Origin of the sequence: Methylobacterium sp. 77 (assembly GCF_000372825.1) — a bacterium.
GTDB lineage: Bacteria > Pseudomonadota > Alphaproteobacteria > Rhizobiales > Beijerinckiaceae > Methylobacterium.
The window spans coordinates 4617912-4664957 of sequence record NZ_KB910516.1 but is presented as its reverse complement, the minus strand read 5'-3'; the positions used below and the strand labels follow the sequence as shown (position 1 = coordinate 4664957).

The 47046-nt window shown below is 65.4% G+C and carries 42 protein-coding genes, 1 tRNA gene and 5 pseudogenes (1 of these 48 cut by a window edge); 22 read left to right on the top strand and 26 right to left on the bottom strand.

The genetic code is table 11. The features are described 5' to 3' along the window. From A3OK_RS24235 to A3OK_RS0122135, 4 genes and pseudogenes are all read left to right on the top strand, one after another. Nucleotides 1–101 (top strand): annotated as a pseudogene (locus A3OK_RS24235) (IS630 family transposase); the annotation flags it as partial. Nucleotides 102–176: 75 nt separating this feature from the next. Next, a protein-coding gene (locus A3OK_RS23810; protein WP_155912091.1) for an IS5 family transposase occupies nucleotides 177–931 on the top strand; the annotation gives its coding sequence in 2 pieces (ribosomal slippage) (nucleotides 177–506 and nucleotides 509–931; 753 coding nt in all). 237 nt (nucleotides 932–1168) lie between these two features. Beyond that, entirely contained in the window at nucleotides 1169–2260 is a 1092-nt protein-coding gene (locus A3OK_RS0122140) for an alkene reductase (protein WP_019907084.1), read from the top strand. Nucleotides 2261–2565: 305 nt separating this feature from the next. Beyond that, nucleotides 2566–3207 carry an HAD hydrolase-like protein gene (locus A3OK_RS0122135; protein ID WP_026597545.1) on the top strand — a complete coding sequence of 214 codons (642 nt, stop codon included), beginning with the start codon at nucleotides 2566–2568 and terminating at the stop codon, nucleotides 3205–3207. A 1232-nt stretch (nucleotides 3208–4439) separates the two neighbouring features. On the opposite strand, the gene A3OK_RS0122120 is transcribed toward A3OK_RS0122135, so the two are convergent. Beyond that, a tRNA-Gln gene (locus tag A3OK_RS0122120) sits at nucleotides 4440–4514 on the bottom strand. Nucleotides 4515–4603: 89 nt separating this feature from the next. Here A3OK_RS0122120 and A3OK_RS0122115 point away from each other — a divergent pair. Both A3OK_RS0122115 and A3OK_RS0122110 read left to right on the top strand, forming a co-directional pair. After that, nucleotides 4604–5356: an SDR family oxidoreductase gene (locus A3OK_RS0122115; protein ID WP_019907080.1), complete on the top strand. Its 753-nt coding sequence runs from the start codon at nucleotides 4604–4606 to the stop codon at nucleotides 5354–5356. A 104-nt stretch (nucleotides 5357–5460) separates the two neighbouring features. Next, nucleotides 5461–7098 carry a peptide chain release factor 3 gene (locus tag A3OK_RS0122110; protein ID WP_019907079.1) on the top strand — a complete coding sequence of 546 codons (1638 nt, stop codon included), beginning with the start codon at nucleotides 5461–5463 and terminating at the stop codon, nucleotides 7096–7098. Nucleotides 7099–7204: 106 nt separating this feature from the next. Here the strand turns inward: A3OK_RS0122110 and A3OK_RS23215 are convergent. From A3OK_RS23215 to A3OK_RS23790, 6 genes and pseudogenes are all read right to left on the bottom strand, one after another. Continuing rightward, nucleotides 7205–8150, bottom strand: a pseudogene (locus A3OK_RS23215) (IS5/IS1182 family transposase); the annotation flags it as partial. A gap of 26 nt (nucleotides 8151–8176) precedes the next feature. Next, nucleotides 8177–9120 (bottom strand): IS630 family transposase gene (locus tag A3OK_RS23805; protein WP_155912050.1). Its coding sequence is split into 2 segments (ribosomal slippage): nucleotides 8177–8784 and nucleotides 8784–9120, totalling 945 coding nucleotides; the frame shifts between segments, so codons are not numbered across the junction. Between the two features lie 103 nt (nucleotides 9121–9223). Next, nucleotides 9224–9978 (bottom strand): IS5 family transposase gene (locus A3OK_RS23800; RefSeq protein ID WP_155912091.1). Its coding sequence is split into 2 segments (ribosomal slippage): nucleotides 9224–9646 and nucleotides 9649–9978, totalling 753 coding nucleotides; the frame shifts between segments, so codons are not numbered across the junction. 75 nt (nucleotides 9979–10053) lie between these two features. Continuing rightward, a pseudogene (locus tag A3OK_RS24230) lies at nucleotides 10054–10282 on the bottom strand (hypothetical protein); the annotation flags it as partial. A gap of 11 nt (nucleotides 10283–10293) precedes the next feature. Then, the gene (locus tag A3OK_RS23795) at nucleotides 10294–11736 is read right to left on the bottom strand and encodes a glycosyltransferase family 61 protein (protein ID WP_081631226.1); all 1443 of its coding nucleotides are present in this window, start codon (nucleotides 11734–11736) and stop codon (nucleotides 10294–10296) included. A gap of 1182 nt (nucleotides 11737–12918) precedes the next feature. Then, nucleotides 12919–14133: a GSCFA domain-containing protein gene (locus tag A3OK_RS23790; RefSeq protein ID WP_081631267.1), complete on the bottom strand. Its 1215-nt coding sequence runs from the start codon at nucleotides 14131–14133 to the stop codon at nucleotides 12919–12921. A 304-nt stretch (nucleotides 14134–14437) separates the two neighbouring features. Here A3OK_RS23790 and A3OK_RS23210 point away from each other — a divergent pair. Together A3OK_RS23210 and A3OK_RS24660 are read left to right on the top strand one after the other, a co-directional pair. Beyond that, nucleotides 14438–14877 (top strand): annotated as a pseudogene (locus A3OK_RS23210) (DDE-type integrase/transposase/recombinase); the annotation flags it as partial. Between the two features lie 73 nt (nucleotides 14878–14950). After that, nucleotides 14951–15104: pseudogene (locus tag A3OK_RS24660) on the top strand (IS701 family transposase); the annotation flags it as partial. Nucleotides 15105–15385: 281 nt separating this feature from the next. On the opposite strand, the gene A3OK_RS0122070 reads toward A3OK_RS24660, so the two are convergent. The 3 genes from A3OK_RS0122070 to upp all read right to left on the bottom strand — a co-directional run bounded on the left by A3OK_RS0122070 (nucleotide 15386) and on the right by upp (nucleotide 17633). Then, nucleotides 15386–15688: a hypothetical protein gene (locus A3OK_RS0122070; protein WP_019907073.1), complete on the bottom strand. Its 303-nt coding sequence runs from the start codon at nucleotides 15686–15688 to the stop codon at nucleotides 15386–15388. A gap of 172 nt (nucleotides 15689–15860) precedes the next feature. Beyond that, nucleotides 15861–16877, bottom strand: a complete 1017-nt coding sequence (locus A3OK_RS0122065; protein WP_019907072.1) for an NAD(P)H-quinone oxidoreductase — start codon at nucleotides 16875–16877, stop codon at nucleotides 15861–15863. Between the two features lie 75 nt (nucleotides 16878–16952). Beyond that, nucleotides 16953–17633, bottom strand: a complete 681-nt coding sequence (gene upp, locus A3OK_RS0122060) for a uracil phosphoribosyltransferase (protein WP_019907071.1) — start codon at nucleotides 17631–17633, stop codon at nucleotides 16953–16955. Nucleotides 17634–17935: 302 nt separating this feature from the next. Between upp and A3OK_RS0122055 the strand changes: the two genes are divergently transcribed. Beyond that, on the top strand, nucleotides 17936–18202 hold the full coding sequence (locus tag A3OK_RS0122055; RefSeq protein ID WP_019907070.1) for a hypothetical protein: 267 nt from the start codon (nucleotides 17936–17938) through the stop codon (nucleotides 18200–18202). Nucleotides 18203–18259: 57 nt separating this feature from the next. Here A3OK_RS0122055 and A3OK_RS0122050 read toward each other — a convergent pair whose 3' ends face one another. The 5 genes from A3OK_RS0122050 to A3OK_RS0122030 all read right to left on the bottom strand — a co-directional run bounded on the left by A3OK_RS0122050 (nucleotide 18260) and on the right by A3OK_RS0122030 (nucleotide 21865). Beyond that, nucleotides 18260–18715 (bottom strand): DUF2852 domain-containing protein, encoded by a 456-nt coding sequence (locus tag A3OK_RS0122050; protein ID WP_019907069.1) that lies wholly within the window; start codon nucleotides 18713–18715, stop codon nucleotides 18260–18262. 83 nt (nucleotides 18716–18798) lie between these two features. Further along, nucleotides 18799–19443 (bottom strand): TetR/AcrR family transcriptional regulator, encoded by a 645-nt coding sequence (locus A3OK_RS0122045; protein ID WP_019907068.1) that lies wholly within the window; start codon nucleotides 19441–19443, stop codon nucleotides 18799–18801. A gap of 341 nt (nucleotides 19444–19784) precedes the next feature. Further along, nucleotides 19785–19976 carry a DUF1192 domain-containing protein gene (locus tag A3OK_RS0122040; RefSeq protein ID WP_019907067.1) on the bottom strand — a complete coding sequence of 64 codons (192 nt, stop codon included), beginning with the start codon at nucleotides 19974–19976 and terminating at the stop codon, nucleotides 19785–19787. Nucleotides 19977–20001: 25 nt separating this feature from the next. Next, nucleotides 20002–20916: an alpha/beta hydrolase gene (locus A3OK_RS0122035; protein WP_019907066.1), complete on the bottom strand. Its 915-nt coding sequence runs from the start codon at nucleotides 20914–20916 to the stop codon at nucleotides 20002–20004. Nucleotides 20917–20998: 82 nt separating this feature from the next. Continuing rightward, on the bottom strand, nucleotides 20999–21865 hold the full coding sequence (locus A3OK_RS0122030; RefSeq protein WP_026597543.1) for a lytic transglycosylase domain-containing protein: 867 nt from the start codon (nucleotides 21863–21865) through the stop codon (nucleotides 20999–21001). Nucleotides 21866–21978: 113 nt separating this feature from the next. Between A3OK_RS0122030 and A3OK_RS0122025 the strand changes: the two genes are divergently transcribed. Both A3OK_RS0122025 and A3OK_RS0122020 read left to right on the top strand, forming a co-directional pair. Next, nucleotides 21979–23607 carry an ABC transporter ATP-binding protein gene (locus A3OK_RS0122025; protein WP_019907064.1) on the top strand — a complete coding sequence of 543 codons (1629 nt, stop codon included), beginning with the start codon at nucleotides 21979–21981 and terminating at the stop codon, nucleotides 23605–23607. Nucleotides 23608–23629: 22 nt separating this feature from the next. Continuing rightward, nucleotides 23630–24850: a phosphopentomutase gene (locus A3OK_RS0122020; RefSeq protein WP_019907063.1), complete on the top strand. Its 1221-nt coding sequence runs from the start codon at nucleotides 23630–23632 to the stop codon at nucleotides 24848–24850. Between the two features lie 47 nt (nucleotides 24851–24897). Here the strand turns inward: A3OK_RS0122020 and A3OK_RS0122015 are convergent, their stop codons facing one another. The 6 genes from A3OK_RS0122015 to A3OK_RS0121990 form a co-directional block, all read right to left on the bottom strand. Further along, nucleotides 24898–25323 (bottom strand): acyl-CoA thioesterase, encoded by a 426-nt coding sequence (locus A3OK_RS0122015; protein ID WP_019907062.1) that lies wholly within the window; start codon nucleotides 25321–25323, stop codon nucleotides 24898–24900. A gap of 100 nt (nucleotides 25324–25423) precedes the next feature. Next, entirely contained in the window at nucleotides 25424–27190 is a 1767-nt protein-coding gene (locus tag A3OK_RS0122010) for a PQQ-binding-like beta-propeller repeat protein (protein ID WP_019907061.1), read from the bottom strand. A gap of 49 nt (nucleotides 27191–27239) precedes the next feature. Further along, nucleotides 27240–27785, bottom strand: coding sequence for an ankyrin repeat domain-containing protein (locus A3OK_RS0122005; protein ID WP_155912090.1), 546 nt, complete (start codon nucleotides 27783–27785; stop codon nucleotides 27240–27242). 14 nt (nucleotides 27786–27799) lie between these two features. Then, nucleotides 27800–28858 (bottom strand): SDR family oxidoreductase, encoded by a 1059-nt coding sequence (locus A3OK_RS0122000; protein ID WP_026597542.1) that lies wholly within the window; start codon nucleotides 28856–28858, stop codon nucleotides 27800–27802. A gap of 119 nt (nucleotides 28859–28977) precedes the next feature. Continuing rightward, complete coding sequence (locus tag A3OK_RS0121995; protein WP_026597541.1) at nucleotides 28978–29808, bottom strand: transglutaminase family protein; 831 nt, start codon at nucleotides 29806–29808, stop codon at nucleotides 28978–28980. Nucleotides 29809–30048: 240 nt separating this feature from the next. Then, on the bottom strand, nucleotides 30049–30543 hold the full coding sequence (locus A3OK_RS0121990) for a VOC family protein (RefSeq protein WP_019907057.1): 495 nt from the start codon (nucleotides 30541–30543) through the stop codon (nucleotides 30049–30051). Nucleotides 30544–30637: 94 nt separating this feature from the next. Here A3OK_RS0121990 and uvrB point away from each other — a divergent pair, with 94 nt between their 5' ends. The 3 genes from uvrB to A3OK_RS0121975 all read left to right on the top strand — a co-directional run bounded on the left by uvrB (nucleotide 30638) and on the right by A3OK_RS0121975 (nucleotide 34593). Beyond that, nucleotides 30638–33325 (top strand): excinuclease ABC subunit UvrB, encoded by a 2688-nt coding sequence (gene uvrB / locus A3OK_RS0121985; protein WP_026597540.1) that lies wholly within the window; start codon nucleotides 30638–30640, stop codon nucleotides 33323–33325. 104 nt (nucleotides 33326–33429) lie between these two features. Then, nucleotides 33430–33735, top strand: coding sequence for a hypothetical protein (locus A3OK_RS0121980; RefSeq protein ID WP_019907055.1), 306 nt, complete (start codon nucleotides 33430–33432; stop codon nucleotides 33733–33735). A gap of 42 nt (nucleotides 33736–33777) precedes the next feature. Next, on the top strand, nucleotides 33778–34593 hold the full coding sequence (locus A3OK_RS0121975) for a YidB family protein (RefSeq protein ID WP_019907054.1): 816 nt from the start codon (nucleotides 33778–33780) through the stop codon (nucleotides 34591–34593). Between the two features lie 7 nt (nucleotides 34594–34600). Here A3OK_RS0121975 and mutM read toward each other — a convergent pair whose 3' ends face one another. Then, nucleotides 34601–35521, bottom strand: a complete 921-nt coding sequence (mutM, locus tag A3OK_RS0121970; RefSeq protein ID WP_019907053.1) for a bifunctional DNA-formamidopyrimidine glycosylase/DNA-(apurinic or apyrimidinic site) lyase — start codon at nucleotides 35519–35521, stop codon at nucleotides 34601–34603. 145 nt (nucleotides 35522–35666) lie between these two features. On the opposite strand from mutM, the gene ubiE reads away from it, so the two are divergent. The 4 genes from ubiE (at nucleotide 35667) to A3OK_RS0121950 (ending at nucleotide 39914) form a co-directional block, all read left to right on the top strand. Next, on the top strand, nucleotides 35667–36440 hold the full coding sequence (ubiE, locus tag A3OK_RS0121965; protein ID WP_019907052.1) for a bifunctional demethylmenaquinone methyltransferase/2-methoxy-6-polyprenyl-1,4-benzoquinol methylase UbiE: 774 nt from the start codon (nucleotides 35667–35669) through the stop codon (nucleotides 36438–36440). A gap of 112 nt (nucleotides 36441–36552) precedes the next feature. Next, nucleotides 36553–38109, top strand: coding sequence for a 2-polyprenylphenol 6-hydroxylase (gene ubiB / locus A3OK_RS0121960; RefSeq protein ID WP_019907051.1), 1557 nt, complete (start codon nucleotides 36553–36555; stop codon nucleotides 38107–38109). Nucleotides 38110–38186: 77 nt separating this feature from the next. After that, nucleotides 38187–39458: a phosphopantothenoylcysteine decarboxylase gene (locus tag A3OK_RS0121955; RefSeq protein ID WP_019907050.1), complete on the top strand. Its 1272-nt coding sequence runs from the start codon at nucleotides 38187–38189 to the stop codon at nucleotides 39456–39458. 246 nt (nucleotides 39459–39704) lie between these two features. Further along, nucleotides 39705–39914 carry a hypothetical protein gene (locus A3OK_RS0121950; protein WP_019907049.1) on the top strand — a complete coding sequence of 70 codons (210 nt, stop codon included), beginning with the start codon at nucleotides 39705–39707 and terminating at the stop codon, nucleotides 39912–39914. A gap of 33 nt (nucleotides 39915–39947) precedes the next feature. Here A3OK_RS0121950 and A3OK_RS0121945 read toward each other — a convergent pair whose 3' ends face one another. After that, on the bottom strand, nucleotides 39948–40355 hold the full coding sequence (locus A3OK_RS0121945) for a VOC family protein (protein WP_019907048.1): 408 nt from the start codon (nucleotides 40353–40355) through the stop codon (nucleotides 39948–39950). 68 nt (nucleotides 40356–40423) lie between these two features. After that, nucleotides 40424–41068 (bottom strand): glutathione S-transferase family protein, encoded by a 645-nt coding sequence (locus tag A3OK_RS0121940; protein ID WP_019907047.1) that lies wholly within the window; start codon nucleotides 41066–41068, stop codon nucleotides 40424–40426. Nucleotides 41069–41531: 463 nt separating this feature from the next. Here A3OK_RS0121940 and rpsT point away from each other — a divergent pair, with 463 nt between their 5' ends. The 4 genes from rpsT (at nucleotide 41532) to recF (ending at nucleotide 46391) form a co-directional block, all read left to right on the top strand. After that, nucleotides 41532–41798 (top strand): 30S ribosomal protein S20, encoded by a 267-nt coding sequence (rpsT, locus tag A3OK_RS0121935; protein ID WP_019907046.1) that lies wholly within the window; start codon nucleotides 41532–41534, stop codon nucleotides 41796–41798. 571 nt (nucleotides 41799–42369) lie between these two features. Then, nucleotides 42370–43881, top strand: coding sequence for a chromosomal replication initiator protein DnaA (gene dnaA, locus A3OK_RS0121930; RefSeq protein WP_026597539.1), 1512 nt, complete (start codon nucleotides 42370–42372; stop codon nucleotides 43879–43881). A gap of 174 nt (nucleotides 43882–44055) precedes the next feature. Beyond that, nucleotides 44056–45177, top strand: a complete 1122-nt coding sequence (gene dnaN / locus A3OK_RS0121925) for a DNA polymerase III subunit beta (RefSeq protein ID WP_019907044.1) — start codon at nucleotides 44056–44058, stop codon at nucleotides 45175–45177. A gap of 68 nt (nucleotides 45178–45245) precedes the next feature. Continuing rightward, the gene (gene recF, locus A3OK_RS0121920) at nucleotides 45246–46391 is read left to right on the top strand and encodes a DNA replication/repair protein RecF (RefSeq protein ID WP_019907043.1); all 1146 of its coding nucleotides are present in this window, start codon (nucleotides 45246–45248) and stop codon (nucleotides 46389–46391) included. A gap of 13 nt (nucleotides 46392–46404) precedes the next feature. On the opposite strand, the gene A3OK_RS0121915 is transcribed toward recF, so the two are convergent. Together A3OK_RS0121915 and A3OK_RS24435 are read right to left on the bottom strand one after the other, a co-directional pair. Continuing rightward, complete coding sequence (locus A3OK_RS0121915; RefSeq protein ID WP_019907042.1) at nucleotides 46405–47031, bottom strand: disulfide bond formation protein B; 627 nt, start codon at nucleotides 47029–47031, stop codon at nucleotides 46405–46407. Nucleotides 47032–47041: 10 nt separating this feature from the next. Next, nucleotides 47042–47046 carry the 3' end of a DUF5993 family protein gene (locus tag A3OK_RS24435; RefSeq protein ID WP_019907041.1) on the bottom strand. The gene runs 151 nt beyond the window's last position, so only the last 5 of its 156 coding nucleotides appear in the window; its start codon lies beyond the right edge, outside the window; the stop codon is at nucleotides 47042–47044.

Genomic DNA, 47046 nt, shown 5'->3' with positions numbered 1-47046 from the left:
CCGTCGAGGGTTTGTGGTCGGCCATCGGACGCCTCGTCGACACCGTCACACCTGACGAGTGCGCCAACTTCTTCGCCGCCGCAGGATACGAACCAGATTAAACCGAAAATGCTCTAGACCCATAAATTTGGCTTGGCGGGCGTGTCTGTGATTCCTTCCAGGTGAAGGAGGCGCCGATGGCCGAGTTTTGGTTGACCGACGAGCAGTTTGCGAAGATCGCTCCGCACCTGCCGACAGACACCCGGGGCAAGGAGCGTGTCGACGACCGACGCGTGATCAGCGGGATCATCCACGTGTTGAAGTCAGGTGGGCGTTGGACGGATGCCCCGCGGGAAATCTACGGCCCGAAGAAGACCCTCTACAATCGCTTCGTGCGTTGGGCGGCCAAGGGGGTCTGGGGTGATCTGTTCGAGACCCTGGCCCGTGCAGGTGGGCCACCTTCCCAGGTGCTGATCGACTCCTCGGCCGTGAAGGCGCATCGCTGCGCCTCCGGTGGAAAGGGGGGGAGCAAAGCCAAGCCATCGGCCGCTCGCGGGGTGGACGCACCACCAAGATCCACGCCCTCACCGACCGGTTCTGCCGCCCGCTCGCCTTCCTGCTGACGGGCGGACAGGTGGCGGACTGCAAGGCGGGAGCGCAACTCCTGGAGCGCGCGCCGGCGTGCCGGATCATGCTGGCCGACAAGGGCTACGACAGCGACGCCATCCGTCGTCAGATCGAGGCGACGGGAGCGGCACCCAACATCCCGCCCAAGTCCAACCGGCGATGGAAGCCGTGCTTCTCCCCCGTCCTGTACAAGGGCCGCAACGCCATCGAGCGCATGTTCGGACGCCTCAAGGACTTCCGCCGCATCGCCACGCGATACGACCGGTCGGCCACCAACTACCTGGCTGCCGTCTGCATCGCCGCTACCGTCAGCTACTGGTTATGAGTCCCGAGCCTAGTGGGAGAAGGGTCTGCGGAGAGTTCCGAGCAAGGACGAGTGCGAGCGGATCGGGGCGTAGGACGCAGCCAATATAAAACTCACGCGTGCGGCGCCGCACAGGCGGTGCCGCACCATCTCGCTGTGCCCCTGACGCTCATCCGTGCGGGACTTAACTACGGGCATCGACGACGTGGCCGGGATGGTCGCGCCGCCATGCCCGTATCACCGCCGAGAAAGAGCTTCATGCCTTCACTGAACGATCCGATCCGTATCGGCGCGATCGACGCCAAGAACCGCATCTTCATGGCTCCGCTCACGCGCGGCCGTGCCACCAGGGCTCATGTGCCGACCCCGATCATGGTCGAGTATTATGCCCAGCGCGCTGGTGCCGGCGTGATTCTCACCGAGGCCACCGGCATCAGCCAGGAAGGTCTCGGCTGGCCCTACGCACCGGGCATCTGGTCTGACGAGCAGGTCGAGGCCTGGAAACCCATCGTCGAGGCGGTGCACAAGGCGGGCGGCAAAATCGTCTGCCAGCTCTGGCATATGGGCCGCATCGTCCATCCGAGCCTCAACGGCGGCAAGGCCCCGATCTCCTCATCCGCGACCACCGCGCCGGATCAGGCCCATACCTATGAGGGCAAGCAGCCCTACACCGAGGCACGAGCCCTGCCGATCGAGGAGATCCCGCGTCTTTTGGCCGACTACGACCGTGCCGCTCGCAACGCCATCGCCGCCGGTTTCGACGGCGTGCAAATTCACGCGGCGAATGGCTACCTCATCGACCAGTTCCTGCGCGACAACACCAACCACCGCGACGACCGCTACGGTGGCTCCGTCGAGAACCGGATCCGTCTTCTGACGGAGATCACCCAGACCGTGTCCGATGCCATCGGTAAGGATCGCACCGGTGTCCGACTGTCGCCGAACGGCTTGATCCAGGGCGTAGACGATTCGAATCCAGATGCCTTGTTCGGTGCCGCCGCTGCCGCTCTCGGCAAGATCGGCATCGCCTTCCTCGAATTGCGCGAGCCCGGTCCGAACGGCACCTTCGGCAAGCCGAACCACCCCCCGGTCGCGCCCGTTATCAAACAGGCTTTCGGCGGCCCGCTGATCCTCAATTCCGATTACGACCCAGCCGCCGCCGAGGGCGCTCTCGCCGAGGGCAAGGCCGACGCCATCGCCTTCGGCCGGCCGTTCATCGCCAACCCGGATCTGCCGGAGCGCATCGCGGCGGACGCGCCGCTCAACAAGGACGTTCAGGCGACTTGGTACAGCCAGGGACCTGAGGGCTACGTCGATTATCCGACTCTCACCGAGTCGAAAGCGGCTTGATCGGCCAAGGTCGCCGGTGAGGAACCGGACACTGCTTCACGTTCGAAAGATCGGCCCGGGGGGTGATACCACCCCTCGGGCCGACGCCGTTTCGTCGATGTCGTGAAGACCATACGGAGGAGATGAATGCGTCGTCGCGATTGTCGACCTGCAGCGGGATTGCATCGTGCTTCGGACCGGGTAGGCACATCGTCACTCGCGCGGCGTGTCGGGATCGCCCAGGGTGCCTGTCCGATGATTCCTTGGGATATGCTCGCCGGCCTGCCGATGTCATCGAGTGCCTGGCGCTCAGTTCGTTCTCGGCCATGAGGTACGAGCCCTACCAGCTCGCCATCTTCGATTTCGATGGAACGCTGGCCGATACGTTTCCCTGGTTCTGCAGCGTCATCAACGACGTCGCTCGTCGCTATCGCTTCCGACAGATAGCGCCGGACGAGACCGATGTACTCCGTGGCCTCTCAGCCCGCGCCCTCATCCGAGAACTCGGTGTCTCGACATGGAAGCTGCCCTTCATCACCCGGCACATGCACGATCTCGCGGCTCGTGACATCGATGCGATCATGCTGTTTCCCGGCACAAGCGAGATGCTCCGGGCTCTCGATGAGGCCGGCATCACGCTCGCGATCGTCAGCTCGAACAGTGAGGCCAATGTCCGCCACGTGTTGGGGCCGTGCGCCGCCCGCTTCTGCCACTATGCCTGCGGCGCGTCGATGTTCGGCAAGGCCAAACGGTTGAAGGCGGTGATGCGAGAAGCCGGATCGACCGGACGTGTCATCTATATCGGCGACGAATTGCGGGATCACGACGCCGCGAAGGCGGCGATCTGCGATTTCGGGGCAGTATCCTGGGGGTATACGCGAAGGGATGCCCTCGCTGCCGCACAACCGGACCTGATCTTCGAGCATCCAAGCCAGATCGAAGAGGCGATTCGCCCGCAGCGCGCGTGAGGCTGTCGCTCCCGCGCATCACATCTGTATAAATGTACACTGTGAACAGGGAGATGGTCGCTCACGGATTGCCGAAGCCCACTACGACGCGCAAGCCTCCGCGAACGTCGGCGAGAGCGGGTGTACACGATGTCGGTTCAGGGTCCTTCCGATGTTTCGGACCAAGTCAGTCTCGGCCTTCTCAGCGAAGGAACGGGACGCCATCGTCCCGCGAGCAAACGGATCATCGAAAGCCTGACCGGTGGCTTGCGCACGGCTTTTCAGGTCGATGCCGAAACGAAGACATCCGAGGCATTCGCCGACCTCATCGCCCGCCTTCGCCAAGTGGAGGAAGGGCCGCGGTGACCTGATGGCGACTCGCGACCTGCACGAATAACCGCCGAACTTGCTTCGCGATGGCCGCACAGACCTGCTTCATATGCAGGAGCAGGGCGCGAGCGCCTGAAACTTCGAGACTGCCGGGCATCCGACGAATATCTCATCCGATGCTGAGGATACGTCAGACCATCAGTCCTGCATCAACTGTAGTACTTTCTGCCCACAGAGGCGGACGACGCCCAAAATGACGACCGGGACAAGCGCGATGGCGCCGATGGTCGGGCCGAGGAGAAACGAAAGGCCGACTCCGAGACCGGCTGTGAATGCTGCTGGCACCATGGCGAACTCGCAGATTGTTTTCGTTGGTTGGCGAAGCACCGGATGGATAGCCGCATTAAAGTGCCATAAAAAGAAAAAAGGGTCACTTTTTAATGCAGATTAACAAAAAACTCGGTCGAGATCATAGGAATGGGCGGTCAACACAGCGACAAAATGCCTATATTTCCCGAGTTGTTCGTCGCCCGATGGTGTCGAATTTCAGTCATCAAGATGCGGCCGCTCTCGGTTTCACGGATGCCACGGCAGCTAGGGATAAATGTCGCCAGCATATCTGCAATCTTGATTATGGCACCGGCATTTACGAGCGCTAATACTTCGTCGATGCTGCTCAAGATTTATCTATAATGCATTTTATTGGAATATAATCGACTAATAATATGTAGCTGAATATATAATTATGATTGTTAATTAAATTGTCTCATGGTTGAGATGTCTAGCAATATCCGTCGCCTTTATTGTGATTGCTTCACCATAACTGGCCGGAACCACGATCTTCGGCCATCAGATCACTTAAATCGGTTCGTTGCTCACGGTCTGGGCTTTCAGGCACATACCGACCGGAACATTTGCGTGGATGGCTGGGGCGGGAGGATTCGAACCTCCGGATGGCGGTACCAAAAACCGCTGCCTTACCACTTGGCGACGCCCCATCGACGCAAGGCCGCGCGTTGTCTAGACGCCGCGTCGGCCCGTTGCAACAGCCTGTTCGCGCGGATGGGTGTGGAAACAGGAGAGGCGGATGGCAGGACGCATCGCGATCGTCACGGGTGCAGGGTCCGGGATCGGGCGGGCGGTATCCCTCGGACTGGCGCAAGCCGGCTTCGCCCTCGCTCTCGCGGGCCGGCGGCGTGAGCCTCTCGATGAGGTCGCGGACGCGGTGCGGAAGCTTGGCGTCGAGGCATTGCCGGTGGAGACCGATGTCGGCGATGCCGCCGCCGTGATTCATCTATTCTCGGAAGTGAAGAGGCGGTTCGGTCGTCTCGACCTCCTGTTCAACAATGCCGGCCTGTTCGCGCCCTCCGTCCCGCTCGACGAACTCACCCTCGCCCAGTGGCAAGCGGTGGTGGATGCCAATCTTACGGGCGCTTTCCTCTGTACCCAGGGCGCCTTCCGGATGATGAAGGCCCAGAATCCGCGCGGCGGCCGCATCATCAACAACGGCTCGATCTCGGCTCAGGTGCCACGCCCGAACTCGGCTCCCTATACGGCTACGAAACACGCCATCACCGGATTGACCCGCTCGACCTCCCTCGATGGACGCGATCACGACATCGCCTGCGGGCAGATCGATATCGGCAATGCCGAGACCGACATGACGAAGCCGATGGCGGCCGGTATCCGGCAGCCTGACGGGTCGCTGAAGGTGGAGCCGGTGATGGATGCGCGTCACGTCGCGGATGCGGTGGTCTACATGGCCGGGCTGCCGCTCGACGCCAACGTGCAGTTCATGACCGTGATGGCGACGAAGATGCCCTATATCGGCAGGGGCTGAGGCCCCGCGCTTTCGTCCGGTGCCCGTTCGCATTACAGACGGGGCACGCGCCCGACCCGTACCGACAAGCCCGCCCCGGCGGACGAGAGAAGCAGCCGCCCGCGATGTTGATGCAGACCGAACCCAAGGACGTGACCGGAAAGGACACCGCCGACAAGGCGAAGGATCCCGTCGCCCGTCGCCGCACCTTCGCGATCATCTCGCACCCGGATGCCGGCAAGACGACCCTCACCGAAAAGCTGCTCCTGTTCGGCGGCGCGATCCAGCTCGCCGGCGAGGTCAAGGCCAAGCGCAACCGGGTCTCGACTCGCTCGGACTGGATGGGCATCGAGAAGGAGCGCGGCATCTCGGTGGTCACCTCAGTGATGACCTTCGAATACGGCGACTGCGTCTTCAACCTCCTCGACACGCCGGGCCACGAGGACTTCTCGGAGGATACCTACCGCACCCTGACAGCGGTGGATTCGGCCGTGATGGTGATCGACGCCGCGAAAGGCATCGAGGCGCGTACGCGAAAGCTGTTCGAGGTCTGCCGGCTGCGCGACATTCCGATCGTCACCTTCATCAACAAGCTCGACCGCGAGTCGCGCGATCCGTTCGAACTCCTCGACGAGATCGAGAAGACCCTCGCGCTGGACGTCGCGCCCGTCACCTGGCCGATCGGACGGGGCAGGAGCTTCGCCGGCACCTACGACCTCGGTAATGGCCGCGTGCGCCGGCTCGACGCGGCCGACGATGCCGGCACGGTGGCGGTGTCCGGTGTGGGCGATCCGCTCTTCGACCAGCTTCTCACGGAGGAGGGCGAGGTGGAAACATGGCGCGAGGAGGCGGAACTCGCCGAATCCGGCCTGAAGCGTTTCGACCTGGAGGCGTTTCGCGAAGGCCACCTCACGCCGGTCTTCTTCGGCTCGGCCCTGCGCAATTTCGGTGTTCGCGATCTCATCGACGGGCTCGCGCGTTTCGCGCCGCCGCCTCGCGGCCAGGATTGCGACAAGCGTCTCGTGGAGCCGACCGAGCCGAAGATGACGGGCTTCGTGTTCAAGATCCAGGCGAACATGGACCCCAACCACCGCGACCGCATCGCCTTCATGCGCGTCTGCTCGGGCAAGCTCAGCCGTGGCATGAAGGCGAAGCTCGTGCGCACGGGCAAGCCGATGTCGCTTTCGGCGCCGCAATTCTTCTTCGCGCAGGACCGCGCCATCGCCGACGAGGCCTTCGCGGGCGACGTCGTCGGCATCCCCAACCACGGGACCCTGCGCATCGGCGACACGCTCACCGAGGGAGAAGAGATCGTCTTCCGCGGCGTGCCGAGCTTCGCACCGGAGATCCTGCGCCGGATCAAGCTCACCGATGCGATGAAGGCGAAGAAGCTGCGGGAGGCGTTGCAGCAGATGGGCGAGGAGGGCGTGGTCCAGGTCTTCCGACCCCATGACGGATCGCAAGCCATCGTCGGCGTCGTCGGCGCGCTGCAGCTCGACGTGCTGAAGGAACGGCTTCAGGCCGAGTACGGCCTACCCATCGATTACGAGCCGACGCGCTTCTCGATCTGCCGATGGATCGAGGCGGATGCGGAAACCGACCTCGATTCTTTCATCGGCACGCATGGCTCGGCCATGGCGAGCGACCTCGACGGCGCGCCGGTCTTCATGGCGACCACGGCCTTCTCGCTGCGCTACGAGGAAGAGCGGGCGCCGAAGGTGCGGTTCACCGATATCAAGGATTACCAGAAGCGCGCAGTCTGAGCGGGGAGACGCTAGGATTCCGTCCTAGTAACGAAGCTACGCCGTCGGATAATCGTCGAAGTCCGGGCAGAGGTGGGCGTCGGCTTTGGGCTCAGTACTCAGTCTCCTTGAGACGCGCAGCCATCGGACGCATCAGGGGCATCTTCGTCAGCGTCCGACGACCGGCCGCATCCGCCTCTCCGTTACGCGTCCAACCCGGTGCCAAATGGGCAGTGATCCGCCATTCCTTCTCGCAGCCAGTTTCGCCTCTTCGGAAAAGCCTCCATCGCCCGAAACCTCGCACGGTTCGCGCCCGGGATGAGCGCGAACGTCGTCGGTGAGCAGCACGAGGGCGCAAGAATCGGTAGAGTTCGTCACGAGGCGATGCGCCATGATGAACCGAAGAGCGGCATCGACGGCGATCTACTCCTTGTAGCCGTGCACGAGGCCGTCGCTTGTGGGCAGATTCCAGCTGTCCGGGTCGGTGAAGTAGCTTTGTGCCCGATCCGGTGGACCGCTCTCCTCACCGCGCAGGGGCCGACTCTGCCAGCACATACCAGAGGACGCACACAGCCCGCTCTCGTCCTTGGGGTTGGGCGGATCGACCGCTTCCGACTCCAGCGCAGCCTTTGCCGCGCCGATCGTCTCCAGCCGCCGCACCTTGTCGGCCATCCGGTCCGGCGGCCCGTCCCCAAGGCCGGTCCTGCCTTGCGCCTCGTCCTCGGCCTCGTCCGCCTCGCGCGCTTGCTCCAGCCAAGCGCCGACCTCGGTGGCCACCGCCGGCTCAGCTGTCTTCATGCGTCCGTGGCTCATCGCCTTGTGGCGGGAGGTGTTAGCCTTCACCTTGGTGCCGCCCACCGCAACGTGGGCGAACCGGACCAAACCAGCCGCCCGGCACGGGCGCAGCACCTGCACGAACAGGTCCGACAAGGCCACGAGGTGGCGTTTGCGGAAGTTGGCGCTGGTTCGGAAGTCCGGTCGTTACAGCGCGAAACCGCCATGACGTTGAACCGCTTCTCGCAGGCTCAGGCGAACTGACGCGAGAAGTACAGGCCGCGGCTTTAGCCGCAGACCCTTCTCCCACTAGAGCATTTTCGGTTTAATCTGGTTCGTATCCTGCGGCGGCGAAGAAGTTGGCGCACTCGTCAGGTGTGACGGTGTCGACGAGGCGTCCGATGGCCGACCACAAACCCTCGACGGTTCGCTCGGCCGCTTTGCGCAGCAGCGCCTTCAACTTCGAGAACGCCATTTCGATGGGGTTGAAGTCGGGCGAGTAAGGCGGGAGGAACAAGAGCCGCGCGCCCGCCGCCTCGATGGCCGATCGCACGGCCGGACCTTTGTGGCTGCCGAGGTTGTCCATGACGACGATGTCGCCGGGGATGAGCTCAGGCACCAAGACCTGATCGACGTAAGCCTGGAAGGCGTCACGGTTGATCGGCCCATCGAGCACGAACGGTGCGGCGATCCCGGACAGGCGCAGGGCCGCCACCAGGGTCGTGGTCTTCCAATGACCGTGCGGGATGGGCGAACGCAGCCGCTCGCCGCGGGGAGACCGTCCGCGCAGGCGGGCCATGTTGGTGGAGGTCCAGGTCTCGTCGAGGAACACGAGGCGCGCGGGGTCGAGATCGAGCTGGCACTCGAACCATGCCTCGCGCGCGGCCTTCACGTCCGGGCGGTCTTGCTCGGTGGCGTGGGCTGTCTTTTTTTGTAGGTGAGATCGCGTGCGTCGAGGAAGCTCCACAGGGTGCCGAGCCCGACCGTGAGATCGTACTCGTCCCGCAGTCGGGCGCGCATCTCTTCCAGGGTGATGTCGCCCTTCTCCTCGATCAGGGCGCGCAGGAACGCCTCATGTGGATCGAGCTTCGAGCGGCGCGCCCGCCCTTGCGGACGAGGGGCCACCGTCCCGGTTGTCGCGAGCGCGGCCATCCAGCGAATCGAGGTCGCGATGCCGACTCCAAAACGCGCGGCCGCTTGCCGGCGGGAGGTCGTTGCAGCGGCTTCCACCACCCGCTCGCGCAGGTCCTGGCTGTAGGGTCGTCCCATCTGTCGCTCCTCCTCCAGAGCGATCAGTGAATCAGCCCGCCGCCTCTCCGTGAACCCCACACGATTGATTCAGCGCAAACCGAAAACGCTCTAGGCTCGGGACTCATAACCAGTAGCTGACGGTAGCGGCGATGCAGACGGCAGCCAGGTAGTTGGTGGCCGACCGGTCGTATCGCGTGGCGATGCGGCGGAAGTCCTTGAGGCGTCCGAACATGCGCTCGATGGCGTTGCGGCCCTTGTACAGGACGGGGGAGAAGCACGGCTTCCATCGCCGGTTGGACTTGGGCGGGATGTTGGGTGCCGCTCCCGTCGCCTCGATCTGACGACGGATGGCGTCGCTGTCGTAGCCCTTGTCGGCCAGCATGATCCGGCACGCCGGCGCGCGCTCCAGGAGTTGCGCTCCCGCCTTGCAGTCCGCCACCTGTCCGCCCGTCAGCAGGAAGGCGAGCGGGCGGCAGAACCGGTCGGTGAGGGCGTGGATCTTGGTGGTGCGTCCACCCCGCGAGCGGCCGATGGCTTGGCTTTGCTCCCCCCCTTTCCACCGGAGGCGCAGCGATGCGCCTTCACGGCCGAGGAGTCGATCAGCACCTGGGAAGGTGGCCCACCTGCACGGGCCAGGGTCTCGAACAGATCACCCCAGACCCCCTTGGCCGCCCAACGCACGAAGCGATTGTAGAGGGTCTTCTTCGGGCCGTAGATTTCCCGCGGGGCATCCGTCCAACGCCCACCTGACTTCAACACGTGGATGATCCCGCTGATCACGCGTCGGTCGTCGACACGCTCCTTGCCCCGGGTGTCTGTCGGCAGGTGCGGAGCGATCTTCGCAAACTGCTCGTCGGTCAACCAAAACTCGGCCATCGGCGCCTCCTTCACCTGGAAGGAATCACAGACACGCCCGCCAAGCCAAATTTATGGGTCTAGAGCCTAACACTCGCCCGGATGGTAGGGCAGATAGCCGTGCTCCTCGCTGTGAGTGTCGAAGATCGCGGAGATCTCGAGAGTTTCCCACCGTGTCGCGAACCAATTGCGCCATTTACCCAATCGGCACGAACTGGCGCAGCGATGGCGGCAGCAACCAGCCCTGATCCACATCCCACGAGAGAAACACCTTGGCCGTGAGCCGAGTGAAGCACCCTCCGACGCAGCCATCGAGAGGACTAATCCACCCATCTCTTACTGCGTATGGAGGAATTCCAGGAACGGATCTACATCGACGGACCAGCTATCTTCCTCGCCAATCTGAGGCTCTAACCAAGCACTGTACTGATGCCCTCGAAGCAGACTAAGCCGCGCATAATTAAATCTCAGCTTATGGGTGCCATCGCTAATAGGAAGTATCTCCGTTACTTTGGTTCCAGACGCACACATGATTAAATGAGAAAGTCCTGCGCCGTGTGGCGCAACAATTTCCTTTGCAGAAAACGCTATGAAAAACTGCTGCCACAACGGCATGCCGGTGAAAGAAATTATTTGATAACCTTCTGCCGCCAGCCGAACTTCAATTTCCTTCTCATTCGACATGGGACGTCGTTTTGCATCGCTGCGAGAAATGTAGATTTTTTCTGCCGGAGACAATGCTGCTTTCACTGCCATGTCTAGGGCATAATTTCTAATATTTTGAAAAATAGGAGAAACTTGATCCCAGTACATCATTCCTTCAAAACCGACACGTGGCACAATAAGTCTTTCGACATATTCTGGACCACCGACGGAGCAAACCAAATCACCGAGGCTTACTAGACTTAAAGTCGTTGCCTCAAAATGTGAGGCCTTATCGCTTAACAGGATCGGCATCTTACCGATATCCTCTTGAAGCATCCAAGCAAAAGATGCGAGCCTATCAACAAGCCAATGATAAATTCCTCGAGTTTCTTTAATTCCAAACACCGCAGCATGATGGTTCGAAACTTCGTTTCTTCCTATATTCACAATGGGCTTGCCAGTGGTTTTTATTATGGATCCATCCTCGCGCCATATTTGACCGTGCCTGTCCACAAAGACATTGCTGTATTCTCGTAAAACTGGTCTTTTGGCTTTCAATAAAGCATCACGCGTGCGCTGGATCGCCAGATCAAATGCAGCAAGATGCCTCGGCGACGTGCGCGAACTGAGCTTAGCGACAGCACTGCCAAGTGCGACGGCAGGCGAACTTTCGAATGCGAAATGCAAGCTTGACGGCGTAGGCTTGATCTCCGAGCCGCCTTTCATCGCTACTACAATTGCGCGTTTGATTTCATCACGTAGTACTTCATCGTGTGAATACGCGATCACTCGGCGTGCTTGCTTGACAAAAGCAGGGTCAGAGTAAATGTCCGGGTTCGCCTGAATGGTCCGCCAAGCAAGATCGCACCGCTCCGACGCAACGAACGCACGAGCAAATGAGTATCGATGATTTCGATCCCACCGCGGGGACAATGCTAGATCGGCGGCCCGTTGAAGCGCGTCGACTTGTGAAAGCTCGTAAGCCGCTGCAACGTACGCGTTGACGATATGATGGCTCTGGAGGAGAAAGGCATCATCCTTGCCCCAATCCAATATCTGCTGCCAACTTCCGCTCGATACCGCTCGCCGGGCGTCCGAGAGAGTCGCGAACAAAGGCTCACCAACTTTCGCCATTAAATCCGATTTCCTCTTCACCGCGATGGCTTGCAATGGCGCATGTGAGGAATGTTCGCAATCCAATGACCAAGCGCCGCCCTACATACCCAGCTGAGTTTCGCCGACAGATGGTCTATCTGGTCCGCGCCGGCCATTATACGACGGGTCTTGCGCCTGTGTTCAAAACGTCAGGCCAGACCATTCGGAGCTGGGGCACCGAGATCTATCGCAGCCAAGGGCGCCGGGGTTCAGCCGTAGGGCTCTTTGGGCCGATGAACGCACACTGATCCGACTTCCCTATCTCAGTGATTGCGCTCATTCGCGGCGTGTAGAAGGCGAGGTACTATTACCGGACTGTCCGGCATACTTTCGCGCGACATCTAGCAGACTCTGCCCTGCCGAAATGCAACCGCACCATTAATCTCGGATCGCGCGAGACCTAAGACGCCTCGCCCATCCAAACCGCCCTGCGGGAGCAAGGCGAGAGGCTCTCGCGCATGTGCACCGCCCCGCTAGCGCATGGCTGGCTTCATCTGAGCCAGCGATCGGCGCGGCGGCTTCGTCACGGCGCGGCAGAATTGCGAGACGCGCCCTGCCCCCAATCTCGTCGATTGCAACGTCACGGCCGAGGCGCCGAACCGACCTTAATTGGTCGACATCACCGACGTAAAGACCGCCGCTGCCGACTTCCTTTACTCGAGCGTCGCGCTCCACGCCTTCAGCCGCCGGATCGTTGGACGACCTACGGCCAACCGCCCGCACTCGAAACTCGCTCCAAACGCCCCCCTCCCGTCGCCTGTCACCCGGGACGGGTCCCACAACGTGATCCAGCACTCGGACCAGGGATCGCAAGACACGTCGCCGGCCTTAAAAGGCTGTAAGGATGTGCGCGTGCGTCCCTCGAACAGCTCTGGCAATGCCTACCACAACGCCATGGCCAAAGCCTTCTTCTCAACCATCGAATGCGAACTGCTCGCGCACCGCCGCTTACGATTACACGCCAGTGCCCGAATAGCCTGCTTCAGCTACCTCGATGGCTTCCGTACCCCGCTGTGCGGCACCCGGTGCTCAGATACCGAGCGACCGTCGTCTACGATAAGGAGACCCGCTCCGAACCGTTATTCGACTCCTGTTTAGCCAAGCACCCAATCGATCCGAATAAGCGGGGTAATTCCAAACAACCACGAGTTCGCTCCGAACTCAGCTATTACTTTCTATGGATGGACCGCGGGCGCTCCCCTCACCGAATTTCTCGTCAATCTTCGCACGTTGCAGTGCGATCCGTTTCGTTTTCCGCTTAGCAATACGTGCGGCTTTGATTTGTTCAGGGGATCTTGTTTCCGCCAGAGCCGCGCGCTCCTTACGGATCGCCATTTTCAGGGCTTTGCGTTCCTGGGGCGTATGCCCCGATAGTACGGACAATGCATTGTGCCCTTTCTTGCCGATCAAATTGTCGAGCTCCTGCGCCAGACGGAAAGATGTCTCCAGCCCATCACGATTAATCCCATCGACGCAGAAATAGTGCTCGAATACTTTCATGTTAAAATCTAGTATATGCCCGTAAACATGCTTTCGATCTGCAGTCCATTGATTATTGAAAATCGTTGTTACGATTTCATAACTTGGAAAATAAAATAGATTGCTGTCCTTCGCGCCGCGAAAGAGCTCGTCGAGGGCCACGCGCAGGACTGCTTTGGAAACAGCATTTGCCGTGATGCAGGCCACAGGACGGAATGTAGCGGTCAGGGGAATGGGAGACAGCGAGAAAAGGATTGTGGCGTCCGGACGAAACTCGCGGATGAGCTTGTGGATGACCCTAAGATTCTCGAGATTCTCCGTGACAGTAGATACTCGAAATTTGTGTCGCGATGGATCTATCTTGTCCGACGGTATCGCGCGCCAAAATACCTCGCCAGTCGGCTCATCATACCAAACTTCGGATAGGCCGAGCGTGATGATGAAAACTTTTGCTTCGTTAAAGAGCGCTACTGTATCTCTCCGCGCGTCTTCCGAATACCCGAAATCTTCCGCCTGATAGCCGTGCCAAAGATCCTGTGAGGGCGTCTTATTTTGCCAAGCCCACTCGAATTGCTGGCGAATGGCAAAGGTGTGGACGATGCCATCCCCCATTCGCGTCACGTAAGCTTTATTGTCTCTCTTTGTGAGAACGTTATATCCGCGCTCATCAAGGTACTTGGCAACGTTGCCAGCAAAACAGGAGCCGAACGCTACAACGGGTGTGCTTTTTTCGACAACGCCACCCTTTGGCATCCATCCGTGAACCATATACTCATCAATAGCAGTGGATTTTTCGAGAGATGTATCCCTGGGGTAATAGTTGACGGTTTCACCCCGAAAGAAGGTCTTGCTGCTTCGAACTCTTTGCTCGAGTTGATCAGAAACGTCCGCGCTCATGCTCAAGCCCTCGTGCCATTTCACGGAATCGCGATATCGCGGAGACGTGAACGGAATCCGAGATGGGTACCACTCCTCCCTGGCAGAAAGGAAGAGGTGCGACGACAACGATGTCACTCAATGATCTTCGCCGGATCGTATCCTGGTAGCGGCGTAGCTTCAGTACTCGACCACGATTGCTGGCCGCGACCAGGATGATTCGGCCGCCAGTGTGAGCGGTCTGAACCACCTCTGGCTTTTCGCAGGCTCCAACTCTTGAGAGGATGGAGCTAGGACGAATCAAACCCTACCGTATCCCCTTAAAGCCTTCGTGATCGACGTTTTTGCCCTACGCATTGTCGTCTAGCGGGTTTCGCGAACCGCTCATGCCAGCGTCAAACTTAATGCCTTGGAGAAGGCCCTGTACCAGCGTCGTCGCGCTCATGGCGACGGGATCGTGGACTCGAGCGACAGGGGCTCGCAATATCTTTCGATTCGCTACACCGAGCGGCTTGCCGAGGCCGGCGTCGAGCCTTCGGTCGGGAGCGTCGGCGACAGCTACGACAACGCCTTCGTCGAGACGATCAACGGGCTACTGAAAACCGAGATGATCCATCGGCGTGGACCATGGCGGTTGTTCGAAGCTGTCGAGTTCGCCACCATTGAACGGGCGACGGGTTAAAACGCCGCCGCCTGATCGAACCGATTGGGAATATCCCTCCAGCCGAGGCCGAAGCGCTCTACTATGTCCAGGCCGAAGTCTAAGCATTGGCGGCCTAACTTAGACCAATGCCCCCCGGAAAGCCCGGCGCGGACGACCTTCAACCAACACGTCGCAACGATCAGGGCGCATTGGATCTTCGAGAAAGCGCCTCAGCAGATAATGGAAGACCTCGGCTTCGACCACTTCGATGGGCGCTTGTAGACTGGACGGCACCGACGCATTGATGACAATAATGGCCTACGCCTTCGTTCAATCCCGGCGCCTCGCAACTGGGGGAGAAAGGCAGGCTCGCCAAGCTACTGTTCCATCCGTCGATACTAGAGATTCGGCAGGTCCTCCTGACACACTTTGAACCGGCGTTTACGGCAGCAATGCTCGCACTGAAAGGCCGCCTTTGACCGGCTACCATGCAAGAACCCGTATAAAGAGGCGCTTCGGCTTGCTCCATTAACGAAACGCCCCGGCATCGATGGCGCGGACGGATCCACTGCGATGCCGGGGCGTCGTGACATATGGATCGATCGGGCGGTTCGCCGCCTGCGATCGCGACTACTTCTGGTTGCCGTTCGCCGATGGTTGGGCTGGCGTCGGGTAGGCCGGGTTGCCGGCGGGGACGTTACCGCTGTTGGTGGACGACGATCCGTTTCCGGATCCCTTGACCGAACCCGTCACCTCGCTGCGAGAGGCATCCTGGCTCTTCGTCGCGTAATCCTTCGGCGAATTGGCGCCTTGCCATGTCATCAGGCCGGTGATCGCGATGGCGAGCAGCACGAGGCTCGCGATCAGCACGTAGAGTACGGGCTTGCCCTTCTTGCCCTGGCGGGCGTCCTGGCCTTCGAGTCTCTCTGCCATGGAAAACCTTTCGAAGCTCGGCCTTGAGTGGCCGTCATGTTCAACCTGAGACGACGATGTCTCTTCTGATGAGTTGAACGCGACGGCCGAGCTGCCTGTTCCGAACAGAGTGGCATCGGTGCTCACGTCTCGCGGGGAAGACGCGGTTCGGTCGCCGTGCCGATGCCGCGCTTCAGCGACCGGTCGTCAGCATGATCTTGCCGAGATGGGCACTGGATTCCATCAGCGCATGTGCCTCGGACGCCTTCTCCAGCGGGAAGGTGGCATGGATGATCGGCTTCATCCGGCCGTCGGTGAGCAGGGGCCAGATGTCGCGGCGCAGGCCGTCGGCGATGGAGGCCTTCTCGGCCTTGGGGCGCGCCCTCAGGGTCGCGCCGGTAAAGGTCAGGCGCTTCATCATGATCGGCGTCATGCTGAAACTCTCGACCTTGTAGCCCTGCATGAAGGCGATCTGGACGAGGCGTCCCTCGATCGCCAACGAGGCGAGGTTGCGAGCGAGGTAGGGGGCGCCCACCATGTCGAGGATCACGTCGACGCCCTTGCCCTCGGTCAGTCGCTTGATCTCCTCGGCGAAATCCGCCTCGCGGTAATTGATCGCCTCGTCGGCGCCGAGCTCCCTGCAGAACGCACATTTCTCGGCCGAGCCGGCTGTGGCGAAGACCCGCGCGCCTTGGTTTTTGGCCATCTGGATCGCCGTCGAGCCGATGCCGCTCGATCCGCCATGGACGAGGAAGCTTTCGCCCGCCTTCAGCCGCCCGCGCTCGATGACGTTGCTGTAGACGGTGAAATAGGTCTCGGGCAGTCCGGCCGCCTCGATCAGCGACAACGGCGCCGGGCGCGGCAGGCATTGGCCGGTCTCGGCGACGGCGAATTCGGCATAGCCGCCGCTGATCGTCAGTGCGCAGACCTCGTCGCCGACGGAGAACCCCTCCGAACCCTCACCGAGGGCGACGATGCGGCCGGCCACTTCGAGGCCCGGAATCTCGGTGGCTCCCTTCGGCGGCGGATACTTGCCCTCGCGCTGCTGGATGTCGGGCCGGTTCACGCCCGCCGCCACCACGTCGATCAGCACCTGGCCGGGGCCGGGCTGCGGCAGCGGCACCGTCTCGAGGGTCAGGACGTCCGGTCCACCTGCCCCCGCGAACCGGATCTGGCGCATGGTCTCGGGCAGGTTGGGGCTTGACGTCATCGCATCACATCTCCGGTTGGCGAGATCCGTCATGTGCGGCCGGATGGCGTCTTGGCAAGAGCGGAGCGTGGTTCCTCAGCGCGTGCCGTACATCCGGTCGCCGGCATCGCCGAGCCCGGGCACGATGTAGCCGTGGTCGTTGAGATGGCTGTCGATGGAAGCGGTCCAGACCGGCACGTCGGGATGGGTCGCCTGCAGCTTGGCGATACCCTCCGGCGCCGCCAGCAGGCAGACGAAGCGCAGGTCGCGGGCGCCGCGCTGCTTCAGGAGGTCGATCGCCGCGATGGCCGAATTGGCGGTGGCGAGCATCGGATCGAGCACAAGGACCGTCCGGTCGGCCAAGTCCGACGGCGCCTTGAAGTAATATTCCACCGCCTCCAGCGTCTCCGGGTCGCGATAGAGACCCACATGCGCGACTCGCGCCGACGGCACCAGCGACAGCATGCCGTCGAGGAAGCCGACGCCGGCGCGCAGGATCGGCGCCAGGACGAGCTTCTTTCCGGCGATCTGGGAGGCTTCCATCACCTGGATCGGCGTCTCGATCGTCACCGGTTCGAGGGGCAGGTCGCGGGTGACCTCGTAGGCGAGCAGCATGCCGATCTCGTTCAGGATCTGGCGGAAGCCCTTGGTCGAGCGCTCCTTCTGCCGCAGCAGGGTCAGCTTGTGCTGGACGAGGGGATGGCCGACCACCGTGACCGTGGCCCGCCCGTCCGCGCTTTTGCTGTCCAAGCCTTGACCGTCGTCCGCAACCTGCATCGCCCGCACTCCCCTGAAGACCCGGCCGGTAAACGCGAGACCGGGGCCTGACCGATTCCAGGCCGTTATGGACCTGTCTCTGATGAAGACCGGATGAAGGCGAGAGGGCAACGTCCTCGACGTCCATTGATGATGCCACGCAGGCGAAAATGGGCACTGGCCGGACTTTGCCCGGCGCTGCTACGTGTTCGCCCGCCGCCGATTTGGCGGCCACTCGGTCGGATGAGGGGCGCTGCCGTCCTCACCGTCGACCGTCAGGCAGGCGCGGGCCATCGATGAGATTTCTCCGACCCAGATCGCCGATGAGCAAATCCGCCCGGAACGACAGGACTCGCTATCGCGCGACGTTCCTCAACACTCTCGGGGCGTCCCTGGTGATGGTCGGCTTCCTGCTGCCGGGGATGCGTCTCTACGAGGGTTACGATCACCGCCTCACGCGGTCCGAGGCCTTGGCTGTGTCCCTGAAATTTCTCCAGACGGAACCGGGCGTGGTCAGCATGACGGCGCTGATCATCGGGTTCTGCCTGCACTTCACCGCCCTGCATCACCTCAGGAAGCTCGAAGACTGACAAAAAAGGCTCCCGGCCAGTGACCGGGAGCCTTCCATCGTGATCATGCCGCAGGGTTCAGACGGCCTGCGTCGGGCCGTTATTGCCGCGCTTGGCCATGAAGGCGTCGAACTGCTCGCGGTCCTTGGCGCGCTTCAGCTCCTCCACGAACTCTGCGAAGGCGCGGCTCTCCTCCTGCAGCGCCTTGCGCTGGGCATCGAGCCGGTCGAGCTCCGAGCGGCGGTAATCGTCGAAGGCGAGATTGCCGGTGCCGCGCAGATCGGCCGCTTCGAAGGCCTGGGCGAAGCGCGATTTGCGCATGCCCGCCTGCCAGTCGGCGCCACGGCCGACCATGCCGCGCAATTCGGATAGGGCGGGATAACCCGCCACCTTCCAGGCGATGTAGGCGGCCGCCAGCGGCCACCAATAGATGAACGCGACGACGACGGCGCCGATCTCGAAAGAGCGGCGGGGAAACGGACCGCTGCGGCAGGCTTTGCCGGTGGCCCAGGGAGAGGTCGAGGAAAAGCTCACGGCTCACGGCTCCGATGTTAATGTGAACCACATTTACTTGCGGATGCGACACGGCGCTTTCAAGGGCTGGGACAGGCCGAGTTTCAGACCGGGCTTCGCGGACTCCCGGCGCCGTGGACGAGGGCGAGCACGCCCGCGCGGAGCAACTCGTACTTGTCGGGCATTCCCGGTCCCTTCGGCAGGTGCGCCGAAGCCGAGAGGGTCGCGAGACCATGCGAGAGGGCCCAGACTTCGAGGGCGATGAAGCGCGGCTCGACGCCCCCGAACCCTTCCGGGAAGGTCGATTTCAGCGCTTCGAGCAACAGGTCGAAGGGACTCGGCCGCGCCGGGACATCGGCGGAATGCGGGTCCGCAATCACGGGGGCTCCTCGCGTCTCGAAGATCGCGGCATAATAGCCCGGCTCTTCCTCGGCGAAGGCGAGATAGGCCTCTCCCATTCGGGTGAAGCGCTCCAGCGGCGTGCCGCGCGAGGAGAGCGAGCGGGCCAGCCGCTCGGCGAGATCGGTGAAGCCGCGGCCGGCGACCTCTTCGAGCAGGGCCTCGCGGCCCCGGAAATGGCGATAGAGCGCGGCCGGCGTCACGCCGACGAGGCGGGCCGCATCGACCAGGGTGAAGCCGCCGACACCGCGCTCGGCGATGAACCGGCGTGCCGCCTCGATCAGCGCCTCCTTGAGGTTGCCGTGGTGGTAGCTGCGCCGGTCTCCCGGTCCTTCGCGCCAGGGTCGCACTGAGTTCCATCCTCGACCGATCGCCGGGCTACAGCCGCACGTTGCCGTGAGCCTGCCGGGATGCGCCCTCCCCCTAACACGTGACGACGGCTTTTCGACCTCTCTTCTGTCTACGGGTCGACAGAGTTTTTCGTTCCCCGGCTGACAGTCGCGAGGTGAATGCCGACGCCCCGCTCGCCCGCGATGGCGGGGTCGACCGACCCGCGGTTGGCGGATCGCGTGCGGAATGGAATCGGGCGGGCCGGACGAGATCGAGCGATGGGCGGAGGAGGAGCGCGGTCTCGGGCAGCCGAGCCAGCTCGGGCAGCCGAGCCAGCTCGGGCAGCCGAGGCCGGCGTCACCTAAAGCTTGAAGATCGACGACGCCTGGTCACGCGCGTCCTTCTTGGCCGACTTGGCCGCCGCCAGCCGCTCGATCTCGGCCTGAAGCACGTCGATCCGCTGGGTGATCTCGTCGACGGAGAGCGTATCGAGGCTCTCGCCGATCACGTGGGAGATCGGGCGTTTCGGCCGGTCGGTCTCGTCGTCGCGCATCGTTCCGCCCTCCCCTGTCCGTGACCTAACGATCCCACCGCGAGACGGTGCGGGCATGTTGCCGGTCGCCGGCATATTGCTTGAGGAAGCTCGTCATCTCCGACAGTTCCGGTGCCTTCGAGCGGAAGGTCACAGAGAGCGCGAGCAGGGTGTCGGCATGGTCGAGGCCGGGATAGATCCGCTCCTGAACCGGCACGCGCACCGCGCGCAGACGGGCGGCGAGGCTCCGGGTGTTGCTGGGTTTCACGGTGGTGTCGCCGTCCCCGCTGGCGAGGAAGGCCGGCGGCGAATGCGGGCCGGCGAAGGTCACGGGCTGGGTCGCGGCCGGATCGGGCGCCTCTCCGAAGAGATCGCGCGAGGTGTCTTGGTCGAAGGGATAGAAGTCGTAGGGACCGGACAGCCCGGCCACCGCCCGGATGATCTTGGGATCGACGCCGGCCTTGCGCAGGTAGCGCTGATCGAGCCCGAGCATCACCGCGTTGTAGGCCCCGGCCGAATGGCCCGCGAGCACGATCCGGCGCGGATCGCCGCCATATTCGGCGATGTTGTCGCGGACCCAGGCGATGGCGGCGGCGCCGTCATCGAGGAAATCGGGGAACCGCACTTCCGGGTAGACGCGGTAATCGGGAATGACGGTCACGAACCCCTGCGCCGCCAGGGCCTGGCCGACGAACTCGTAATCGTCCTTCGTGCCGGATTTCCACGAGCCGCCGTAGAAGAACACCAGGACCGTCGCGTCCGTCGCGCCGCCGACGGGCGTGAACACGTCGAGGCGCTGTCGCGGATGGGTACCGAAAGCGGCGCTCTTCTGGGCCAGCCGGCCACCCTGGTCCCGCGGACCGACCGCGTCGAACAGGGCGAGAGGCGAACAGGCCGTGACCCCGAAAGCGGCCAGGGCAAGGCAGACGAGAGTGGCGAGGGCGGCGAAGGCGCGGGTCATGCATCTCTCAAACGGGGGAACGAACACCCGAATGACACGCCCGTCGCGGCGGATTCATGACCGGAACTGCGGATTTCCGCTTTCAGGTCCTCAAGACGATGCAGGCGCCGCCGACCTTGCGAATGCGTCCGCACAGGATATCGCCCGCCGCCCTGCTCTCGGCCGGAATGCGGATGCGGTAGAAGGCGCGCGTGCCGCGGCTCCGCAGCCGGGTTCCGATGATCATCGGCCGCACCTCACCGATCACCCCGGCATAGAGGCTCCTGGTGCGGGAGAAGCTCTGGAGGGCGAGGGATTTCGAGAAGTTGCCGGCGAGCTGGATGCCCCAGGGCGCCGCCGGACCTTCATTGCCGCCGAGCGCGAACCGATCGCCGCGCGAGGGGATGCGCAGGGCGGCCGTGACCTGAAGGCAGGTCTTCGCGGGTTCGGCTTTCGGCGCGTCGGTGTCCGCCTCGGGACCGTTCACGGCCGCGCCGCCGCGCCAATCCTCCGCCGGCGCACCGGTGATCGCCATGACGTAGGCCCGCGTCTCGGCCGGCAGGCCGCCGGTCCCGGCGAGCCATCCCGAGACCCGCCCGGCGCCGCCGTTATAGGCCGCCGCCGCAAGTCCCAGATTGCCGAACTGGCGGTTGAGGTCCGCGAGCAGGTGCGCCGCATGCGGGATCGCCTGTTCGGGGTCGAACGGATCGGTCAGCCCGCGCTCGCGCGCCGTGCCCGGCATGAACTGGGCGACGCCCTGCGCCCCCACCGGGCTCACTGCGGTGACGCGAAAGCTGCTCTCCCGCCAAATCAGCCGCGTCAGGAATGGCACCGGCAGGGCGCGGACCCTGGCCGCATCCTCGATCAGGCGGCACAGCGCCTGCTCCACGGTTTCCGTCGCCACCTCGGCCGAGGCGGGCGAGGCAGCGACGAGGCAGGCGAGGACGGCGAGGCGGCGCAAGGATGTCACGCGGTGTTTGTAATGGCGTCTCGCGCCGGATCAATCGCCGTTCGCCCATCACGGCGCGCCGCGCTATAACGGCAACGATCCCCCTGCCATTCGGACCCGGTGCCATCGCCTCGATGACTGACACGCTGCTCGACGTTCAGGACCTGTCGGTCGCGTTTCGCTCGCGGGAGCGCGAGACGCTGGCGGTGGATCGGGTGAGCTTCACCATCGGCGAGGGCGAGACGGTGGCCCTGGTCGGCGAGTCGGGGTCGGGCAAGTCGGTGACCGCCCTGTCGATCCTGCGTCTCCTCGACGGCAGCGCCGTCCATCCCGGCGGGCGCATCCTGTTCAAGGGCCGGGACATCCTGTCCCTGCCCGAGCGCGAACTCCGCAAGATCCGCGGCGCCGACATCACCATGGTGTTCCAGGAGCCGATGACCTCACTCAACCCGCTGCACACGATCCAGCGGCAGATCGGCGAGGTGCTGGAGATCCATCGCGGCCTGTCCGGCCGCAAGGCGCGCGTCCGCATCCTCGAACTGCTCGAACTCGTCGGCCTGCGCGACGCCGAGCGGCGGATGGGCGCCTATCCGCATGAATTGTCCGGCGGCCAGCGCCAGCGCGTCATGATCGCCATGGCGCTTGCCTGCGAACCCGACCTGCTGGTGGCCGACGAGCCGACGACGGCCCTCGACGTCACCGTCCAGGCGCAGATCCTCACGCTCCTGGCCGATCTGCAGAAGCGTCTCGGCATGTCGATGTTGTTCATCACCCACGATCTCGGCATCGTCCAGCGCATCGCCTCGCGGGTCTGCGTGATGCTTGCCGGCCGCATCGTCGAGGCCGGTCCGGTGGCTGAGATCTTCGCTAGCCCGAAGCACGAGTATACCCAGCGCCTCCTCGCCTCCGAGCCGAAGGGACGCGCGAACCCCGTGGCCGACGACGCCCCGCGCCTGATGGAGGCCGGCCCGCTCAAGGTGTGGTTCCCGATCCGCGAAGGCCTGCTCCGGCGCACCACCTTCCACGTGAAGGCGGTGGACGGCGTGTCCCTCGCCGTCCGCGAAGGCGAGACCATCGGGATCGTCGGCGAATCCGGTTCGGGCAAGACCACTCTCGGTCTCGCGCTGCTGCGCCTCACCGGCAGCGAGGGGCCGATCGTCTTCCTCGGCCAGTCCATCGCCGGGCTCGGGCCGGGTCCGATGCGGCCGTTCCGGCGCGACATGCAGGTGGTCTTCCAGGACCCCTACGGCTCGCTCTCCCCGCGCATGACGGTAGCCGATATCGTCGCCGAGGGGCTCGTCGTGCAGGGCGCGGTGAAGTCCCGGGCCGAGCGCCGCGCGGTGGTCGCCAAGGCCCTGACCGATGTCGGCCTCGATCCCGCGACCATGGATCGCTACCCGCACGAATTCTCCGGCGGCCAGCGCCAGCGCATCGCCATCGCCCGCGCCATGGTGCTGAAACCCCGCTTCGTCGTCCTCGACGAACCGACCTCGGCCCTCGACCGGTCGGTCCAGGCACAGATCGTCACTCTGCTCCGCGACCTGCAGCGGGAGCGCAAGCTCGCCTATCTCTTCATCAGCCACGACCTCAAGGTGGTTCGCGCGCTGGCGAACTACGTCCTGGTGATGCAGAACGGCAAGGTGGTGGAAGAAGGGCCGGCCGAGTCCATCTTCACCCGGCCACAGACCGACTACACCAAGGCCCTGTTCGCCGCCGCCTTCGACCTCGACAGCGCCACCACCGACGACGTGGTTCCGGCTTAAGACACAGCGAACGACGAGACCGATGGCGCGCGTCCTCCTCATTGTCCTCGATTCGGTCGGCATCGGCGGAGGGCCGGATGCGGCCCGTTATGGCGATGCGGGTTCCGACACGCTCGGTCATATCGCCGAGACTTGTGCGGCGGGCGCGGGTGACCGGGACGGGCTGCGACTGGGCCGCCTCCACCTGCCCCACATGACCCGGCTCGGTCTCGGCCTCGCCGCGGCGGGCGCGAGCGGGCGTATCCCGCCCGGCTTGAAGCCCGTGGGCGACGTCGCAGGCGCTTACGGCCATGCGATCGAGACCGCGCCCGGCAAGGACACCCCGTCCGGCCATTGGGAGATCGCGGGCGCCCCGGTCACCGAGGAGTGGGGCTATTTTCCCGACACGGTGCCCGCCTTCCCGGACGCTCTCACCGAGGCGCTGGTAAAACGGGCCGGATTGCCGGGCATTCTTGGCGATTGCCATGCCGCGGGCGTGCCGATCATCGAGCGCTACGGCGCCGAGCACCTCCGGACGGGCAAGCCGATCTGCTACACCTCCGCCGACAGCGTTTTCCAGATCGCCGCGCACGAGGAGGCATTCGGGCTCGAGCGGCTTTACGAGGTCTGCCGCATCGCGCGCGAACTCTGCGATCCCTACCGCATCGGCCGCGTCATCGCCCGGCCCTTCGTCGGCTCGGCCGAGACCGGATTCAAGCGGACCTCACACCGCAAGGATTACGCGACACAGCCGCCCGGCGAGACTTTGCTCGACCGTCTCTCGGCAAAAGAACGCGCTGTCGTCAGCGTCGGCAAGATCGGCGACATCTTCGCTCATCGCGCCACCGGGCGGGAGATCAAGCCGGCCGGCAACGCCGCCTGCCTCGATGCGGCGCTCGCTGCGTTTGGTACTTTGCCCGATGGCGGTCTCGTCTTCCTCAACCTCGTCGATTTCGACACCGAATACGGCCACCGCCGCGACGTGCCCGGCTATGCCGCCGAACTGGAGACGTTCGACGCGCGCCTGCCCGAGATCCACGCCGTTCTCGGCAAAGGCGATGTCTGCCTCATCACCGCCGATCACGGCAACGATCCGACCTGGACCGGCACCGAGCACACCCGCGAGCAGGTGCCCATCCTCGCCTTCGGCCCCGGACTCCGCGCGCGCGATCTGGGAGGCCGCGAGACCTTCGCCGATATCGGCGCATCGGTCGCCCGCCATCTCGGGATCGGCGAGTTGGGACGAGGGACGTCGTGGTGGTGAACCTCGCCCGTCGTTGAGGCGTCGAGTCTCGCCAATGAGGCCTGCTCTCACACCTCCCAGTTTTCTTCCATCTCAGGCGGGATCGGCCGTGGGCGGCGGTCGCTGCCGATGGCGACGAAGGTGAACAGGCCCTCCGTGACCTTCATCGTGGTCTCGCCCTCGCGCTCGCGACGCCAGACCTCGACCTGAATGCGCAGGGAGGTGCGGCCGACCTTCACGATCCAGGCATAGATGCTCACCTCGTCGCCGACGATGACCGGCCGGTGGAAGGTCATGGCTTCGACCGAGATGGTGGCGCAGCGCCCGCGGGTGCGCCGGGCCGCGACGTTGCCGGCAGCCAGATCCATCTGACCCATCAGCCAGCCGCCGAAGATGTCCCCCGCCGGATTGGTGTCGGACGGCATGGCGATGGTGCGGACGACCGGCGGCCCCTTGTCGACCGGCTGGTGGGAAAGCGTGGGCTGGATCGTCATGGTCGGGCCTGCTCGGTTCACCTCGCTACGCTAAGTCGCAAGGGACGCGCCGCCGATAGGGGGATGAGTGTCAGCCGTTATCGATCGTCACGGTTTTCGCTCATTCCGGCAGGGCGAAGACCACGAGCGCGTCGCCGGTGCCGAAGCCGGAGCCCTTGGTGAAGGACGAACCGCCGGCCGCCACCGCCACGTATTGCCGGCCGTCGATGGCATAGGTGATCGGCGGCCCGCCGATGCCGGCGCCGCACTGGAAGCGCCAAACCGTCTCGCCCGTGGCGGAATCATGGGCGTCGAGATGGCCGTCCTCCTCCCCGGAGAAGACCAGGCCGCCAGCGGTGGCGAGGGTGCCACCGGAGAGCCGGCTGCCGGCCTTCACCGACCACTTGATCGCGCCGGATCGGGCGAGGTCGATGGCGGTGAGCGTGCTGAAGGACGGTTCGCCCTTCGCCTCGCCGGTCTCGGTGAAGCGGATCGGCGGCTTGCCCGCGGCGCCCGGCACCGACCTCACCGTATAGGTCGTGGCGCCGTGGCGGACCTGGGCGAAGGCGAGGCTCATACTCGGATCGAACGCGACCGGATGCCATGAGATGGCGCCGAGGGGGCCGGGGCTGACCACGGTGCCCGTCTCGGTGGGCGGCGCGTAGAGGTTCTTTTGGGCGATCAGGGGTGCGGATTTCCCGATGAGCACGCCGGTCGAACGGTCGTGGACGTAGATCCAGCCGGTCTTGCTCGCCTCGGCGACGGCCTTCACCGGGCCTTGCGGGGTCGCATAGTCGAGGAGGAAAGGCGGGCTCGCGACGTCGTAGCCCCATTCGTCGTGCGGCACCTGCTGGTGATACCAGCGCAGCCGGCCGGTCTTCACGTCGAGGGCAACGAGGCTCATCGTGTAGAGGTTGTCGCCCGGCCGCGAGAGGCCGAAATTCTGTGGCGCGGGGTTGCCGGTGCCGACATAGATCAAGCCGAGATCGGCATCGTAGGCCGGCGTCATCCAGAGCGAGCCGCCGCCGACCTTCCAGGCCTCCTTGTGTTCCGGGGCGGCTGCCTTCTCCGCCGCGATGTCGCGATTGAGCGGAATCCCATCGGCGGTCTTCTCGACGAAGCCGCCTTCCCAGCCGTCTTCCTTGGTGACGTACCAGCGCCAGCGCTCTTCACCGGTGGCCGAATCGTAGGCGGCGAGCCAGCCACGCCGTCCGTAGCCGCCCTCGATCCCGACCACGGCGCCGCCGTCGAGTCCGCCCTTCTCGTCCTCCACATGCAGGCCGTAGCCGGCACCGGCGACGCCGACGATGACGAGCCCTTCGGCCACGAGCGGCGGCATCTTGAAGCCGAGCCGGCTCGATCCCTGGACCGCACCCGCGCCGAGCTTGCCGGCGAGATCCGAGGCCGTCTCCGACTCGCCCTCCTCCGGGCGGACGGCCTCATGGTCCCACACGACCTTGCCGGTCTTGGCATCGAGGGCGATCACCCGCCCGTCCATCGTCGCCTCGAAGACCCTGCCGCCCGAGACCGCGACACCGCGATTGGAGGGCGGCCCGAAGATCTTCTCCGTCCGCGCCTTGTGGGTATAGGTCCACAGCACTCGGCCCGACTTCGCTTCCAGCGCGGCCACATGGTTCTGGGTGGTCGAGAGATACATTACGCCATCGACCACCACCGGCTCCGCCTGAAAGTAGCCGGTGATCCCGGTCTGGAAGATCCAGGCCGGTCTGAGCTTCGAGACGTTGCCCCGGTCGATCGTGGTCAGCGGCGAGAAATGGCGGTTGGTATGGTCGCGGCCGAACATCGGCCATTCGTCGGCGCAGGCACCCGACGTGACGACGAGCAGTGCCAGCGCCGAGGCGCGACGGATCGTCAGCCGAGATACCATTCCGGTTCGCCCCTCCTGAATCGTCCTGCTTCGCTCGATCGCGGCGAAGTCAGGCGAGCCGTGTCGCCGCATCGAGCTGCGCCGGAGTGTCGGCCGCCCCCATCGATCGCGCGAGGTCGGCGGCATTCTGGCCGTTGCCGTCGCGCTTGTCCGGGTCGGCCCCCTTCGCGAGGAAGAGTTCGACCATCTCGGTCCGGTTGAACATGGCGGACGTCATCAGCGGCGTCCGCGTTCCGGTGCCGACGCCGTCGACATCCGCTCCCTTCTCCAGGAGCAAGTGGACGATGGTCATATCGCCCTTGAAGGCCGCGCCGGCGAGCGGGGTCTGGCCCCGGTCGTTGGAGAGTTCCGGATCGCCGCCGTGATCGAGAATGACGCGCGCAGTCTCGGCCTGCCCGTTATAGGCGGCGAGCATCAGCAGGCTGTCGCCCTTATCGTTGATCAAGTTCGCCGGAAGCCCCTGCGCGAACAGGTCGGCGAGTTCGTCGGCATGGCCCATCCGGGCGTATTGGAAGACGCGCCCGGCGAAGGCCAGGGTTTCGGCGTCGAGTTCGGGACGCTCCGGATCGGGCGAAGCCGGCGTTTCAGGTTGCATCGTCGCCATCCGTGTCACGGGATCACCCGTTCGGCGCGCAGGCGGCCGAACAGGTCGAGAAAGCTGTCGTCGCTCGGCTGCTGGTCGAGGAAGCCGAGCCTGCGGCTGCGGGCCATGTCGGTGACGACCTCAATCGGCCGCCCGAGATCCGCATCGGTGTGCCATGCCGAGATGAGACGGTCGAGATCCGGCTCGACTAGCCCATGCCTTTCGGCCAAATCGGTCCATAGCGGGCCGTCCTGCGCCATCTGACCTTCGAGGGGCGTCGCCCGTCCCGGATAAGGTGCCGGCTCCAGGCCGAACCACTGCGCGATCCGGCCCCACATCCACGACCAGCGGAAGACGTCGCCGTTGACGACGTTGAAGGCTGTGTTGGCCGCGGCCGGATCGGTCGAGGCCCAAGACAGGTGACGGGCGAGGAGCCGCGCATCGGTGACGTCGGTGAGGCCGTTCCATTGCTGCGGCGAACCGGGGAAGAGGAACGGCCGCCCGGTCTCGCGGCAGAGCGAGGCGTAGACGGCGAGGGTCACGCCCATATTCATCGCGTTGCCCAGCGCGTAGCCGACGATCGTATGGGGACGGTGCACACTCCAGCCGAAGCCCTGCCGCTTGGCGGCGGCGTAGAGCTCGTCCTCCTGCACGTAATAGAAATTCTCCACCGGCAGCCGCTCCTGATCCTCGCGGAACGGCGTCTGAGGCAGCGTGCCTTTTCCGTAGGCTTCGAACGGGCCGAGATAATGCTTGAGACCGGTCACCAGGGCGGCGTGCCGTAGGGGCGCGGAGTTCAGGGCTTCGAGAAGGTTGCGCACCATCGCGCCGTTGACCCGGCAATTCTCCGCCTCGGTCGCCTGCCGCATCCAGGTGGTAATGAAGACGTGGGTCGGAGCCAGTTCGGATAATGCGGCATGCAGGGCGTCCGGGTCCGTCAGGTCCGCGCTGACCGGCGTGACGCCCGCGATCGCGACGGGGCGGCGCGCCAGACCGTAGACGCTCCATCCCTCGCTCACGAGGTGACGCGCCAGGTTGTTGCCGACGATACCGCTCGCACCGGCAATCAATGCGGTGCCCTTCAGACTGTCAGACATTCGGTCTCCGATGATCGGCGAGTCCCTCTCGGTCGACGGGTCGGACGAGAGGGACATGGTTCTACCGGAACGCGGGAGACCGGATGTCGATCCGGCCGAGGGAGGCCTCAGGCGACGGGCGTGAGCACGCCGGTCTCGCTGACCTCGTCGGTATGCACGTCGAAACTCGCGAGCAACGCCGTGCTGAAGCTCGTCGAGATGGCGACGTCGGTGGCGTCGCGCCCGCGTGCGATCAGGATGCGGCCGATGCGGCGCTTGTTGTTGCGCGCGTCGAAGGTGAACCAGCGTCCGTCGAGATAGACTTCGAGCCAGGCCGAGAAGTCGCCCGGAGGCACCACCGGCACACCGATATCGCCGAGATAGCCGGTGCAGTAGCGCGCCGGGATGTTCATGCAGCGGCAGAAGGCCACGGCGAGATGGGTGTAGTCGCGGCAGACGCCGATCCGCTGCGTGTAGGCTTCGAAGGCGGTGCGCGTGGCGTCGGCCTGCTGGTAATCGAACTTGATGTGCTGGTGGACGAAGTCGTGGATCGCCTGCACCCGGGCCCAGCCTTCGGGCGTGGTGCCGAACAGGCCCCAGGCGATGTTCGAGAGCTTGTCCGTCTCGCAATAACGGCTGCCGAGCAGGAACGGCATGACGTCGTCTGGCAGGTCTTGCACGGGATGCTGCTTGGCATTGGGCACCAACTCGTCCGGCTCACCGGAATCCTCGATGGTGAAATCGGCCGAGACCGTGACCCGCCCGCCGGGTGCGAGGATGCGGGTGCAGACGTTACCGAACGGGTCGAGGTAGCTGTGGGCCTCCAGCGGCGGCTCGATCGTCATCGTTTCCGGCGTCAGCAGGTCGCCGGCGCGGGAGGGATGGACGTTGAGCATCAGCGTGATCGGCGTGGGTCCGAACGTGTCGTAGCCGATCGTGTAGCCGGTCCGGATTTTCATGAAGTCGCTCGCATCGGGCAAATGGGACAGCACATGGGACGGATGGAATCGTGGCTCGTCTCCACCCGCCGCCGACCTGCTCCCGCGGCCGTCGGCCTTGCTCGAGCGAGGGGCGTCGAGGCGGCAACGGTCTGGTGCCGTGATGTCCGCCTCAGCCACCCTCAGCGAGGGTGGCACCGTCTCTACAAGCAGGTAACATACCGGATGGTTGCCACCTAACGGTTTGCCGCCGCTCGAAATTCAGCCCACGGCCGAACGAAGGTCGGTGAGGTCGAGGCGTCGGGTGAACATGGCGATGCCGCCCTCCGCATCGCGCGGCCATTCCGCTTCCGGCCTGTCCCGATAAAGCTCGACGCCGTTCATGTCCGGGTCGCGCAGATACAGGGCCTCGCTGACGCCGTGGTCGCTGGCGCCGTCGAGAGCGATGCCGGCCTCGTCCAGCCGCCGCAGGGCATCGGCGAGAGCCGCCCGCGTCGGGTAGAGGATGGCGAGGTGAAACAGGCCGGTCGTGCCGGGCGCCGGGGGCTGGCCGCCCTCGCTCTCCCAGGTGTTGAGCCCGATATGGTGGTGGTAATCGCCGGCCGCGATGAAGGCGGCCTGGGTTCCGTAGCGCGCCTTCAACGAGAAGCCGAGCACGCCGCAATAGAAGGCCAGCGCCCGTTCGAGATCGGCGACCTTGAGATGGACATGGCCGATCCGCGCCTGCGGGTGGATCGGGTTGGCCGGAATCGTCATGATGGGTGGTCCTCCTGATCGTCGAGACGACGGGTGCTGCAGGAAGATGGGGGCCGCCCTTTCCCCTTTCGTTCCGCGGGGCCATATTCCACCCATGCCTCCTGCGAACAAACCCCGCGTCTCCTCGGCGAAGGCGTCGAAGCCCGAGCTGAAACCGCTCGACGAGCATCTGGCCGCCCTGTTGAGCCCGGCGCTCAACCGCAACCGGCTGCCCGTCGTCGAGAATTCCGCGCCACCGGCCCCGCCGAAAAAGGCGGGTCGACCGAAGAAGGCGGCGTCGTCTCCCGCCGGTTTCGCAGAGGCGCCCCAGGCGGGCTTCACCCTCGGTGACGCGGCCGATGTCGATCCGCGCCTCGCCCAGGCGCTGGGGCTGACGCCACCGGAGGACGGTCCGGCGCCCGAAGCCGTGGCGGAGGAGGAGGACACGTCCCTCGCCACCGACGGCGTCTCCGCCACGGTGGACGCGCTCTCGCGGCTCCTCACCGAGGGCAACCCGCTGTTCAGGGACGGCAAGACCTGGTCGCCGCACCGGCCCGAGCGACCGAAGAAATCCGAGGGCGGCCTCGCCTTCACCCTGAAATCCGAGTTCGAGCCGGCGGGCGATCAGCCTCGCGCCATCGCCGAACTCGTGGACGGCGTGAACAAGGCCGAGCGCGATCAGGTGCTGCTCGGCGTCACCGGCTCCGGCAAGACCTTCACCATGGCCAAGATCATCGAGGCAACGCAGCGCCCAGCCCTGATCCTGGCGCCGAACAAGACCCTGGCGGCGCAGCTCTACGGTGAATTCAAGAGCTTCTTCCCCGACAACGCGGTGGAGTATTTCGTCTCCTACTACGATTACTACCAGCCCGAGGCCTACGTGCCGCGCTCGGACACCTTCATCGAGAAGGAATCCTCGATCAACGAACAGATCGACCGGATGCGCCACTCGGCGACCCGCGCGCTGCTGGAGCGCGACGACGTCATCATCGTCGCCTCGGTCTCGTGCATCTACGGTATCGGCTCGGTCGAGACCTATACGGCGATGTCATTCACGGTGTCGCTGAACGAGCGCATCGAGCAGCACCAGCTCGTCGCCGATCTCGTGGCTCTCCAGTACAAGCGCATCCAGTCCGATTTCGCGCGCGGCACGTTCCGGGTGCGCGGCGATGTGATCGAGCTCTGGCCGGCCCACTTGGAAGATCGCGGCTGGCGCATCGGCCTGTTCGGCGACGAAATCGAGACGATCACCGAATTCGACCCGCTCACCGGCAAGAAGATCAACGACCTCAAATTCGTGAAGGTCTACGCCAACTCGCACTACGTCACGCCGCGCCCTACCCTCCAGCAGGCGGTGAAGGGCATCAAGACCGAGCTGAAGTTGCGCGTGGACGAGCTGACGAAGATGGGCCGGCTCATCGAGGCCCAGCGCATCGAACAGCGCTGCACCTTCGACATCGAGATGATCGAGGCCACCGGCGCCTGCAACGGCATCGAGAACTATTCGCGCTACTTGACCGGGCGCAAGCCCGGCGAGCCGCCGCCGACCCTGTTCGAATACCTGCCCGACAACGCCCTCGTCTTCACCGACGAAAGCCACGTCACGGTTCCGCAGATCGGCGGCATGTACAAGGGCGATTTCCGCCGCAAGGCGACACTGGCCGAGTACGGCTTCCGCCTGCCCTCCTGCCTCGACAACCGCCCGCTGAGGTTCGAGGAATGGGATGCGATGCGGCCGCAATCGGTCCATGTCTCGGCGACCCCGGCGAAGTGGGAGATGGAGCAGACCGGCGGCGTCTTCGCCGAGCAGGTCATCCGCCCCACCGGCCTCGTCGATCCGGTGATCGAAATCCGCCCCGCCCGCTCGCAGGTGGACGATCTTCTGGGTGAGGTGCGCGAGGTCGCCCAGGCCGGTTACCGCACCTTGGTGACGACGCTGACCAAGCGCATGGCCGAGGATCTCACCGAGTACCTGCACGAGAACAATGTCCGCGTCCGCTACATGCACTCAGATATCGACACGCTGGAGCGCATCGAGATCATCCGCGACCTGAGGCTCGGCGCTTTCGACGTGTTGATCGGCATCAACCTGCTGCGTGAGGGCCTCGACATCCCGGAATGCGCCCTCGTCGCCATTCTCGATGCCGACAAGGAAGGCTTCCTGCGCTCGGAGACTTCGCTGATCCAGACCATCGGCCGCGCCGCCCGCAACGCGGATGCGCGCTGCATCCTCTACGCCGACAACATCACCGGCTCGATGGAACGGGCCATGGCGGAGACCGAGCGCCGTCGCCTGAAGCAGCTCGCCTATAACGAGGAGCACGGGATCACCCCGCAGAGCGTCAAGCGCGGCATCTCCGACATCCTGAGCAGCGTCTTCGAGGGCGACCACGTCCAGGTCGATACCGGTCTCGCCAAGGACGTCGCCACCATCGGCCACAACTTCAAGGCCGTCATGGCCGACCTCGAGAAGCGCATGCGCACGGCCGCCGCCGATCTCGACTTCGAGGAAGCGGCGCGCCTCCGCGACGAGCTCAAGCGCCTCCAGGCGACGGAGCTCCTCCTCTCGGACGACCCGATGGCACGGCAGGGCGATGTCGAGCGCGATGCGGGGAAGTACGGCGCCAAGCGGAGCCGCATCTCGAAGCCGAGCCTCGACAATATGGGTCCGGGCACAGACCGCGAATTGCCGATGGGCGGCGAGGCGCCGCTCTGGGCGGAACGTCCCAAGGCCCGCTCGACGCAGGGGCTCGGCGGACAGAAGCCGAAATACAAGGGCGGCGGCGGGCGCAAGCGTGGCTGAAACCAGGCTTCGCGCCGGAACCCCCTCGCGGCCCCGGGCTTGGTGAGGCACATGACGGCGACCGCGATCGGTCGCCTCGGCATCTCGAACCGACGGAGCTCCTCATGCGCAAGGAAACCGTGATCCGAACCGGACTGCTCCTCGCCTTCGGTATCGTCGCGGCGCAGACCGCGCCCGCCCAGGCGATTTCAGACCGCCGCGACCAGCCGACCGCCGCGGAAGTTCCGTCGGAGACCCGCTCCGGCGAGGCCGCGGGCTCGCGGCCGATCGGGGAGGTGAAGCCCCCGAGCGCGATACGCCCCACGACTGCGGTCACCGAAGACGATGTCGGCGGCAAGACCAGCCGCACCAATCCGCTCGACCACCTGCCGCAGCGCGACCGCGCCGGGACGGGTGGGCGTAGGGAATAATACACGCGCGCCAGCCGGCACGCCGTTCAGGGAGGGACGATCATGGGATTGCTCGATCAGGTCATCGGCGGAGTGCTCGGCAATGTCCTCGGCGGCGGCCGGGGTAACGACCATCCGCAGGGCGGCGGTGGTGCCGGAGGCGGCGGAGGCATGGGTGGAGGCATGGGTGGAGGCATGGGTGGAGGCATGGGTGGAGGCATGGGTGGAGGATTGGGCGGCTCGCTCTCGCCCATCGTCCAGGCCTTGCTGATGCTGCTGCTTCAGAAGGGCGCCGGCGGCCTCGGCGACATCCTCGGCGGTGGCGGCCGAGGTGCCCCGTCCGACAGGGATCAGGACAGCGCGGACCACGGACGGCGTGGACCGCCGGACCCTTACGGCGAGGACGAGGATCGGGGCGGCTTCAACCAGGGGCGCGGCCCGCGCGACGATTCCGACGAGCGGTCGCGGGGTTCGTCGCCGGATGGCGATTTCAGCGATCTGTCGGGGATGCTCGACGGACCCGGCGGCGGCCAGGGCGCGCGCGACGAGGGCCATCCGTCCGGCGCCGGGTCTTACAGCCGTCTCGACCACGAGCAGGGCGACGATCTCGGCGGGCTCGATGGGCTGATCGACCGGTTCCAGCGCGGCGGCCTCGGCGACGCGATCGGCTCCTGGATCGGGCATGGCCAGAACCAGCCGGTGGAGCCGAACCGGCTCGCCGATGCCCTCGGGTCGGACACGGTGAAAACGCTGCAGAGCCGCACCGGCCTGTCGCGCGACGATCTGCTGTCGCAACTCGCCCAGGCACTCCCGGGCGTGATCGACGGGCTGACGCCGCACGGCCGCAAGCCCGAGCCGGAGGAGCGTCGCGGCTGGTAGGCGGTTTTCAGGCCCGGCGGGATAGGAGAGCGCCGGGCCTCGCAGGCTGACATGTCGCGCAGTAGAAGGTCGAGCGGCCGGATTGCACGATCCGCGCGATCGTGCCGCCGCAGCCTGCCTTGGTGCAGGGCTCGCCGGTGCGGTCGTAGACCCGGAACGCGTGCTGGAACGAGCCCGACCCGCCATCGGTATGGGCGTAGTCGCGTAAAGTGGAACCGCCGGCGGCGACGGCCTCGTTCAGGACGTCGCGGATCATGCGTGCCAGCAGCCGGGCCTTCGGCGTCGGCCTGCCGTCGTCCTTGGCTAGGATTCCCGCCGGCAGTTCGGGATGCAGCCCGGCGCGGTGAAGCGCCTCGCAGACATAGATGTTGCCGAGCCCGGCGATGAGCCGCTGGTCGAGGAGCGCGGCTTTCAGCGGCGTGATCTTGTGCCGGAACAGCAGCGCCAGGGTCTCCGGCGTCATGGCGTCGCTGAGCGGCTCGATCCCCATCGCGGCGAAATGCCGGCAGCCGGCGAGGCCTTGCGTGGGGACGATGTCCATGAAGCCGAAGCGGCGCGCGTCGTTGTAGGTCACGGTCGCGCCGTTCGACATCGCCATCACCACATGGTCGTGCTTGGCGTTGCCGAGCGCCCCTTCGAGATAGAAATCACCCGGCGAGACGTTGCGTCCGTCGGGCAGCGCCACGTCGAAACGCCCGCTCATGCCGAGATGCAGGATCAGCGTCTCGCCGGTATCGAGGCTGGCGGTGAGATATTTCGCCCGCCGCGCCAGATCGACGACCGTGGCGCCTTCGAGCCGCCCGGCGAAACCCTCGGGGAAGGCAAACCGCAGATTCGGCCGGCGCAGGGTGACGCGGGAAAATCTCGCGCCGACCATGGCGGGCGCGAGCCCGCGGCGGACGGTTTCGACTTCGGGCAGTTCGGGCATGAATGGGTCGCGAGGCTGGGATAAGGGGGGCGACGGTCCGCGGCGGCGATCGGCATCCGCTGTCGATCGTTACACGCCTGTCGAACCCGGCACATGGCGATCCCGGCCGGCTTTCGCTATGACGCTCCCGCAAGAGGATGGTGACATGAGTTCGGCCGAGCGATCAGGAAACGAGACGAGCACGCATTTCGGGTTCGAGCAGGTGGCGCTCGGCGAGAAGCAGGCCCGCGTCGACGACGTCTTCCGCTCCGTGGCCAAGCGCTACGACCTGATGAACGACCTGATGTCGGGCGGGCTCCACCGCGCCTGGAAGTCGCATCTCATCTCGATGCTGCGGCCGCCGCGCAACCGGCCGTTCCACCATCTCGACGTGGCCGGCGGCACCGCCGACATCGCCTTCCGCTCGCTGGAGGCCGGCGGACCCGAGACCAACGTCACCGTCCTCGACATCAACGAGGCGATGCTGCGCGTCGGCGCCGAGCGGGCCGGGCACCGCTATGACGGGCGGATCGAGTTCGTGACGGCGAATGCCGAGGCGCTGCCGCTGCCGCCCGAGACGTTCGACGCCTACACCATCGCCTTCGGCATCCGGAACGTCCCGAGGATCGACCTCGCCCTCGCGGAGGCGCGCCGCGTGCTGAAGCCGGGCGGGCGCTTCCTCTGCCTCGAATTCTCGAAAGTCGATCTGCCGGTCCTCGACCGGATCTACGACGCCTATTCGTTCCACGTCATTCCGCGCCTCGGCGCCAGCGTGGCCGGCGACGCGGATTCCTATCGCTACCTCGTGGAATCCATCCGCAAGTTCCCGACGCCGGGGCGCTTCGCCGGCATGATCGAGGAAGCCGGCTTCAGGCACGTCAGCCATCGGCCCCTGTCCGGCGGCATCGTCGCGATCCATTCCGGCTGGAAGATCTCGTGAGGCCGGATCCGTCCAACGGTCGCCTCACCATCGTGCCGAGCCGTCTCGGGACGAGGGGCGCGGGTCGAGCGACGCCGCGTCCCGTCGTGAACGCTCGGGTCGAAAGCGCGCGATGCTAGGCGCCATCGTCTACCTCATCCGCGGGGCGGGTGTCGGGTTCGTACTCGCGCGCGAAGGCGGCCTGTCCTTCATCGATCCCACCGAATTGCCGCCGCACCTGCGTTTCGCCCTGAAGGTCGGGCGCCTGCTGGAGCGTCCGGGCCTCGGGGACGGCGCGGGGCCGCTCCAGCGCGCGCTCACCCGGCTCGGACCGTCCTACGTCAAGTTCGGCCAGTTCCTGGCGACGCGGCCCGACATCGTCGGCATGAACGCGGCCCTCGATCTCGAGAAGCTGCAGGACCGGGTGCCGCCCTTCCCGCAGGATCAGGCGGTCCGCGTGGTGGAGGCCGCGTTCGGACGGCCGGTGCGCGAGCTGTTCCTGTCCTTCAGCGAGCCGGTCGCCGCCGCCTCCATCGCGCAGGTCCACAAGGCCCATATCCTCGATGCGAATGGCACCGAGCGGGTGCTGGCGGTCAAGATCATGCGGCCGGGCGTGCGCGAGCGCTTCCAGCGCGATCTTCAGGTCATGCGGTTCATGGCCCGCGTGGTCCACACCCTGTCGCCGAAGGCCGAGCGCCTGCGCCCCCGCGACGTCGTCGAAATCCTCGCCCGCTCGGTGATGATGGAGATGGATTTCCGGCTCGAAGCCGCGGCCATGTCCGAACTCGCCGAGAACACCAAGGACGATGCCGATTTCCGCGTGCCCAGGCCCGAATGGGAGCTGACCGCCCGCGACGTGCTGTCGAGCGAGTGGATCGAGGGCATACGGCTCAACGACCGGGCCGCCATCGTCGCCTCCGGGCACGACGCCAAGGCGCTCGGCCTCGCCGTGATCCAGTCGTTCCTGCGGCAGGCGATTCGCGACGGCTTCTTCCATGCCGACATGCATCCCGGAAACCTGTTCGTGGATGCGAGCGGCACGCTCGTGGCGGTGGATTTCGGCATCATGGGCCGGCTCGGCATCATGGAGCGCCGCTTCCTCGCGGAGATCCTGCTCGGCTTCATCCTGCGCGACTACAAGCGGGTGGCGCAGGTGCATTTCGAGGCGGGCTACGTGCCGGCGCACCATTCGGTGGAGGATTTCGCGCAAGCCATCCGCGCCATCGGCGAGCCGATCCATCAGCGCAAGGCCGACGAGATCTCGATGGCCAAGGTGCTGACCCTGCTGTTCGACATCACCGCCCTTTTCGACATGAGCACGCGGACCGAACTCGTGATGCTGCAGAAGACCATGGTGGTGGTGGAAGGAGTCGCCCGCTCCCTCGACCCGCAGCTCGACATGTGGACCGGGGCGGAGCCGGTGGTCCGCTCGTGGATCGCCCGCAATCTCGGACCGATCGGGCGGCTCGAAGGCGCCGGCCGCGCGGCCCTGACGCTGACGGACGTGGTCACCGACCTGCCGGACATCGCCCAGCGCCTGCGCCGGATCCTGGTGCGCCTCGACGAGACCGGAACCGGCGACCGTAAGGCCCTGGAGAGCATCGCCCGCAAGGAGCGCCGCCGCGCCTTGTGGTCGACGGCGGCGCTCTGGGCCATCGCGGTGGGAGCGCTGGCGATGGCGTTCCGCTAGCGCGAATCCGTGTTGGAGGGCGTGGGTCGGGCCTCGCGTCGATGGACGACGACACTGAGCGGGAGTAGCCATCCGTCATGACCCTGCCCCTTCAGAACCGACGCATCCTGCTGATCATCGGCGGCGGCATCGCCGCCTACAAGTCGCTCGACCTGATCCGGCGCCTGCGCGAGCGCGGGGCGCGGGTGCGGCCTCTGCTCACGGCAGGAGCGCAGGAATTCGTGACGCCGCTCGCCGCCGCAGCGCTCGCGGGGGAGCGGGCCCATACCGACCTGTTCGACCGGGCGGAAGAGGCCGATATCGGCCATATCAAGCTCGCGCGCGACGCCGACGCCATCGTGGTCGCCCCGGCCACCGCCAACCTGATGGCGCGGATGGCGAGCGGCGATGCTTCCGATCTCGCCTCGACGGTTCTGCTGGCGACGACCCTGCCGATCCTCATCGCCCCGGCCATGAATGTGCGGATGTGGCAGCATCCGGCGACGCGGCGGAACCTCGCGACGTTGAGAGCGGACGGGGTCCACGTGGTCGGCCCCAACGAGGGCGCCATGGCCGAGGCCGAGTTCGGGCCGGGCCGGCTCGCCGAACCGCTCGAGATCGCCGATGCGGTCGAAACCCTGCTCGGAACGGCCAATGCCGGAGAGGCGTCCGCTGGCGGAGGTTTCGGCTTCCTCGCCGGGCGCTCATCGCGAAAGCCGCTCGCCGGACGGCGCGTCCTCGTCACCTCCGGGCCGACGCATGAGCCGATCGATCCGGTGCGCTATCTCGCCAACCGCTCGTCCGGCCGACAGGGCCATGCCATCGCCGCCGCCGCGGCCGAGGCGGGGGCGGCGGTCACGCTGATCTCCGGTCCGGTGGCGATTCCCGACCCGGAGGGCGTCACCGTCGTGCGGGTGGAGACGGCGCGGGAGATGCAGGCCGCCGTCGAGGGCGCCCTCCCCGCCGACATCGCCATCTTCGCCGCAGCGGTGGGCGACTGGCGCCCGGTCGAGACGCGCGATTCCAAGATCAAGAAGGACGGTGCGGCCGTCCCGCCGCTCACCCTGGTCGAGAATCCGGACATCCTCGCCACCATCGCGAAGCGGACGGACGGACGCCCGACCCTCGTCGTGGGCTTTGCCGCCGAGACCGATTCGGTGATCGCCCATGCCCGCGAGAAGATCGCCCGCAAGGGCTGCGATCTCCTCGTCGCCAACGACGTCTCGGCCGAGGGCGGCGTCATGGGCGGCACCGCCAATACGGTCCACCTGCTCGACCGGAATGGCGGCCTGGAGACATGGCCCACCCTCGACAAGGACGAGGTCGGACGGCGCCTGATCGAGCGTTTTGCCGCCCGCCTCGCACCATGAGGCGGATCGATCCCGCCGATCCGACGTTAAGACTTGACGAACCCTTTGCACCGCATCATGTCGGCGCAACCGTCTCCGCCGTGCACCTGCCCGGCGCTTCGGCTCCATAGGAACTTTCGAACCCAATGCCCAGCGACAGTAGTCGATGGACCGCGCCGATTCTGGCCGCCAGCGTGTCGAGCTCCTGATCGTTTGATCGGGCTCCCCACGATCGGCCTTTGACGGCCGGTCGAACGAGGTGAGCCCATGACCTTCCAGACCCTTGCTTTCCGCCGTGCCCGCTCGCGCGCCGCCCCGTCGTCACGGGACAACAGCGTCGCGCTGATCCTTCTCGTGATGATGTCGCTGGTCTTCGCGCCCGTCATCGGCATGCATCTGGTGGCGGCCTTCGCCCCCTCCTCGCTTCCCTCGAATCTGTTCTCGCGCTCGACCGACACGACGATCCCGCCGGGCTGAACCCGGCGAGAATCCGTTCGCGCGCCGAACAGATCAGGAATGCGGCGGGATCGCTGCCGGATCCATGTACATCAGTTCCCAGACATGGCCGTCGAGGTCCTGGAACGAGCATCCGTACATGAAGCCGTAATCCATGTTCGGCTTCCACGGCGTGGCGCCGGCCGCGAGGGCCTTGGCCAGGGTTTCGTCGACCTCATCGCGGGACTCGCATGAGAGGCAGGTCAGGACTTCGGTGGCCTTCCTCGCATCGCTGATCTCGCCCTTGATGAAGTCGCGGAAGCGGGCCTCGACGAGCAGCATGACGAAGATGCTCTCCGACACGACCATGCAGGCCGCATTCTCGTCGGTGAAGGCCGGATTGAAGGCGAAGCCCAGCGCATCGAAGAAGCTCTTGGAAGCCTCCAGATCCTTCACGGGCAAATTGACGAAAATCATCCGCATGTGGTCGCTCCTCGCTCGAACAGAGATGTGACGCTGGATCGTCGGTCGACGTCAGTGCGCCGGCTGAATCAGCCCGGCTCCCGCGTCAGGGCCTCATGCCGGGCCGCGAGGGCGGCTTCTTCCGCATCGATCTTTCCGAATGCGGGCCTCCCCTTGATTCGGGCGACATAGGCCACGATCACCGGCTCTTCCGGCACGATCTTGAACGCGGTCATCCAGCCGAGCGCCGTGCCCCACAGGATGTCGGCGGCGCTGAACCGGTCGCCGAGAAGATACGGTCCCCGCGACAGGGTCTCGACGAGGCTGTCGAGAACGCCGTCGAAACTGCCATAGGGCGACATCGCCATGGGGCCGGGTTCGCGCTCGAGGGCACGGTCGATCACCGCGGGCTCGAAACACGAGCCATAGGTCACCATCCAGCGCAGGTAAGGACCGCGCAGCGGATCGCCGATCGGAGGCGCCAGGCCCTTCTCGGCGAATTCGTCCGCCAGATAGAGGTAGATGGCCGGCTGCTCGGTGATGACCGCATCGCCGTGCCGGATGGCGGGAACCTTGCCCAGCGGGTTGACCGCTAGATAGGCGGCCTCGCGTTGCTCGCCCGCCTTCATGTTGAGGACGTGGAGGCGATGGGGCGCCTGGAGTTCTTCCAGCAGGAAACGGACGCCGGAGGAACGGGTGTTGGGCGAGTGGAAGAGCGTGATCTCTGAGGTCATGTACCCGTCTTCGGCTGCGAATCGTCACGGAACACTTCGTCGGATGCCCGGTCCGGGTCAAACGCCGCCTCGCTGCCGCCTGCCGCAAAACCCGGATCTCCGCGCGACGCGCAGCGACGGCTTCGACCTACAACGAAGACCGGGCTTTATCATGAAGACCGGCGGATAATCTGTCCTCGTCCCAGGCATCGACTTCAAACGATGATGTGGCGCCGCATCACCAAGGTCATCCCAAAGCTGCCGACGACGACATGCTGCAAGGCTTTGCTGCTTCGGCGGCACGATACATCCGCTGCGATCGCGTTGACGGAATGCCGGTGCGTGTCTATAGAGCGCGCTTCGCCGACAGGCCGCGCTCACGCAGCCCGTCGGCTTCGCCATTGCCCGAACAACCTTCGCGCGACGACCGACACTTCAAGCCTGCGGGCTCGTCGGCATCGCCTCACATGAATGAGGATGCCCCATGGCCAACACCGTGTCGGCCAAGAAAATGACCCGCAAGATCGCGAAGCGGACCGCTGTGAACCGCTCGCGCCGCAGCCGTATGCGCACCTTCCTCCGCAAGGTCGAAGAGGCGATTGCCGGCGGCGACCAGACCGTTGCGCTGACCGCCCTGCGGGCAGCCGAGCCCGAGATCATGCGGGCGGCACAGCACGGCATCGTTCACAAGAACAACGCCTCCCGGAAGGTTTCGCGCCTCGCTGCGCGGGTCAAGGCCCTCGCCGCCTGATCCATCCCTTCCTCGGATGACGCGAAAGAAGCCCGGCCTCAGTGCCGGGCTTCTTTCGTTTTAGGGTCGGTCGCCGAAGCGCAGGCGCCTCGGCCGCGATCGGCGCCCCGTCGGCGGACCGAACGTCCCGAGACGCGCGGCGACTATCCCGAGAGATGGCGCGGTCCATTTTCACTCGAATGCGAGTCGAAGCGTTAACCCTACCCGCGAATCTGCCGTGTTGCGGAGTCTAGGAGGGCTGTGTAGATTAATGATCTCTCGCCAAAAGCGGGAAAATTCACACTTCATTCAAACCTTCCCGAATCGTTCGCAAGATGTCGGGCGTGGCTCGACTCCACACGTCCGCGAGAGATCCCCGCACCGTCTTCGGCATCTATCCCCACAACTCCCGTTGTTAGGAGAACCGTAGCTTATTGTTGATAGGGTCTTCTCATCGGCAAAAGCCTGCGGTGGAGGGATTGACTCCACCGGATGGTTGTGGGTCTCGCGAATTCTTTGCGGGGCGTGATGTCAGTCAAGTGTGCGTACGCTCCGTGCGGCGGTTTCCGCTCTCGGCGCGAGGAGAGCAATGATGCATGTCGACGGTAGCGTGGCGGGTAACGCCGAGACCGGCATGGGTGGCACAGGTGGGGCGGACACGGTCGCGGCCTGGGCCCGCGTGAAGCGGCGCCTGCGTGCGGAATTGGGTGAAGACGTCTTCGCCAGCTGGTTCGCGCGGCTCGAACTGGTGGAGGTGGTCTCCGGGACCGCGCGCCTCAGCGTGCCGACCCGATTCCTGAAGAGCTGGATCGAGTCGCATTATCTCGACCGCGTCCTCGCCACCTTCCGCAGCGAAGTGGAGAGCGTGTCTCTCATCGAAGTCGGCGTGCGCGGAGCCGGTGCGCCCAACCGTACCGCACCGAGCGCGGTCAAGTCCTCCGCTCCGGCAAGCCCCCTCGCCCGTCTCCAGGCCACCGGCACCTCCCACCTCTCGACCGGTGAGATGAGCTTCCCGGCCGAGACCAATTCGGCCGCGCAGGCACGCGGCGAGGCCGCCGGCGACCTCAACGGCGCCCCCCTCGACAATCGCCTCACCTTCGCGAGCTTCGTCGTCGGCCGCTCCAACGCCCTGGCCCATGCGGCGGCGGAACGGGTGTCGCGCCATGACGGTCAGGGCGCGCTCTACAACCCGCTCTACGTCCATGCCGGCGTCGGCCTGGGCAAGACCCACCTCCTCCACGGCATCGGCCATGCCGCGCGCGAAGCCGGTCGCCGGGTGATCTACCTGACCGCCGATCGCTTCATGTACGGCTTCGTCAATGCCCTGAAGACCCAGAGCGCGCTCGCCTTCAAGGAGAAGCTGCGCGCCATCGATCTCCTCATCCTCGACGACGTCCAGTTCATCCAGGGCAAGTCGATCCAGGCCGAGTTCGGCCACACCATCAACTCGCTGATCGATGCGGGCCGTCAGGTCATCGTCGCCTCGGATCGTCCGCCCACCGAACTCGAAGCCCTGGAAGAGCGGGTGCGCTCGCGTCTCGCCGGCGGCCTCGTGGTCGAGATCGGCACGCTGGACGAGCAGTTGCGCATGTCGATCCTCTCGGCTCGCCTTGCCGCGGTGCGGGTGGCGCATCCGAATTTCGAGGTGTCGCCCACCGTCGCCACTTACGTCGCGCGCGCCATCACCGCCAATGGCCGCGATCTCGAAGGCGCCGTGAACCGGCTCCTCGCCCATGCCACGCTCACCGGCACCGCCGTGACCATGGAGACGGCCGAGACCGCGATCCGCGACCTCGTGAAGAACCGCGAGCCGAAGCGCATCAAGATCGAGGACATCCAGAAACTGGTGGCTTCGCGCTACAACGTCTCGCGCTCCGACATCCTGTCCGAGCGGCGCACCGCAGCCGTGGTCAAGCCGCGTCAGATCGCCATGTACCTCTCGAAGGTGCTGACCCTGCGCTCGCTGCCCGAGATCGGCCGCCGCTTCGGTGGCCGCGACCACACCACCGTGCTCCACGCGGTCCGCAAGATCGACAAGCTGATCGGCGAGGACAACGTGCTGAACGACGAGGTCGAGCTCCTGAAGCGGATGCTGCAGGACTGATCGCCGTGAACGGGGCGATGCGGGCGATACTCGTCCCGCATTGCCCTGGATAGAGCGTCCCTCGCACTTGCGTTCGGACAGGCCCTTCGCCAAGTTCACCGGCCAAGCCGCCGGCTCGACCCGTTTTCATGTCGGGGTCGGCGACGTTTTTCCGAATGACCACGAGTTGTTGCGATGAAAGTCACTGTCGAGCGCGCGGCTCTCCTTCGATCGCTCGGCCACGTGCATCGCGTGGTGGAGCGTCGCAACACGATCCCGATCCTCTCCAACGTGCTCCTGCGCAGCGGGGCCGGCGGATTGGAGCTGAAGGCGACCGACCTCGACATCGAGGTGACGGAATCCGTGCCGGCCGACATCGTCGATCCGGGCGCCACCACGGTGCCGGCGCACGTGATCTACGACATCGTGCGCAAGCTCCCCGACGGCGCGCAGGTCTCGCTCGAGACCAGCGGCGAGACCGGCCAGATGACGATCCGTTCGGGCCGCTCGCGCTTCTCCCTCGGCGCCCTGCCCGAGGGAGACTTTCCCGATCTCGCCGCCGGCGAACTCGGCACCCGCTTCGCCATCGCCGCGAGCGACCTCAAGCGCCTCATCGACAAGACGCAGTTCGCGATCTCCACCGAGGAGACGCGCTATTACCTCAACGGCATCTACCTCCACACGATCGACGTCGACGGGGCGTTGAAGATGCGGGCTGTCGCCACCGACGGCCATCGCCTCGCCAGGGTCGAGATCGACGCCCCCGAAGGCAGCCGGGGCATGCCGGGCATCATCGTGCCGCGCAAGGCCGTGGCCGAGATCCAGAAGCTGGTGGAAGACGGTGGCGAGATCGTCGAGATCGATCTGTCGTCCGCCAAGATCCGCTTCCGCTTCGCCAGCGGCGTGACCCTGATCTCCAAGCTCATCGACGGGACCTTCCCCGATTACCAGCGGGTGATCCCGACGGGGAACGACAAGTTCCTCACCGTACAGCGCGACGAGTTCGCCCGCGCCGTCGACCGCGTCTCCACGATCTCGTCCGAGCGCGGGCGCGCCGTGAAGCTCGCCGTGCAGGAGGGCCGCCTCGCCCTCTCCGTCAACAATCCGGATTCCGGCAGCGCCACGGAAGAACTCGACGTCGATTACGACGCCTCCGCCCTCGATATCGGCTTCAACGCCCGCTACCTTCTCGACATCACCGGCCAGCTCGAGGGCGACACCGCCCTGTTCAAGCTCGCCGATCCCGGCTCGCCGACCCTGATCCAGGACCGCGAGGGCGCCTCGGCGCTGTATGTGCTGATGCCGATGCGGGTGTGACCGAGGTCGTTTCGCCGATTATTCCAGACCGATCGGACACCACAGTTCAGTCCACCGGAGGCACCGACGTGTCGTCGGGGGTCGGTCTGTGTCTCACCCGAGTCATCTGCCGCGATTTTCGCAACCATGCCGATCTCGACCTCTCGGTCGGGAGCCGTTTCGTCGCGCTCGTCGGCGAGAACGGGGCGGGCAAGACCAACCTGCTCGAATCCATCTCGCTGTTCTCTCCCGGCCGCGGTCTGCGGCGGGCGGACCTGTCGAGCATGGCGCGGAACGCCGGCCCCGGCGGCTTCGCCGTCTCCCTCGCTCTCCGCCAGGGCGAGGACGACCATCGCATCGGCACGGGCTACGAGCCGGCCGTGGGCGATGGCCGGAGCACGCGGCTGTGCCGGATCGACGGCGAGACCGTGGGCTCTCCGGTGGCCTTCTCGGAATTCCTGCGGGTGGTCTGGCTGACGCCCGATCTCGACGGCCTGTTTCGCGGCCCCGCCGGCGACCGCCGCCGCTTCCTCGACCGCCTCGTCCTCGCCGTCGATGCGACGCACGGTGCACGGGTCAACGCCCTGGAGCGGGCGCTACGCTCGCGCAACCGCCTGCTCGAGGAGCGCCCCAGCGACGGGCAATGGCTCGACGCGATCGAGCGCGAGGTCGCCGAACTCGGCGTCGCGGTGGCTCTGGCACGGCGGGAGACGGCCGAGCGGCTCGACCGCCTCATCGCCGAGAGCCGCGACGACGCGCAACCCTTCCCCTGGGCCGGGGTGAGGCTGGAGGGCGATCTCGACGACCTCGTCGCCGTCTGGCCGGCCCTGGAGGCGGAAGACCGTTTCCGCGCCGCCCTGCGCCAGGGCCGCCACCGCGACCGCGCCGCCGGCCGCACCCTCATCGGCCCGCAGGCGACGGATCTGGTCGTCCGGCATGGCCCGAAGGACGTCCCCGCGGCCACGGCGTCCACCGGCGAGCAGAAGGCGCTGCTGATCGGCCTCGTCCTCGCCCATGCGCGCCTGGTTCAGGCCATGTGCGGCATCGCGCCGATCATCCTGCTCGACGAGGTCGCCGCCCATCTCGATCCGAGGCGACGCGCGGGGCTGTTCGACGCCCTGGCCGCGTTGCAGGGGCAGGTCTGGATGACGGGGGCCGATCCGGCCCTGTTCACGGAGCTCGAAGGCCGGGCCGATATGGTCTCGGTCGCCGACGGACACATCGTTTCCGCCTGAGCGCCGCGCGTCGTCAGCGCCCGAGCAGCCGATCGATCATTTCGTAGCTGACCGGATTGTCCGGGCACAGGCCGAGACCGCATTCGGCGAAGGTCGAGCCGGCATTGGCCAGGGCGACGGCGAGAAACAGGAAGACCGTCGCCAGGCCGAACGCGCCGGCTCGTGCGCCGGGAAGGCTCGTCGTCTCGGTCACCATCGTTTGGCCCAGCACGAAGACCGGTTCGGCCCGCCTCGCGGGCGGCTCCGGCGCGAATTGCGCGTCCCAGAGGCACAGGATGGCGATCCCGACGATGATGCCGACGAAGGCGATCAGCGCCCAGACGTAGAAGTGAAGGCCGAACAGCGCCTCTCCGTAGGTGCCGGTGCCCGGCGCGATATGCAGCGCGGTCTGTCTCGCCGAGATCGCGCCGCCGATCACCGCGCTGAGGATGACGATGGCATAATGCGACGGTCTCGGCCGATCGCAGATGTTGAGGACGAGCCCCAGCCCCGCCGCGGTGAAGGCGGCCCGTTGGAGCACGCAGAGCGGGCAGGGCAACTCGCCGAGAACGATCTGATACCAGAACGCGACCAGCAGGATGAGGCTGCAGCCGAGAAGGCCGGCGGCATTCAGCGCGCGGGCGAGGGACGGCACGACCATTCCGTGACCTTCAGA

What these genes read in the sequence shown, in the direction of transcription:
- A3OK_RS0122140 (WP_019907084.1), top strand. Translation starts at nt 1,169, where the DNA reads ATGCCTTCACTGAACGATCCGATCCGTATCGGCGCGATCGACGCCAAG.
- A3OK_RS0122135 (WP_026597545.1), top strand. Translation starts at nt 2,566, where the DNA reads ATGAGGTACGAGCCCTACCAGCTCGCCATCTTCGATTTCGATGGAACG.
- A3OK_RS0122115 (WP_019907080.1), top strand. Translation starts at nt 4,604, where the DNA reads ATGGCAGGACGCATCGCGATCGTCACGGGTGCAGGGTCCGGGATCGGG.
- A3OK_RS0122110 (WP_019907079.1), top strand. Translation starts at nt 5,461, where the DNA reads ATGTTGATGCAGACCGAACCCAAGGACGTGACCGGAAAGGACACCGCC.
- A3OK_RS23795 (WP_081631226.1), bottom strand. Translation starts at nt 11,736, where the DNA reads ATGGCGAAAGTTGGTGAGCCTTTGTTCGCGACTCTCTCGGACGCCCGG.
- A3OK_RS23790 (WP_081631267.1), bottom strand. Translation starts at nt 14,133, where the DNA reads ATGAGCGCGGACGTTTCTGATCAACTCGAGCAAAGAGTTCGAAGCAGC.
- A3OK_RS0122070 (WP_019907073.1), bottom strand. Translation starts at nt 15,688, where the DNA reads ATGGCAGAGAGACTCGAAGGCCAGGACGCCCGCCAGGGCAAGAAGGGC.
- A3OK_RS0122065 (WP_019907072.1), bottom strand. Translation starts at nt 16,877, where the DNA reads ATGACGTCAAGCCCCAACCTGCCCGAGACCATGCGCCAGATCCGGTTC.
- upp (WP_019907071.1), bottom strand. Translation starts at nt 17,633, where the DNA reads ATGCAGGTTGCGGACGACGGTCAAGGCTTGGACAGCAAAAGCGCGGAC.
- A3OK_RS0122055 (WP_019907070.1), top strand. Translation starts at nt 17,936, where the DNA reads ATGAGCAAATCCGCCCGGAACGACAGGACTCGCTATCGCGCGACGTTC.
- A3OK_RS0122040 (WP_019907067.1), bottom strand. Translation starts at nt 19,976, where the DNA reads ATGCGCGACGACGAGACCGACCGGCCGAAACGCCCGATCTCCCACGTG.
- A3OK_RS0122035 (WP_019907066.1), bottom strand. Translation starts at nt 20,916, where the DNA reads ATGACCCGCGCCTTCGCCGCCCTCGCCACTCTCGTCTGCCTTGCCCTG.
- A3OK_RS0122025 (WP_019907064.1), top strand. Translation starts at nt 21,979, where the DNA reads ATGACTGACACGCTGCTCGACGTTCAGGACCTGTCGGTCGCGTTTCGC.
- A3OK_RS0122020 (WP_019907063.1), top strand. Translation starts at nt 23,630, where the DNA reads ATGGCGCGCGTCCTCCTCATTGTCCTCGATTCGGTCGGCATCGGCGGA.
- A3OK_RS0122015 (WP_019907062.1), bottom strand. Translation starts at nt 25,323, where the DNA reads ATGACGATCCAGCCCACGCTTTCCCACCAGCCGGTCGACAAGGGGCCG.
- A3OK_RS0122010 (WP_019907061.1), bottom strand. Translation starts at nt 27,190, where the DNA reads ATGGTATCTCGGCTGACGATCCGTCGCGCCTCGGCGCTGGCACTGCTC.
- A3OK_RS0122005 (WP_155912090.1), bottom strand. Translation starts at nt 27,785, where the DNA reads ATGCAACCTGAAACGCCGGCTTCGCCCGATCCGGAGCGTCCCGAACTC.
- A3OK_RS0121995 (WP_026597541.1), bottom strand. Translation starts at nt 29,808, where the DNA reads ATGAAAATCCGGACCGGCTACACGATCGGCTACGACACGTTCGGACCC.
- A3OK_RS0121990 (WP_019907057.1), bottom strand. Translation starts at nt 30,543, where the DNA reads ATGACGATTCCGGCCAACCCGATCCACCCGCAGGCGCGGATCGGCCAT.
- uvrB (WP_026597540.1), top strand. Translation starts at nt 30,638, where the DNA reads ATGCCTCCTGCGAACAAACCCCGCGTCTCCTCGGCGAAGGCGTCGAAG.
- A3OK_RS0121980 (WP_019907055.1), top strand. Translation starts at nt 33,430, where the DNA reads ATGCGCAAGGAAACCGTGATCCGAACCGGACTGCTCCTCGCCTTCGGT.
- A3OK_RS0121975 (WP_019907054.1), top strand. Translation starts at nt 33,778, where the DNA reads ATGGGATTGCTCGATCAGGTCATCGGCGGAGTGCTCGGCAATGTCCTC.
- mutM (WP_019907053.1), bottom strand. Translation starts at nt 35,521, where the DNA reads ATGCCCGAACTGCCCGAAGTCGAAACCGTCCGCCGCGGGCTCGCGCCC.
- ubiE (WP_019907052.1), top strand. Translation starts at nt 35,667, where the DNA reads ATGAGTTCGGCCGAGCGATCAGGAAACGAGACGAGCACGCATTTCGGG.
- ubiB (WP_019907051.1), top strand. Translation starts at nt 36,553, where the DNA reads ATGCTAGGCGCCATCGTCTACCTCATCCGCGGGGCGGGTGTCGGGTTC.
- A3OK_RS0121955 (WP_019907050.1), top strand. Translation starts at nt 38,187, where the DNA reads ATGACCCTGCCCCTTCAGAACCGACGCATCCTGCTGATCATCGGCGGC.
- A3OK_RS0121950 (WP_019907049.1), top strand. Translation starts at nt 39,705, where the DNA reads ATGACCTTCCAGACCCTTGCTTTCCGCCGTGCCCGCTCGCGCGCCGCC.
- A3OK_RS0121945 (WP_019907048.1), bottom strand. Translation starts at nt 40,355, where the DNA reads ATGCGGATGATTTTCGTCAATTTGCCCGTGAAGGATCTGGAGGCTTCC.
- A3OK_RS0121940 (WP_019907047.1), bottom strand. Translation starts at nt 41,068, where the DNA reads ATGACCTCAGAGATCACGCTCTTCCACTCGCCCAACACCCGTTCCTCC.
- rpsT (WP_019907046.1), top strand. Translation starts at nt 41,532, where the DNA reads ATGGCCAACACCGTGTCGGCCAAGAAAATGACCCGCAAGATCGCGAAG.
- dnaA (WP_026597539.1), top strand. Translation starts at nt 42,370, where the DNA reads ATGCATGTCGACGGTAGCGTGGCGGGTAACGCCGAGACCGGCATGGGT.
- dnaN (WP_019907044.1), top strand. Translation starts at nt 44,056, where the DNA reads ATGAAAGTCACTGTCGAGCGCGCGGCTCTCCTTCGATCGCTCGGCCAC.
- A3OK_RS0121915 (WP_019907042.1), bottom strand. Translation starts at nt 47,031, where the DNA reads ATGGTCGTGCCGTCCCTCGCCCGCGCGCTGAATGCCGCCGGCCTTCTC.